This is a genomic window from Allorhodopirellula heiligendammensis (assembly GCF_007860105.1).
GTDB lineage: Bacteria > Planctomycetota > Planctomycetia > Pirellulales > Pirellulaceae > Rhodopirellula > Rhodopirellula heiligendammensis.
This window is the reverse complement of record NZ_SJPU01000007.1, coordinates 1-49,927: the sequence shown is the minus strand read 5'-3', so window position 1 is coordinate 49,927 and position 49,927 is coordinate 1. Positions and strand designations below refer to the sequence as shown.

The window sequence follows — 49,927 nt, the reverse complement described above, 5'->3', positions numbered from 1 at the left end:
CATCCTTGCCACGAGTTAGAATTGATCCATCAAAGCGATCAATTCTAACCTCGGGAAATCAGGCGAAAACGGGGCAAAGACGAATGCAATTTGCTAGCAAACATGTCCGTAGAATGGGAATGCACCCATATGATTCGCAAATAAAGATTTGCGAGCCAGAAGTGGGCTCAAGAGGCACCGCTCAATTTGTTCAACCCATTGAGGATCATCAAAACCGCAGGCAAGATGGCGGCAACCTTCAGTGGCGAAGTCATCGAACAGAGTGCCTAAGTTCGACTTTCGCTACTCTGATGTTGTTATCGCCGTCGCGGTGGGACGATGTAGTCTTCCGGATCGAACCGGCGTGTTCTCTGATTGGTCCACAACGATTCGTCGGTGTCGTCGTAACGCTTCCGAGTTTCCCAGTAGAGCTGCTTCATCGACTCGAGTTTTGTCGCCTGAGCGGGATCGCCGGCGAGGTTCGTCATTTCCTGAGGATCGTTTTGGAGGTCGTAAAGTTCCCAGATACTTGCCTCCTCTGCAGCATTGCGAGGCTGGTCAAAGTGCAGGAGCTTGTGGGTGTTGGTGCGGATCGCACTGTGCTGGGCGACTCCGTGCCCTCGGTCGATGTAGCGATAATAAATCGTCTTGCGCCAGTCGTCAGGTGCAACACCGCCATTGCTCAGCAGGGGCAGCAAGCTGATCCCCTGTACCGGCCAGTCCGTTTTGACTCCTGCCGCCTCAAGCAGCGTAGGCGCATAGTCGATGTTTTGAACCATCGCAGCCGATCGGGTGCCTGGTTTGACCATTCCAGGCCAACGAACGATCAGGGGCATCTTGAGAGATTCTTCATAAGCCCAACGTTTATCAAACCAACCGTGTTCTCCTAAATAGAATCCCTGGTCAGCGCAGTAAACGACGATGGTGTTCTCATTCAGATTCAGTGAATCCAGTTTGTCGAGAACTCGTCCCACGTTGCGGTCCACACCGGCAACGCAGCGAAGATAGTTCTTCATGTAACGCTGGTACTTCCACCGGACCAGTTCCTTTCCGGTAGGAGGATTGGCTAGGAATTCAGTATTCTCGCTTTCGAATGCAGCCAGATAGGCGTCGCGTTGTTGCGGTGTGAGTCGACTTAATACGTTTTTTGCTTGATCGCCATCGAACATCATCAGATCCGATGCCATGGTCATGTCGCTGTCGATTCCCATCTTGTGATTTGACGCGGCGACCCTTCCCTCGTAGTCGTCGAAAAGCGAGGAGGGCTCGGGGAAGGTGATGTCCCGATAAAGTTCCAATTCCTGAATGGACGGTTTCCAATTTCGGTGCGGTGCCTTGTGCTGAATCATCAACGCGAACGGCTTAGTCTTATCTCGGTTCTCGAGCCAATCCAACGCAATGTCGGTAACGATGTCAGTGGAGTGTCCTTCGATCCGACGGCTACCGTTGGGGCCGTGGAGGTCGGGGTTGTAATAGTTTCCCTGACCACTGAAGACTTCCCAGGCGTCGAAACCTTGCGGCTTGGTTTTCATATGCCACTTGCCGAAAATGGCTGTGGTGTACCCACTTTGATGGAGCCGTTTTGGCCATGTCGGGCTTTCAGGATCCAAGGCTCCGGACAGGTTTACAATCCCGTTTTTATGACTGTGCAAACCGGTCATGACGGTCGCCCGTGAGGGCGTGCAGATACTGTTTCCACAAAAACTGTTTTCGAACAGCATCCCTTCCTTGGCGATACGATCCAGATTGGGCGTTGGAGGCAGGTCCAGACCGTAATGATAAGCCGAGATTGCTTGGGTGGTCAGATCGTCACTGAATAGGAAGACGATGTTGGGACGCTCTTCGTCAGCGTTTGCGAATTCAGAGTTTACGCAGTTGGATGCGATCAACGCGATCAGGACGAGGATTCGATGGGCGAGTGTCATCATAGATTGAGTTGAGAGGAGAGGTATTCGAGTTGAGTGCGAGGACAGCAGTAAAGACTTCAACGAGCTGGCGTCGTTTGACGACGATTTATGCGTTTGATCCCTGCATTTTCGAGCCGTGCGAGGAGCTCCGTACGGAGGCGTTCTAGCACCATCTCATGCTCCTGATCGCCCGCCAAATTGGTGATTTGTTCAGGGTCATGCTGCATGTCGTAGAGTTCTTCAGACCCGTCATTATAACGCATATAGGCCCAGTCATTGGTTCGCCACGAATGTCCATTTGAGAAAGAGAGGGCCCCCTCTTTCAGCTGCGCGGTGGGATCTTTCAAGATTGGCACGAGACTGAGCCCTTGGACGTCCGCCGGCACGTCCACCCCCACGAGCTCCGAGAGCGTCGGATACAGATCAACTAATTCGGCGATGGAATCCGTTCGGCCTGGTTGGTATCCAGGTGCCGAGATAATGAGCGGAACGCGGATAACCTCCTCGTGGACGTTCGACTTTTGCCAGAACGTGTGGTCACCCAAATGGTAGCCATGGTCGCTGGTGAAGACCACCGCTGTGTTTTCGTGCAAACCAAGTCGCTCGACCTCATCGAGGATGCGGCCGACTTGATCGTCCATGAACGTGATCGCTGCGTAGTAGGCAGCCCACATCCGCTTTTGATTGTCGGGAAACTGATCGATCCCGTTGAGGGCCGAGCGGCTTGCGGTCTGGCCAAGCTTGGGGATGTCTGCGAGATCGTTTTGGACCTGCGTAGGCACACGCATCTCCTCCCAGCGATAGCGGTCAAAATATTGTTTGGGAGCCACCATGGGGTAGTGTGGGCGGACGAACCCTGCCGCAATGAAGAAAGGTTTCGCGCTGTGCTCACGCAGCAGCTCGATGGTCTTGGTGGCGGTTTTGTGGTCTGGTTGATCCGATCCATCGCCCTGGTAGCTCACCGAAACGAACATGCGATGCGGCATCTTTGTGGATTGCCGGCCAGCGAGCTCCGTGGTGAATACGTTGCGATTCAGGCAAGCGTAGTCGCCTGGGGTGTGCGCCTCGTCACCCTGCGAATTGAAGCGTTCCGTCCAGCATTCCTCGATGTCCTCACCGTCGGTTCCCGCAATAATGTCTCCCGGCACACGCATATGAAAGATCTTACCGACCCGGGCGGAGTAGAAGCCATTCTTTCGGAAGTGTTCTCCAAGTGATTGCGTGCCTCTGCCCTCGTAGCGACTGAACATGAACGAAGTGCGCGACGGTGCACACCAAGTTCCCTGGCAGTAGCTATGCGTGAAGAGCAGTCCCCGGCTCGCCAGTTTGTCGATATGTGGAGTCTGGCAGAGGGGGTCGCCATAGCAACCCAGTGCGTTTGCCCGCAGGTCGTCGGACACAATCAGGAGTACGTTCTTGATCGACGCTCGCGTCTCCTGCGCCGCGAGCGTGCCGCCCGCTACCACGCAGGCTGTGGCCAAGCATGCCGCCAAGGCGGCCATGCGTCCGCTGACGGAGATTCTCGTTTCAAAGTACAAAATCATGATGACTGAGCATTTTGGGTGGGGGGATTTCGAGTGGACGTGATCTCGAGGACGCGCTTGGTAGCAATCATGTCGTGGAGGCGAGGTTTCTAATTGCGTCCTTGATGGCCCGGACGCGATCCGAGCAGGTGATGCGACGTTGGGATCCAAAAGCAATCTCGTCATGCGCTTGCTCGCCTCGCGCCACTACGCTGGCACTCGCGTGGATCTCACGCACACCGGTCAGCTCGACTAATTGCCGTGCGTTCTCCGCGTTGACTCCCGCGCCAGCCAGCACGCTCAACGCCACCGCTCGTTCAGTTAACCTGCGGATCAATGGGGCACCCGCCAACGCCGTCGCTCGCTGTCCCGATGTGAGCACACGATCGATGCCCAGAAGCTCCAGTTCGCGAAGCACAGCCAAGGGTTCTGAGACGAGGTCGAAAGCTCGATGAAAGGTTGTTTTTAAAGAACCTGCGGCCTCAATTAGTCGCAAACAGCTCGTTCGGTCGAGCCTCCGTTCAGGCGTCAACGCACCGAAAACGACGCCGTGAACCCCAATCGATTTAGCGACCTTGATGTCTGACAGCATCGTATCGAGATCATCCCGGTCGTAGACGAATCCGCCGTCATGCGGTCGGATCATCATCATGACGGGCATCTCTAACTGGGCCACACATTGCTCGACAAGCCCGAAACTCGGTGTTGTCCCGCCGACCGTAAGTGCGTTACAGACTTCTAACCGGTCCGCTCCGCCCGCCTTGGCAGCAGCGGCAGACGCATAGGAATCAACACAGACCTCGAGGACGACGGACAACGTGATGCTTTCTGTATTAGCTGCTGGTGGGGATGCGGCTCGGTGCAATTATCATGCGATTTCCAGTTGCTTGGTCGCAGACGGCGTAGTCGAAACCTGGTTGGATACAGTAGCCGCCGACTCGGCCACGTTTATCCACTGCGATGAAGCCAACTTGGATTTCCTTCCACTGCGGGTTCTTCTCAATGACGCGCTCGGTCGCCAACCGGCAAGCGTCTTGCGGTGAGTTTCCTTGCCGCATGAGTTCCACGACTAGAAAGCTGCCCACTGCTCGGATGACCGCTTCCCCTACGCCCGTCGCGCTGGCAGCGCCGACTTCGTTGTCGACATACAGGCCGGCGCCGATGATGGGTGAGTCCCCGACGCGTCCAGGCAACTTCCACGCCAGACCGCTGGTGGTACATGCACCGGACAAGTTTCCGGCGGCGTCAATCGCGACCATCCCAATGGTGTCATGGTTTTCGATGTTGATTTCCCAGTGCTTGATCGCATCGGGATGTTTGGCTTTCCATTTTTCCCACTCCTCCTTGGCGTTGGGGGTGAGTAGGTTTTTCTCTTTCATTCCTTTAGCCAGCGCGAAGGACTTTGCACCTTCACCGACCATCATAACGTGGGGCGATTGTTCCATCACCATGCGGGCGACTGTGATCGGGTTCTCAATGTCCTTCAGATAGGCGACCGATCCACAGTCACCATGCTCATCCATGATGCATGCGTCGAGCGTGACTTCACCCGACGCATCGGGAAGACCGCCAACGCCTACGCTTGACACCGCCGGGTCTGACTCGCTTTGGCGAACTCCGGCTTCGACGGCATCCAACGCCCGGCCACCCTTTGATAGAACCGCCCACGCGGCTTCGTTGGCAGCCAGACCGTGCCGCCATGTGGATATCACCACGGGGCGATTGAGGGGGTGTGTCTCGTCTGCCATCGCGATCAGTCCTCCGGTCGCGACCATTGCAGTCGTGCCCATTAATTGGCGTCTGGTAATCATTCGTGATCCTTGGCGAGAGTGGCCATGGTGAACTCGCGCATGCGAAAACGCACCTCACGCATGCGGAAACACATCGCCCAAGAGTATCACGCGGCCAAGGCATTGGCCACACTCTCTGGCAAGAACTTGCCGGGCGAATACCCGCGAAGAAAACACCACTCCGTTGACGGCCGACGGGCCTTAAGTGATCCGAAGGTGGCCCCCCTCGGCAAATGGGCGATCTACCCTGCGAGCACTCGCTGCTTCAGCTATCATATCGAAACAGCTTCAATGGCCTGGTTCATCGACGCTCCCGTGATGACGAGCCAGCCACGCACCCCTGAATTTGATCCACATCCTCTCGTGGAATGAGCCATGACTCGCTTGCTAATATTGTTGATGGTCCTCAGTTCGATTGCCGCTCATGCGGCGTCTCCGAATTTGTTGATCATCCAGACCGACGAACATAATTTCCGCACGTTGGGATGCTATCGCGAGACGTTGCCTAAGGATCAAGCATTGATTTGGGGTAACGATGCAATCGTTGAAACTCCAGCGATCGACTCACTCGCGGCACGCGGTGTGATTTGCACGTCGTTCTACGCGACCAGCCCGGTGTGTACACCTTCTCGAGCTGCTTTTTTTTCAGGTCGCTATCCGCAAAACACCGGTAGCTATCAGAACGATCGGCCCTTGAACAGCGACGTGGTGACGTTCGCCGAGGTACTGCGACGAGATGGTTATGCGACCGGGTATGCAGGGAAATGGCACTTGGATGGGCCGGGGAAACCGCAGTGGGCACCGCAGCGACAGTTTGGGTTTGAAGACAATCGCTTCATGTTCAATCGAGGACACTGGAAGAAGTTTGAGTTAACCGCCGATGGGCCTCGTGTCGCCGCGACGAATCAAAAAGGACAGCCGAATTACAATTTGGACGGTGCCGACGAGGAAACCTTTTCAACGGATTGGTTAGCCGATCGGGCGATGGATTTTATTCGTGAGCACGCGGACGAACCCTTCTGCTACCACCTCAGCCTGCCGGATCCCCATGGACCGAACACAGTTCGTTCACCCTATGATGAGATGTACATGGATCGTGCGATTCGGGCGCCGATGACGTTCTCAATGTCAAAGCAAAATCCAAAGTGGGCGGCGGCCAATGGGAATAACAATGTAGGCAAATTCAACGCTGCCAGCATGGCGAGGTACTTTGGAATGGTGCGGCTCATCGACGACAATATCGCGGAAATCCTGGCAACTCTGCGTGAGCTGGATTTAATCGATAACACCGTCATCGTGTTTACATCGGACCATGGTGATTTGTGTTATGAGCACGGACGTCTCAACAAGGGGAATGCCTTTGAAGGGAGCGCCAAGGTCCCGATGATCATTGCCGCGCCTGGTATCATTCCTGCTGGCACCCAAGTTGATCAGGCATTGGGGACAGTCGACTTCACTCCGACGATTCTCGAGTTGCTCGGCAAGACAGCGCCTGAGAACGTCGAGGGACGCGATGCTTCTGGATTGCTTACGGGGAAGTCGGACCTGAAGTGGGACGACGTCACGTTTTTGCGTTCGGCGTCGAACACCCGGGGTTGGGTGGCCGCGGTCAGCGATCGATACAAGCTGGTGGTCTCAGTGGCTGACGTGCCCTGGCTGTTTGACTTGAAATTGGACCCAGACGAACTGCAGAACCATCGTGAGTTGGAGGAGAACGTGGAGGTGGTAAAACAGCTCGCCGCAGCGCTTTTGAAGTATGGTGAGACCTCACGTGATCCCCAGTTGGCTGGTGGAGAGTTAGTCGAGCAATTGAATGCACTCGCCGGTCAATAACTTCACCCGTCAGTATCAATATCCTCCTTATGAAGAATCGATTCCTACCATGAAGATCGTTGCCGTTTTGATGATGGTCGTCGCGTTTTCAGACGTGATGACGCCGCGTCACCTTTGGGGGAAATCCCCTGTCGAATGGGTTGACCCGCTGATCGACACGCATGCTTCTCGATGGTTCTTCTTCAATTCGGCGTCACGACCTTTTGGGTTGGTGAATCTCAGCCCGGATACGAGTACTAAGGGGTCGTGGGACTCGGGATACCTGTATGGCGACAAGCATATTCGCTGCTTCAGTCACGTTCACGCCTGGCAGCTTTCCGGCATTCCCGTTATGCCCATCGTGGGCGAGATGACCGGTCCGCAGGGAATGGACGCCTACCAGTCAGAGTTCACTCACGATGAGGAGGTGGTCGGGGCCGGGCACCACAAGGTGCTGTTGAAAAAATATGGCATCACTGCAGAACTGACGTCGACCATACGAACGGGGTTTCATCGCTATACCTTCCCGCAAACCGAAGATGCCTACATTCTCTTCGATGTGGGAGCGTATCTGGGTCATGGCCCGATGGTCAAAGCCGAAGTTGATAAAGTGAGTGATACCGAGATTGAGGGCATGAGCCTGCAAGAGAAAACGGGACGTCGTAGGAAACGCACCCCAGTCTTCTTCGTGGCACAATTCAGCCAACCCATGACTCAGTTCGGTGGCTGGCGGAATGGGCAACTCAGCGAACCGGCGGAGTCCATTGAAGGTGAAGAGACTGGCGCTTTTGTTCGCTTCGAGACCACTGAAGGCACGCCCGTTTTAATGCGAGTGGGTATCAGTTACACGTCGATGGAGGGAGCCCGCAGGAACCTGCAGGCAGAACTGGCTCATTGGGATTTTGATCAAGTCGTCGAGGATTCCAAGCAGGATTGGAACGAACACCTTTCTCGCATTGAAGTCGAAGGGGGATCGGATGCCCAAAAAACAAAGTTCTATACCGACCTGTGGCGTTCCATGTTGGGACGCCGCATCATTAGCGACGCCGATGGTGCGTACAGCGATTTGACAGGAGCAAGCCAGGTCATTCGTCAGATTCCGGAAGACGAGGCTGGTAAGCCGAAATTTGCAATGCACAATTTCGATAGTTGGTGGGGCAGCCACTGGAGTCTTAACATTCTGTGGCCGTTATTGTGTCCAGAACGATACAGTGACATTTGCAATACTTCGGTTGAAATGTACCGCAATGGCGGACTCATTCCCCGGGGCCCGTCCGGCGGCAACTACACGTTCGTGATGATCGGCGACAGTGCAGCTCCCGCCATCACGGCCGCTTATGCGAAAGGCATCAGAGATTTTGATGTCGAATTAGCGTTGGAGGGACTCGTTCGAAATACAGAGATTGATGGTGGACGCTATTACGGCGGATATGCGAAGTCACCGACGCCAGCAGTCTATGAGGAATACACGAAGAAAGGCTACGTGTCTCACCGAAACAAGCTCTCTGGCGGGCATGGCAGCGCGGTTACCAGTCTAACGCTCTACAATTCGTACCATGATTGGTGTATCGCCCAAATGGCGAAAGGCTTGGGGAACGAGGAACTCTACCAGCGATTCATCCCGGGGGCCGCGAACTATCAAAATGTGATCTGGCCCGAAAAACAATCGGCTTGGGTCCGCACGGCGGACGGTGGCTGGTTAGATAATTATCTCCCCAACGAGAAGAGGTTTGAGCAAGAAGGGTTTTGTGAAACGAGCGCCGCCGTTTCGACGTTCTTTGTGCCCCATGATGCGATGGGATTGGCCCAAATTCTAAGCGGTCCCGATGCGGCCGCGGCGAAATTGAATGAGCAGTTCGAGTTGGCAGTGAAAGATAAGTTCCACCTCAAAGGACGCGAGCATGGGGCTGCCTGGATTGACTATGCTAATCAGGACGGTACCGGAGCGGCTCACTACTTCAATCGAATTGGCTTCCCCTGGCTCAGTCAGAAATGGGTACGTGCCGTACAGGACGCCGCCTTCAGCGGAACAGACCCGTACAGTGGATACAACGGTGACGAAGATCAGGGGCAAATGGGTGCGGTCAGCGCGCTGATGGCGCTGGGCCTCTTCCAGTTTGACGGTGGTTCCGGGTTGAATCCCAGTTATGACATCACCGCCCCTGTTTTCGATAAAGTCGAAATCAAACTGAGTGATCGTTATTACAGAGGCAATGTCCTGACGATACTAACCAAGAACCAAGCCCCGGAGAATGTCTACATTCAGTCCGCAATGTGGAACGGCAAACCCCTTGAATCGTCACTCCTTCCGCACAATGATCTCGTTCAAGGGGGTGTGCTGGAGTTGACCCTGGGCCCGAATCCCAACAAAGAATGGGGAGTGGGCAATTAAATGGGGATTCAGAAACGCCGTTGGCGAGACTCGCGGGTAAGATCTCTTGTTGTTCCAGCCGGCAATGCCAGTTGGTCTTAAACGCAGTCGCCTCCCGGTGTCCGGCCGGTGATTCGTTTGAAGGCACGGTAGAAAGTGGATACGTCATCAAAGCCACATTGAAAAGCGATCGAGGAAACTTTTCGATCGGCGTCGGCGAGCAGCTCCTCCGCTCGGCGGATACGCAGTCCGTTTACGTACTCCAGCCACGTCATCCCTGTTCTCGCTTTGAACTGGTTGGTGAATGTGCGGCGAGACATACCTGACGCCCTCGCCGCCCCGTCGAGTGTCAAGGGTTCAAAAAAGTTGCGTTGGAGCCATTCGAGATAAGCCTCAAGCATCGGGTCGCCTGACGGTTTGTTCGTTGTGCCACTCGCTGCTTTTGCGGGAGCCAATTTCAGCGCTAACTCCGAGAGTAACTCCAACGCCGCAGCAACGGACGCGAACTGACTCGTAGCTTCGTCTTGGTCGACCAGATACAGCAGCCTGCGAAAGTGCTGCTCAATGCGAAGTGTCCCCAGCCGTTGACCTGAGTAGACGCCAGTTTGATAAAGCGGCAGTACTGGTTCGACACATCGTAATTCTTGCGTGTCCAATCCGAGTCCAAACAGAGAGACGGGGGCGTCGGAGGAGTCGACGATTCGGTGAGTGGTGTGAGGCGGAACGATCACGAGAGTGCCCGATTCGCAATCAAGAGAATCGGTCTCAAACTCGATCCTTGCTCGGCCCTCGCGAATCCACAGGAACTTCAGAAATGTGTGTTGCGTGACGGACATCGCAAAGGATTCGGCATGCCGGCTTTCGAATACCCATAGGCCGCTCGGACGCATATCTGGCGGCACTGGCGTATTGCGTGTCTCAGTCGTCGAGCCGATGGGGCGTACCGGAGGCATGGAGGCCGTGTGCAGGTTGATGGGATCGCAAATTCTCAGGGTGAAGCCCCATTGTGCCAGGTATTGCCCAAAACGCGAGTCCTTCGTGCTCAAATCGCCAAGTCTATTCTGCGCAGTGATTGTATGCTGAGTTGACTGATCACTTGATGACGCAATCATGTCCGCCTCGTCGAACCAGTCTCGACGTGCTCATTCCTTGATTCCGGCATCGCCACCCGCCCAGACCACCTCCTACGGCATGAAGTATGAACCTGGAACCTCTGAAAATTGCGATGCACGGCGTCACCGGGCGCATGGGAACGAACCAACATCTGATCCGTTCCATTTTGGCCATCATTCGTCAGGGTGGCGTCCAGCTTTCGTCGGGGCAGTGGCAACCGATCGAGCCAATTTTGGTTGGTCGCAACGCGGAAAAGCTAAAACGGCTCGCCGTGACGGTGGCGACTGAAGAAATCGGTCGATCCATCGAGTGGACGACTGACCTGGATGCGGTGCTCGAGGACCAGAGCGTTGACATCTTTTTCGATGCCTCCAGCACCCAAATGAGACCGGAGTTGTTGAGAAAAGCAATGCAACAAGGAAAATCGGTGTACTGTGAAAAACCAATCGCGATTGATCCAGACACCGCCGCTCAGCTTGCCGAGGTCGCCCACCAAACCGGTGTGAAGAATGGTGCGGTTCAGGATAAATTGTGGCTGCCCGGAATCCGCAAACTGAGAATGCTCCGGGACCAAGGGTTCTTTGGAAAAATGCTGAGTGTTCGCGGTGAGTTTGGCTACTGGGTGTTTACCGGACATGATGGCGATCAGCCCGCCCAGCGGCCATCGTGGAACTATCGCAGCGAAGATGGTGGCGGCATGATGATCGACATGTTTTGCCACTGGGAATACCTGATCAATGATTTGTTTGGCCCTGTCGAACGCGTGTTGGCCCACGCGACGACCGAAGTTCCTGAACGAATTGACGAGTCGGGGGCGGCCTACCGGTGCACCGCCGACGACGCCGCTTACGCGATTTTTGCGTTGCAGAGTGGTGTCACGTGCCAGTTCAACAGTTCATGGACGACACGCGTTCGACGTGATGATCTGTTGACGATCCAAGTCGATGGAACGGAAGGATCGGCTGTGGCAGGGCTACGAGAATGCTGGATTCAAGGGGCATCTGTGACACCGATGCCGACCTGGAATCCTGACGTGCCGCAGCCCATCAATTTTTACGACAATTGGCAGCAGATGCCGAACACAACAGAGTATGACAACGCATTCAAAGTTCAGTGGGAGTTGTTCATTCGTCACTGTGTCGGCGATGCGGAATTCCCCTGGACGCTAGCGTCCGCGGCCGCGGGCGTGCGTTTGGCTGAAGCGGGTGCTCGCTCAGCAAACGAGCAAAAGTGGATTTCGATCGAGGGTGGATCTAGCAATGTCAAATAATTCCACCGACGAACCCACTCGCGATCGGCTGGCCATTCACACGATCACCACCAAGGCGTGGCCACTCGAAGTTGCACTGGAACGTTACGCGGCGGCAGGTATCGGAGGTGTGAGCATTTGGGTCGAAGCGATTGAAGGAATGTCCGCCACCGCGGCAAGCCGCGCGGTGCAGGCATCCGGTCTCCAAGTCCCTGCGCTAGTTCGTGGCGGCTTCTTCTGTGATTCCGACTCACGTGTACGAGAGCAGCGGATCGACCACAACCGCACACTGATTGAAACCGCCGCAGAACTATCGGCCGAGATGCTGGTGCTCGTCGTCGGAGCGACTCCGGGTGAGTCACTGGACCGACAGCGAGGTTGGGTACAAGACGGGATCGAAGCTCTTATCGACGATGCGAAAGCAGCAAACGTCCGATTGGCGATCGAGCCGTTACACCCGATGTACGCTGCGGATAAGAGTTGCATCAATCGCTTAACCGAGGCGCGTGAGATCTGTGAGTCAATTCGACAACCCATTCTCGGAATCGCTGTCGATGTCTATCACGTTTGGTGGGATCCAAACTTGCAACGTGAGATCCAATTGATTGGCGCAAACGAAGCTCTCTTTGCGTTTCATTTGTGCGATTGGCGAGTCCCAACCCGCGACCTACTCAATGATCGAGCCTTGATGGGGGATGGTTGCATCGACATCAAAGGATTTCGACATATGATGGACGCGGCTGGCTTCGCCGGTTGGAACGAAGTTGAAATTTTCTCCGATGAACATTGGTCGCGAGACCAACAGACCTTCCTCGACGAAATCATTGATCGGTATGCGCGTTGCTAAACACATGTTGAATTCGACGCCCAGAAGGACAACCGCTAGAGGTGCGATGGCCAGAGAACCAACCGCCCGCTAGTTGTCGCGGGGCGGGGTCCACCTGGTGCAGTCAGGTGAGGCACTGGTGTGGGGCACCTACAAACCAAAACTCGGATTTGGATCGGATTTAGTTCTTCATAGGGGCTGGAATCTTGATAAGACGATGGTGGAAACTGTCTGACAGGTACAGACTGTCCCGATACCAAGTCACGCCATGGGGACGTTTGAGTTCAAAGGGAGTTGTATTGAGAGTGCTGACCGTTCGGGTCTGCGGATCATAGATCCGAATTAAATGGTTATTGTCGTCGGCCAAGTACACTCGTCCGTCCGGACCGGTTTCAATATGCTTAGGACCGTTAAAGGTTGCCTGCAAAGCCGGGCCATCTTGCTTACCCTTTCTACCGGTTCCAGCGAGAGTGTAGATGCGACCGTCACGCACCACGCGTAGCGCGTTCCCGTTTCGCTCGGCGATATAAAAGTTCCCGTCGGCATCAAACGCGACTGCGCGGGGGTCCACGAGCGGCGAATCCGTCGCCAACTCTCCGTCAATGGGAACACCCTGCTTGCCGTTCCCAGCCACGGTGCGGAGTGAGTTTGTTTTTAAGCTGAGCTCCCGTATTCGTCGGTTGCCGATATCTGCGATCAACAGCGATTGCCCATCGGGGGACAGTGCAATGCTGATGGGTTGATTGAATCGCACTGGGGTCGCACCCGGCTGACGGATGTTGTCACCGTCGCCGGAAAAACCCGGGGCACCTGAACCTGCCAAAGTTTCTACCCGACCGGTTTTGGGATCCAGGCTACGGATGACATGGTTCATGTGCTCGGAAAGATAGATCATCCCATCGGGAGCAATGACCAAATTGTGCAACTGGTTGAACTTGGCATCGCTGCCGACGCCATCGACGTAACCTGCCTGACTTTGCCCCGCAACCGTTGTGAAGCTGCCGTCGACGTTCCGCTTGAGCACGCGCCCGCCATCGTACTCGACAACCCACATTACACCATCGCTGTCAAACTGGACTCCGAATGGGCAATGCAGTTGGCCTGGGATGTTCGGCGACGGTACAGGATCGCGGGAGCCACCAATGGCTTCCGGGGATTGGGATGACTCTGCAGAGTCGACATCGACTGGGACGCGATTCTGAACAACGAGCACGTGTCCTTGAGGATGGGACGCGGTGGCGGCTCGCGGTCGGAATAGGTGTGGATTCGCTGGTAGCCCTCTTACGAGATCGCTGGTGTCGAGCGTGCGAATCACAGGCGTGACAGAGGCCTGTGTGCACAGCTTTGGAGTCGGAATGGCCGAGACGAGTAACGCGAGCGGGACTGAAAGACTGTTAATCATGGATGGCGTTTAGATTGTTCGCGGTTTGAAAACCGACATGCGTGGAATATGCGATGTCGACCAATAGTCTACCTGATCAGCGCTGGCGATTGATTGACTGTCAAGCATCTCGCTCCAGGAAAGTCGAGTGATGATTGATATCACGGGACCCGGTGCGATGTGCCGGCATGAATCCTTGCGTCAGCACGCCACGAGCCCGATCTGGTAGAATCACTTCCATTGATGATCCGTCCTTGGCCGGCTTGCCATACCGCCCGGTGTGGAAGCTGGTTGCAACGCGCGATCTGTCCGGCTGACACGACAACGTCTGGTTGATTTCAGCCTGATCCCACCTAATCGCTGCGCAATTTCCCGCCTCGCTCGTGGCGACGGCGATTCGCACGGCGTCCCGCCCCCGGTCCCCCCCATGAAATTCTTACCAGCACATCTCTGTTTGTCGCGCATGCTCTTCGTCCTGACCGTATCAGTCCTGGTCGGTCAACCGGCTGCTGCTATCGCGCAAGATCCACAAACCATTGAGGATCCCAGTTTTAAAAGCGGGGCGGCGTCTCCGCTCTATCTGACGGCCAATGATTTGTCGATCGCAACGGGTAAGCCTTCTCTCGTAGTGATGTCACATGGTTCCACTCACGTTCCCGTGTGGTCTTTATCCGGAGGCAGTGTAGGCCAATCGGTGGCCGGCATTGTCAACGGCCTTCCGCGCGATTGCGTCGCGGTGAAGGTCGAGATCGTCGTGACCTCTACTGATGCCGAGACCAGGGCTGACTTGGAGGATGTTTACCGAGTCCATTTGTCGCAGCTGGTGGAGGATGCTCCGTTCTCCGCGCGTCACGCGCTGGGCAAGCCCGTGCGAACACCGCTGCCCCCTGGTCCATTTTATTCTCGATCGATCGTTTTGGAGTCCTATTACGAGGTGGTCCCCACCAAGCCGCTGACGGTGCGGATTCAGCGCGAGCCCGGCCTCCCCGGTGACACGTTCACCCGGCCCACTGGTTTGGCGGTCGTGAAGGTGACTCCGTTATACGGTCTTCCTGATCCTCATGTCGTGCAGGACGTGAGTGGCTACAACTCGTGGCCGATGACTCAGGCCATCGGTGAGAAGCTGGTATGCACGTACAGCCGAGGCTCCAAGCACACGATTGGAGAAGATGCCCGGGCGGTCTATGCGCGTACGTCCACCGACGGCGGGAAAACGTGGACGGCGGAAACGGTGGTCGCCAACACACCCGGCTACGGCGAGGTCACCGTCGGCAAGGGGCTGGATTCCTCCGGGGCAATGCTGCTCTGGGTACGGCGAGTCGGCCAGGAGCGGCATCACGACCTCTACCGCACCACAGATGGAGTGACGTTCACGCTCATCGCGTCGCCGAAACTGGCCATCCCACCCATGCAGGTAACAGACGTTTTCGAAGTCCCCGAGGTTGGGTTGATGGCCTTGTGGTTCGCGGGAAATTATAGTGACCAAGCGGTTCACTCGTGGGGCGTGATGACCAGCGCCGACGACGGCGCCACCTGGACACAGACTCCGGTCGAGTCCGGGCTGATGAAAGCGGATTGGCCTACGGAACCCTCAGCTGTTTATCTCGGCGATGGGAAAATCCTTGCCATCGCGAGGACGGAATCCGGGCCGTCCCAATTTCAGCTGGTCTCCACGGACAACGGTCTCACGTGGACGCGGGAGCAAACCAACATAGGCGACATATTGGCCTCAACACCCAGCCTTATTCTCGACGCTGAAACGGGCTTATTGAGCAATTATTACTACGAACGTGGCCGGGGAATTCTACGGCGTCGAGTCGTTGATCCCGACGTCGTCTTCGACAATCCGCTTCTCTGGCCGGCTTCGGAGGCTGTTGCCACCGGTAGTCCGATTACCTGGGATTCCGGCAATGTGAATTCCACCGTGATGGGAGCCAATCACTACGTCTCCTTCTACTCTGGAAAAGCTCCTGACACGGCGGTCATGATTTTGGAGATTCCAGAACCAACATGGGAACTCGTGCCTGTCAGCCTCGGCGAGCCCAAAAAATAGTCGTTGCTTTTAAATTCCAATTTTAACATATCGGCTTACTGTACCAAGTCGGACGCCGATGCCGCCTTCAGTTCCAACTCGGAATCTCCATATGAAGTTTGTGATGACCCTTGTTTTCATTTCCGTCGCTGCCTGCGTAACAGGGTATGCAGCGGATCCTCCGGTTGGGGAGCCGAAGATCGGTTCGTTGTCCGTTGGGAAGGTGCTGTACCTGGGAAACAGCATCACCTTGCATGGACCGGCGCCAAAAATTGGCTGGACGGGAAATTGGGGAATGGCCGCCAGCGCCGCGAAGAACGATTACGTTCACTTGTTAACTGCGGACATTGCTCAAGCGAGTGGACGCCAGCCTCAGATAATGGTTCGCAACATGGCTCGGTTTGAACGTGAGTACGGCACGTTTAAAATTGAAGAGGAATTCAAGGACGAGCTGGATTTTGAGGCAGACCTAGTGATCGTGGCTATCGGAGAAAATGTGACCACGCCGGCCACGGATGAAGCCAAGGCAGCGTTTGCAAATGCGTTCGCCCAGCTCATTGCTACGATTCAGCAGCATGGTGACCCGGAAATTTTCGCTCGCAGTTCATTCTGGCCCAATTCAACGAAGGATGACATCATGCGCCAGGTGACCGCGGAGGCAGGAGCTACTTTTATTGATATTTCCGAACTGGGTGATGACAAGTCAAATCAGGCGAGCGCGGAGCAACCATTTGAACATGCAGGCGTCGCCGCCCATCCCGGCGACAAAGGGATGCAGGCGATCGCCACTGCGATCTATGCAGCCATTCAGGAGCAGGCCGGCGTGACGGGGAAATGAGTGCAAGTTTCCGCGGTGCACGCCAACCGACCCAGCGGGGATAGCCTTAGGCCTGACTCGTGACTCGACTGCAATGCATTCTGTCTCCAAGCCGAGTTCGCCATCGGATGAACCGCATTGATTCCGGCAGATCTTGCTGGCGTGGCATCACTGAAAATTATAGCCCTCCTGGAGACCAATAGCCTGCTAGGACAGAATCTCCTGGATCACTTCGCCGGCGACATCGGTAAGTCGGTAGCTGCGGCCGTTATGGAAGTATGTCAGCCGTTCGTGGTCGAGTCCGAGAAGGTGAAGAATCGTGGCGTGAAGATCGTTCACGCTGACGGGATTCTCAACGGCTTCGTAGCCGATCTCGTCGGTCTCACCGTAACTGACGCCTCCTTTGATACCCGCGCCAGCCATCCACTGCATAAAGCCTTTTGGATTGTGATCACGTCCTTTGCCGTTCTGCGAAATCGGCATGCGGCCAAATTCGCCACCCCAGATCACAAGCGTGGATTCGAGCAGTCCGCGTTGTTCCAAGTCGGCCAGTAGACCGGCCACGGGCACGTCCGTGGCCGCGCAATGATGTGTGTGGTTCTCCTCCAGGTTGTTGTGAGCGTCCCATTCGCCATCGCTGTAAACCTGCACGAACCGAACACCGCTTTCGACAAGTCGTCTGGCCATCAAGCACTTCGATCCAAACGACTGGGATCGGGGTTGATCGATACCATACAGCTTATGCATCGCCGGCGTCTCTCGCGAAAGATCCACGACTTCGGTGGCTTCTTTTTGCATTCGAAACGCCAACTCAAAAGATTGCATGCGGTTTGCGAACTCGGCGTCCCGGGTATGAAGCCGCATGTGTTCGTCATTCAGTTTGGCCATCAGATCCAGCTGCGCTCGCTGGTCCTGCTTCGTAACGCTTGGTTGCCGGCTGAGGTTGAGGACGGGTGCGCCCTGGGATCGGAATAGCGTGCCCTGAAATGTCGAAGGTAAGAAACCAGCGCCCCAGTTATGCGGACCGCCTTTGGCTCCCTGCGTGTTGCCCAGCACCACGTAGCCTGGCAAATCCTGGTTTTCGCTGCCCAAACCATACGTTGCCCAGGCCCCGGCGGTGGGAAAACCTGGACGAGGCAAGCCGCTATTGATTTGGTAGATCGCTGGGACGTGGTCATTCGATTCGCTGTAACACGATTTGACGAGTGCCATCTTGTCGACATGTTTGGCGACGTTGGTGTACTTGTCGCAAACCCACTGTCCACATTCGCCATACTGCCGGAAGGAAAACGGCGACTTCATCAACGGTCCAGGATTGCCAAAAAATGCTTGGATATTGGTAGTGTCACCGTCTCGTTTGTCGAGCTCAGGCTTGTGGTCGAACATGTCGACAGCACTCGGGGCGCCTTCCATGAACAGCCAAATCACCGACTTCGCCTGAGCCGGAAAATGGCCTGGACGCGGAACCAGCGACGTCACCGGATCGGTTGCACCATCCGATTGCGGCGCAGCCAAGAGATTTTGCTCTGCCATTAAATTGGCAAGGCCAATCAATCCTGCGCCGGCGCCCGCTTTGCAAAGCCACTCTCGGCGACTGAGCAAATTCGCGACGCGCCCGCATGGAAACAACTGTGAAGTTTTAGTCATGTCAGCTCACTCAATTGACGTAGATGAATTCATTCAGTCCGAACAGAGACTGGCAAAAGTCTGTCAGCGCCTCGATGCGTGCATTTTGTTCCGCTCGTTCCGTTCGGACGTTTGTCTGTGCCTCGACAAATTGGATCGAGGTTTCTATTTCCCAGGTCGTGGGCAAGCGGGCAAACGCGGTTTCAAAAGCCCGTTCAATGATCGGCTTGAGCTCAAAGTCGCCCGCCTCCGATCTACCCGTTTGCTTCCGAACCAGCAATCTTGCAAAGTCGCCAGCGACGGTGCGGACCAGGCGATCGTTTAGAATCACCATGGCTTGCGGTGCCACGGTGGTGTTTTGCCGGCGAGCACAAGTGGTCATCAAGTCCGGGCGATCAAACGCCTGAAACATAGGATAGGGAATGAGTCGTTTGTGGAACATGTAGACGCTGCGCCGCCGTGTGGTCGCGTCGTCTTGGGCGTCTTTGGGATAGCTCTCCCCCTGAATGTTTCGAGCGAGGTTAGCCTCGGGAGAGATGTAGGGCTTGAATCCAGGTCCACCCGCTTCCAGGTTAAGCGTTTCGCTAACTGCCAACATCGCATCACGCATCGCTTCGGCCTCCATACGCAGGGGAGTCATCCGCCACAGCAAATTGTTGGCGGGATCCCGTTCCGAGCCCCGCGGGTCCGCAGCACCTCGCGTGCTGGCCTGCTGCCATACGGCGCTGGTGAGTATGAGTCGGTGCAACGCCTTGATTTTCCAGCCGCTGTCAATGAACTCGGTCGTCAGGTATTCGAGCAACATGGGGTGTGAGGGCTCGTCGCCTTGCACGCCAAAGTCACTTGTTGTGCGCACGAGGCCCTTGCCAAAGTGATGGTGCCAAACTCGGTTGACAATAACCCGAGCCAACAGTGCCCCGGCGCCATGCTCCGTGTCGGTGATCCAGTCGGCGAGGGCGCGGCGTTGCAACGTGCTTTTCGCTTCGCCAATCTCGCTGTACGCAGCCTTGGCTTCCTGCCAGTAGTCCTTCGCCTCTGCGCCGGATGACAACATCGCAGGAAACCCGATATCGACTTCGATTTCGCGATCGTAGACGTCGCTGCGGCGAAACAACCAAGTCGTTCGACGTTGATGGTCAAAGTCCTGGAAGACAAATGCCTTTTTTCCACTGGGTAACTTGGCCGTCACGCGGTCTCCGCTGTGGAAGACGCCCATCAACTGGTAATACTCCTTCGCCGAAAACGCGTCATATTTGTGATCGTGACAGCGAGCACACGCAACGGTGAGTCCTAAGAAACCGGAACCCAGCGTTGAGATCACGTCATCCAACTCGTTGTACCGATTGGCCAGACGTTCGCTTTCCAGAAACGAATCGGGTAACTTAAATGCCGGCCCGGACGTTAAAAAACCCGTCGCCGCAACCGCAGCGTCATTGTCGGGCTCGAATTCATCACCGGCAATCTGCCAGCGCACGAACTGGTCGTAGGGCATGTCGTCGTTGAACGCTTGAATGACAAAATCGCGATACGTATATGCATACGGACGGTCCTTGTCGGCTTCTTGTCCATCGCTGTCGGCATAACGCGCCACGTCTAACCAGTGCCTGCCCCAACGCTCGCCATAGCGAGGTGACGCCAGCAGTCGGTCCACGAGGCTCTCGACGGCTGAGTCGGGATTCTTTGAATGAGCGGTCGTGAATTGGCTGACTTGTTCCAGTGTCGGTGGTAACCCGATCAGATCAAAATAAATTCTTCGCACCAGTGTTCGTGCATCGGCAGGTTGCGATGGTTGAATGCCAACCTCGTCGAGACTCCGCCTCACAAATCGGTCGATCGGTCCTTTCGACCAGTGGTCGTCCGACTGCCGCGATGGTCGATCGACGGACGTGAGTCGCTGAAACGCCCAGTGTGTTTTAGCTTGATCTAGCTTCGGATCAACGACGTCCGCGTCATCGGGCCAATGGGCGCCTTGATCGATCCACGCTCGGAGCAGACTGATTTGCGCTTTGGTAAGCCGCCGATTTCCCTCGGGCGGCATCAAACGATCTTCGTCGACGCCGGATACTAATTGAATAAGCAAACTCTTCTTGCTCTGGCCCGCGACGATTGCTGTAGCACTGTCGCCACCCTGGAACGCTCTGGCTTTGATGCCCAGGTTCAGGCCACCTTCCTCGGTGGTCCCGGCGTGGCACTCGTAACAGTTGTCCCGCAGAATCGGCTCAATCTCGCCAAGGAAGTCAACGGGTTCAGCAGGTGTCTCTTGAGACTTCGTGCCGATATCACTTTTCTGAGCAGACGGATTTGTCTCTTGCGTGAACGCATTGCTGCTGAACAATCCCAAGCAGATTGCCACGAACGTACAGCGATCGTGAAACGGAAAAGTCAAAGGAAGGACCTTCATGTCTATTCGCTGAGAGGGGAACGAAGTCGGAAGACAACCGAACGCCACGATTTCCAGTACCACGATGCCGCGCACTGAGGGGCACCGTGAACCGAACGAAAACTAAATCCTTTGCCGCTGAAATATCTCCGCTCGGTCCCTGTGTTGCGGCGGAGTCCAGCGACCGGCCATCGGCGCAATTGCCATGATAACCGGTATCAGGTTCGGTGATTGAAGGTGACTAGCAATTCGCAGCTGCGTAAATCACTTTCGGTTTTCCACTCGGCCCACTGACGTTGCACCGTCTCGGCGTTGGTATTCGCCGGGCGTGGTGCCAAAATGCTGGCGAATTGCCTGAGACATCAACGATCCGGTTGTGAACCCGAATGCGGCAGCAATCGTGGCACCTGCTGGGCTGCGATTGTGAACATCTGCCTCGCTGAGGGCAGACTGATCGATTTCACTCGATCAATCGATCCATCCGACTTTTCCAGTCTTCAAGATATTCACGACGCCAGTCGCTAACGGTTTTCGCGCCGGCTCGTTCGTTAATCGATAAGATTTGATCCGGATTGTCGGTCCAAAAGTATTTCCCATGATCAGTCTTGACGAACGCGCCTCCCCAATGCGGCTCGGTAGGATCGTCGGCGTTGCCTCGAAGCAAGTACAGCAGTGATGGTGTGTCTCCCATTTTGATGTCACGTTTCTTCCTGACGAAAAGATCGCCTAGCGACCCATGACCCTTCACATTTTGTTGAACGAAACGGTCATTGCCCCACTCGCCGTCTTGCATTCCGCCCATGTACATGCCTCGAAACGTGGTATCGCTCTCAATCCACCACAAGTCATCATGTTTGTTGAAAAGGTAATCGCGGGCGGCAGAGTCGAGCTTGGTATTCCACGAGCCAATCGAGTACACCCGGATTTTGCCCTTTATCGAAGGCTCGTCATGGACCGCCTGGGCAACATCCGTGATGCTGCCCCATACGAGAATCCACAACGGCCGCATATCAGCGGTCTGCGCTTGCTGGACGATCCATTGCGAACCAGCCGTTGGCTTGCTCCAACCTTCGTGCGGTGCCTTATCGACAGCACCCTGCTTCGTCACAACACGTAACGCATTCGGAGTGGGGTAGTCGTTCGAGTGCCGTTTTAAGCGCGCGTAATCGCTCGCATAGGCATCGATCACTTCCCGAATGTCTCTCACACGCCCCGCGTTCGGTGGCGATGAGATCAATCCCTCGACATCGATAACGTCGGTGTACAACAGCAGATGCACCAGCGATTGAAAATCGTCAGGGTCCGATCCGCCGATATCTGTCGAGACAATTACACGGGGCTTCTCGCTGTAGGGATCGCCGCGCCGATCGCTGTCTAAGGCGCCGCCAGGAGGTGAGGCGAAGCCCGCCCGGCAACAACCAATTGCAATAGCCAGCAGAACGGCAAGTGAGACGGTTTTCATGGGAGTACGTTCCGGGTGGAAAACTAAAAATGCTTTTGGGGCTTGGCAATCGGTTCAAATCTCACATCGCCAATCCGATATTTCTTCTAGTTGCTTAAATCAAAGTACCATCGCTCAAATTCGGCTTAGCCGACCGAAGCATGCGCCGCAGTACAGTGGACTCTCCTTTAAAGCATGCCGCTAAAATCTCCGGCGCACGCTTCCGTCGGATGAGCCTTATGTTCTCTCGTTATGCTTGTTTTTCAGTTCAACGCCGCTGCCGAAACGCTGTGCTAATCGGATACGGCCATTGTCAACAACAACTCCCGTAGCGATGTCGTCGGAAATCAGTTCAGCACCATCTAAATCCGCGTAGTCGAGCAGCGGCAGAAGTTGCGCGGCGCCAGAGATCCCCACGGAGCTTTCGACCATGCAGCCTACCATGGTTTTCAATCCCAATTCGCGTGCCTGCCGGAGCATTCTCAATCCCGGAGTGAGTCCGCCGCACTTGCAGAGTTTGACATTGATACCATGGAAAATCCCGGCACACTTCGCAACGTCCGCTTCGACCAGGCAATTTTCATCGGCAATGATCGGTAGCGCTGCTTCTTGATAGACACGCTGATGCTGCTCCCGCGACGAATCGGCGGGTAGCGGTTGTTCGATAAACTCGACGCCCAGATCTTTTAACTCGTGTGAGTTTGAAATGGCTTCGTCCACAGTCCAACCGCAGTTTGCATCCACACGTAGAGTCGCCGCTGTCTTTTCTCGCAGGGCACGAATGATCGCGACATCGTGCCGAGAACCAAGCTTGATTTTGTAGATGCTCCACGTTGGACGCGACTCCAACTTAGCGATCATCTTCTCCGGTTCGTCAATTCCGATCGTGTAACTCGATTCTGGAATGTGCTTCCACTCGAGCCCCATCGTTTCAAACGTCCGCTGTCTGCTGTGTTTGCCAAATAGATCGTACGCTGCTAAATCGATCGCCGATAACGCGAAGGAGTCTTCCGCGAATGAAGGCTGCAAGGCCTGCCACAACTGTTCAGGTCTGCCGAACTCGAAAGACTCAATCTCCCTACGACACGCCAGAATCGATTCTGACATGGAGTTCACGGTATGCCCGTAGTACTCATTGGCCGTCGCCTCGCCGAAACCACGGTGCCCGTTGTGCTCCAGTTCAACGATCAGTGAAGACTGTGTATTGATCGAGCCTCGGGAGATGGTGAACTCAAATTCGAGGGGCAGATCGTATCGATGTAAACGCAGCTTCATCCGTACATCTCCGTTCGAAGACGTTCCACGGCATCAGCCAGTGGCGCCGTCCCGTCCCGATACACGTCGCAAACCGGCAAACCAAATTCAGCTGAGACACATTCTCGCTCGGTGGCGGCTTCAGTGGCCGACAATCTACGTCCGTTCATCGCAATTCCGATCACCTTGCAGGGCTGCCGGAGCGACGCGGCAAGTTCGTAAGCCTCAATCAAACGTTTCGTCGGCAACAATGGCACATCGTCCAATCCTTTTACTTTCTCGCGACCCGATTCGTAGCAGAAGATCAAGCCGTGGGGGGCGGTTCCATGCAGCAAGCCCAGCGTGACCGCAGAAAAGCTTGGGTGCGAAATGGAACCCTGGCCTTCGATCAGCAGAAAATCGTGCTGTTCGTTCCGCCGCACGAATGCTTCAGCCGATCCGTTGACAAAGTCCGCCACGACACAGTCGATCGGTACGCCGTCGCCCGCAATCATGATGCCGGTCTGTCCGGTCGCGAGAAATTGGGCATCGTGGTTTCTTCGCAGTAGTTCTCGCTCGACTTCCAACGTGACGACCATCTTGCCGACGCTGCAGTCGTGGCCAACGGTGTGAATTCGCAAGCAGCCATCGCGAAACGGAGCGGCCGTCGCTGTTGTTTTTTCAGTGTTTCGTCGAACGTCGATCAGTTGGCTACCCGATGCGTTGGCGAGCGTCCGCAGCTCTGCGTCGTCTCCAAGAAATTCGTGCAAACCAGACACAATGTCGATCCCGCGTTCCAACGCTTGTTTTAGAACCGGTCGCCAATTCCCCGGTAGTTTTCCACCAGGCGGGGCAATGCCGATGAAAATGGAATCGGCTCCAGGAATGATCGAATCGACGATCGGAATGCCTTCGCCGGTCGCGAACACCTCCTGGGCGTGCTTGCCCGCCAGCTCAGTATCGAGCACCGCAGCGATGTCTTCGTGTCGATAACGCAAGAGGCTGATAGCCGTCTTGGCGAGAAAGGGAGTTGAGTGGCCATCGGTCAACAGCACAATGCGTCGATAGTTTTTGAGTGTTTCGTTCGAAGTCATGTTTGCTGAGTCGCACGTGGATGATTCCCGCGGCGTCGGAGATGGACACGGTGGGCAGTGAAGGCATGAAGCCGTGCGGAAATCTTACCCCGATACTCGCTGCCGTGGAGTGCGCAAACTCGCAATTCCTTTTACCGCTACCGCATTGCGCACGCACCGAACCTCTTCTTGATGTTAAACGATGACGAACGATAGACGTTCAGAATCTGTTAGGTCGGTGTGTCAGTCAACACGAAATACGTTTAAGTCGGATGAACCTTGTTTTCCCGCGGAGGAATCATCCAGCACGAATCGTGCCGCTCCATGCCAATGTGGGGGTAGTAGCTCGCCGCCGCCGGAGCCGCCAACAGAATCATACGAGTGGCCAGCCCGGCATGCTCATGAGTCACGCGAATCAGCTCCCGACCGATCCCCTGACCCTGGCGCGCGACATCAACCGCCAGGTCCGATAGATATGTGCAGTAGGCAAAGTCCGAGATCGCCCGAGACACGCCAACCAGCGTTCCGTCCGCATCCCGCGCCGTCGCGACCAAGTCAGCCCCGTCCAGCATCCTCGCGATCCGTGCCACATCGTCCACCGGTCGCCGCTCCGCCAACGTCGATCGTCTCAACACGTCGATGAACTCCGCGGCCGTCAGTTCGGGTTCAATTTCATATTTCATTGCTGACCTCTGTTTGCAATATTTCAACTACCGCGCCGTGAACGTCGTTCATGCGGCATTTTGCTGGATTCGTAGCCTGGGACCATCGTCCCGAGCGTGGAGAAGCGAGGTCGCGGACGAGACAATGGTCCCATCTGACGTACAAATAAAATCGTTCATGGCGTTGGGCGGAGTTTGGGAACGAGATCTTGTGGCTCCGCAGTTGGCGACTGCGGAAGCGACTCGCGAACTCGCTGCAGCTGCGCAATTCTATTTTGCAATCGAGCGATCTCATCGTCGATCGCCGCGAGGTTGCGTTCTTCGGTCGGTGAAGAGAGATCTTCACCCAGGCGATCGAGTTTGCTGATGCGGTGCAGGATCGGGACGGTCAAACTGAGCGCACCAATCACGATCGAAGTCGCTGCGATCAACCGCCAAATGCCTTGCGAATCAATCTCCGCAAGCATCACCGCACACAGCAGCAATGCGAACCCGAAAATGATCTGGCTGCCGATGACGTGGACCCACTGAAATCGCTTCGCTAGCTTTGCAATCGACAATAAGCAGACATGCACCGTCGCGACGCCAAGAGTGGAGACACAAGCCGTCAATTTCCAAAACATCTCGGAGTCAACCTGGCCCCATATTCCAATGAGCATCAAGGCCGCCGACACGATCGCGAACACCAAACCGGACATGGGTAGCAGATTGCGACCGCGCGGTGTGCGCGACAAATCGCACGCGAGTCCACACAGGCTTGTCACGGCGACGATGACCGTCGTCAGTATGACTTGCACTTCAAACCATCCCCACTTGTCGCGCAGAATAAACACGATCCCAAGGACCGCGCCGAGGACCACTGAGCTGATCAGTCCCCACAAAAAACACTTCGTTGGTAGCGGTTTGTTGATTGTCGAGTGATCAGACATTGGTCGAGTCTTAGTGAAGTGAGAGCGATGTTGGAGAAAGCAATGTTCTCAGCAGGAGCCTTTCCGCCGATCAGCCCTGCGCGAAAAGTAGATCCGAGGCTGAGATTTTTTTGCGAAAACTCAGGGCGAGCTTGGGATACGGAAACTTGCCTCGGGCGGCTAGAATGAGCAGGCAACTTGGGCACAACGAGCCAGAAAGTTTTTGAATTGAACTTCTGGAGATTCACCAAACGTTGTACCTCACGGAAGTCAAAATGCTGGAAGTTCTAGCGAACACCGTACTGAATAGGAAAGATACATGCCGGAGAGCCTAACTCACGAACAAGCAGAGTCCTTCATGTTTCGGTTTAAACTGATCGTCGGACTGGTGATCGGCGTGCCACTCATACCGATGTTCATTTATGCGGCTTACATGGACAAGAGATTGGACGAATTTGAGGCCACGTTGCATTACCAACCGCCCGTCGAATCCAGCGAAGATACGCAGTTCCAATTTGTCGATCAAGTTGCGCTCTCAATCAGTCAAGGTCAGGTTGTCTATGTTCCTGCCTACTCGCACATCTATCACGAAGACGGCAAGCCTCACATGCTAACGATCACGATGAGCGTGCGAAACACGAGTGACGAGAACGCCATCGTGGTGAGAAGCATTCGTTATTTCGACACCGAGGGACAGCAAGTCAAATCGTATCTGAGAAAGCCCGTGACATTGGGGCCGCTGGGCACCACCGAGATACTCGTCGAACGCGACGACGCGACGGGTGGCAGTGGCGCTAATTTTCTCGTTGACTGGGTTGCGGCGACGCCGGTTTCCGAACCCATCATCGAGGCGGTCATGATTGACACGACAGGAAAACAAGGGATTTCGTTCGCAAGGAGCGGAAGAGTGATACGTGAAGTTGATCGTGAGCCACTAGCGACAAGCGGATCACCGTCTACGGAGATGGAATAAGGTGGCGAGATGTAGACGTCGTCGATAAACACGAAACCCTGCCCGGTTTCGATTTCCGCAGGTGCTCGTCGGTCAACTCGACTTCGAAAGGCTGGCTGTGCATGTGCGCTTTCACATGATAACTCACCGAAGATCAAGGCGGCCTAAGTCTGCAATCTGCGACCCCATCGCTGTAAGTAACGTCAAGCGTGAGGGCCCGACGTATTTTACTGACCAAATGGTCTTTGTGCTGGGCGCCTGGCCGGCCTTAGACCTGCGCTGGGGCGGCGTTGAGCACCCTGACGTGCGCCACCTTGACCGCCTGGAAAGTGACTTCGACCGTTGACCAATCCCGCCGATTCGTCTTTGTCCAGCCAGATCGTGAATTCCTGCTGCACCGACTTGCACCAACCTTTTTCTTTGTTGCATGCAAAGTACTGGATTTGTACCAAGATCGGTTCGTTCGCATCCCAATCCTGCACGTCGACCAAGAACTCGCGTGGCTCACTGTCCGACTCAATTTCTAAACGCTTGGAATGCCCGGTCGCGGGCGAGACTGCCGCCCCGTTGGCAATCAGCTTGTACTCTGGTGGATCAGCAAGATTGTTCCAACTTGCGCCCAGAACTGGGTCTTGGCGAAAACCAAGATACAGCTGTCCGGTTCCGGTCCTGATCAGGTTCTGGTCTGCCTCGGGACGAAGTTTCACATAGTGGTTGGCCGGATTGAAATCAATCGAGCGCAATGTGGTAACAGAGTTACTTTCGCCGCCAGACTCGACTCGTAACGGGACAGCCACGCCATCCACGCTAAGTCGCTCCACGAGTATTTCGCTTTTGGGTGTGAGGTGACGTTCGAAGCGAGGGAGATTCAAGTCTTCCACTGTGGTCAGTGTGTCCGGCGTTCCGACCAGATCCTCCAGGGACTCCCGCAGGCTGGAACCACGACCCCATGAATCGCGATGCACCACTTTGCCGGTTCGATCGAATACGAACTGAGAATTCGGGGTTAGGTTGAAATAGGTTTTCAGCTGGTTATCGATCGGATCTGTCAACCATGGGATTTGGGTCTGCAAGAGCTCCTCGGCATGTTCGACTTGCGCGAAGCGGTCCTCAATCGAAGATGGCTGTACGAATCCCCAGTTCTCAGGGTGTGCCAGTGATTGGTATAGGAAGTAGAAATCAACGCCTCGGTCCCGGAAGTCGCGAGCGACGGCCTCGATCTCAGGGTAGGAATTTCGGAATTCGGGACACGTTAAACAGCCACCGACGATCACGGTGTACTTCGACTTAAAGATGCTATTGACTGGCACCAGTTCCCGATCGACGTTGTAGACATTCAGTTCTACGGGGAGTTCAGCTCCGATTGGAAATTTTTCTCTGAATTCAATGTCACGGGGGCGATCGCGATCGCGAGGGCGTCCACTCCGCGACGCCTGCCCACCACGCTGGTTTCCCGCTTGCCCTCCGCTCCGACCAAGACGACCCTGCCCCGCACCCCGTTGACCCTGCCCCGCACCCCGTTGACCCTGCCCCGCGCCCCGTTGACCCTGCCCGAACTCTTGGCCGCCCTGTCGTTGGCCCTGCGGAGGTTGCGCCTTGAGTGTGTTGGAACTCAGCGAAATGACCAGGCAGGTCACGAAGGAGAACAGGGTCTGCATGGTGGGACGTTTCATGGATGAACCCGTGATTTTAGAGAGGGAGTAGGGGATGGCTACGAATATTGAATGAAATCTAGTCTTGACTAGCGTCGACCTTGCGTCGGCGCGTTCACAGGTGCATTGCCGGTCGGATTGAGTTTGTTGCGACGAAACTGGGATGCTAGTACGAGTCGCTCGGCGTCGTCGAGCGCACCATTATTGTTGGCGTCCGCGGTTTCAAATGCTTTGTGCATGTGCTCAGGCAATTCAGACCTATCGAGGGCCCCGTCCCTGTTTTCGTCAAAGGTTAGAATGTCACTTGCGAACGCCGCGTCGGCCTGAGCAGGATCACCGTCTCGATCACCGCCGGCACCCGGTCGTCCTCCCCCCAGGGGTCCGCCAACCTCAGGTCCGCCAACAGCAGGTCCGCCGCCTGGTCGACCGGCACCGCCCAGACGTCCGCCTCGCTGGCTTTGGCCCGTTTGGGCTCGTCCCCTTTCTTGCCTGCCCTGCTGTCCCCTGGGTCCGGCTGGGCGTAGTTCTTCGGCGGTCAGTTTTCCATCACGGTTTTTGTCAAGCTTTCGCAGGGCGTTGGCAGCAGCGTCTATCTCCTCCGACGAAAGTTCGCCATCGCCATCGGTGTCAAAGACGCGCATGAGGGGCGGTACTGGTTGAGTTTCGGAGCCACCCATGTGCTGCCCGCGCCCGGCTGATCCACCGCTCTGAGGACCGCCTTGACGTCCGCCTGCTTGACCGAGACGGCCACCGGGGGGCTGGGCATTGACAGGAGAATCGCTCAACGACAAAGCGATCATGCAGAATACAGTGAGCAGAGGCAAACGCTTCATGATGGGTCCTGTGGAAGTTTCGGTGAGGAGGGTTCCTAGCCTTAAACCCTGCTACAGAAAAACATCTACAGGAAATTCAGAAAGATTCTATAAAATGAGGACGCTATCGAATCGGCAGCATGCGATCGCGGAAACACAGATTGAGGACGGCTATCGGCGTGGCGAAAGCAGTGATTACGTTTTCCGTGGCCGGCCTCCTTACGCGGACCACTGAACGAGCAGCACCCCCGTTCCCGCGAGAAGTCGCCTGCAGCGTCACCCCACCGCCCCTGCTGGCCCTGCGGCCTTCGTGGAATGCGTTGCCTGCAATCTAACTCACGGCGTCCTAAATAGACTTGTCAAGTTTTGTTCCAGCATCTCCGCGTTGAGGTATGTGTAGATTGCGGTCGCAATGAGTGTCAGTGCGACGCTCGCCATGATCACGGTGGTTCGCGTGCTGGCAGCCTTCTGCACGTTTGTTGACGATGAATCGCCTACAGCCGGCCCGTCGTTCTGGGGGGCTTCGGGTACTTGTTCCTGCAATTTTCGATTTGCCAATCGAGTGACATAAATCGTCACGACCACTGTCGCCAGCAGGCCCACCGCGAGCATCGCCCACTCGACTGGTGATCGATCACGATCGGTGCCCACCGCTGCCCCGGTCACATGCCCGATGTACACGTACAGAAAGGTACCGGGAAGCATCGCAATCCAACTGGTCACTGCGTAAGGCCAGAACCGTACAGGCGTCAAGCCGTACAGGTAGTTCTGGACATTGAAGGGGATTGCCGGTGATAAACGTAGTAAGCCGACAATTTTCCAGCCGCCTTCTTCGATGGCTCGATCAATCGCATCAAAGTGGCGATTGCCGCTCGCCATTGCTGCGACTTTGTCGCGGGCCACGTAGCGAGCGATCAGAAAGGTCAAGCAGGCGCCCAGTGTCGATCCAACCGATACGACTGCAGTTCCGACGCCCAGTCCGAATATCGCGCCGGCGACCAGTGTCAGGACCGTGCCTGGAACAAATAGCACGGTTGCGATGATGTACATCAGGGCCAGGACGAGCGGCCCCCAGAAACCCAGGTTGGCAATCCAGTCCTTGACCGCAGACATGGCTTGGTCAAACGGGAGTGAACGAAAAATTGTCAAGAGTGCCGCAAGGATGCACAGCATCGAAACCCCGCGAATGACCCACACAAGCTTGTTCGAATGAGCGCCGTCGCGTCCGCGTACTGACTGCTCCAGGACTTGTCGATCACGTTGGGACTTCGGGGGATCGGTCGTTGCCATGATGGATGCCTATGAATTGCGTTCGCTCGCAGTCGCGTAACCACGGTCCTGCTGGTATACCAAGTCGACGCAAGAATCAGAGTGTCCTTACAGAAATTTTCTACATACCTGCATTGGAAAGCCGCGAACCTGGCGCCACAGGGTTAAGTCTTCGGCCATCAGTATCGTGTGATGGTGTCGGGACTGATTCCTAACGCAGCGTATGTTTCGAGCTTTGTTCGTGTATGGCCGAGGCGGGCCGCGGTGTTGCGAGCGTGATGGTAACTGATTCGCGAGGCGACCTGTTCAAGCAAGGTGCGACGACTCTCGCAAGGAAGAGATCAACTGACAACGATCGCATCGCGAATTTAATGAATTGTCCACTCCGCATTTTTTTACCGCGCCTGGTTACAGGTTCCCGACAAGAACAAGTAGCTCAGCGACGTGATGATCCGGTGACGCTCATTGTCGTTGCACGCCAAGCGTTTTATCACCTTCTTTGATGTCTCTGGTTTCGTCGATAATCGCGACCGTGTTGGCGGTGATGTGCTCATATCGGACGATGTGAATCCGCTTCCTGCGAAGAACGTCTTCGTTCCATCGATGTTGAGCGAGAATTTCTTGCAGAGTTCGTGCCGGCTTGCAGGGCAATCGGTTCGACGCTTTTGGTATCCAGGTCCGACAGCTGTCCACGAGCGTGAGTCGTCAGATGAGCTCGAGTACCGCTCTGCCCAAAACAGTCGGCAAAGCGAGCAAGGTAAGTATCAAGCTGATCTTCGACTTGCTCCAACTCATCAATGTCCATGCCCAAACCTCCGTGCGGCAAACAAGGTCAAAAACCGCCATTTTCAGGCAAAGCACCGACGCGCTACAACCCCAGTTAACGCTGTAGCATTAGCTTCTTGCCGTCACTCACTCAAGCGTTTGGCCTAGTTGTCCCAATCTATCCCCCTTGCACGCATGTCTCAGTAATGCGACTTCATCGCATTTTCCGGCGCTGGGAGCGCGTTGGATCCGATCAGCAGTACCGAACCGCTGAGCAATTGCCCGACGTTCAAGCACACCATCACGACCGTGCAAGCCACGTCATATCGCAATAATCGTCACATATTTCGAAGGCGGCGTCGCTGCGCTCTTTGATGCGTTCTAAAAAAGTCGATTACCTCAACGCGAGATCGTTTAGGTAACGATGCACGCAGGTTACCGCTAGCGCTCCGTCACCAACGGCGAAGCCACATCGCTTGGTTGTTCCCGATCGAACGTCGCCGGCTGCTAGTATGCCCGGCACGGACGTCTCTAGGTCATATGGGGCGCGGTCCAAGGGCCAGCTCAGTTCAGCTCCATGTGACAAATCGTGAAGTGCAGATCCAGTGAGTATGAACCCATTGGAGTCTCGCTTAATCGTAGGCGGAAGCCATTTCGTGTTCGGGGTTGCGCCAATGAATATGAATAGGGCTGAACACGCGTGCAATGTAGTATCGCCGGTTCGTGAGTTTCGAATGTTGATTGCTTCGACGCAGCGATCTCCGTGAATCTGGACGACCTCACTTTTGGGAATCAATGCAATTTTCGGATGGTTCGTCACGCGCTGACTCAAGTACGACGACATGCCTTCCGACAGATCGGCACCTCGGTTCACCATCTTCACCTGCGCTGCGCTCTGTGCCAGGAACATCGCGGCCTGACCGGCTGAGTTGCCTCCGCCGATGACTACTGCCACGGAATTCTCACAAACACGCGATTCGACCGAAGTTGCGGCGTAGTAAACGCCCGCGCCCTCAAGACGTTGGCATCCGGGTAAATCCAGTTGTCGATAGCTTACTCCGGTCGCAACTAGAACGCAGCGTGCTCGCGCGACTTGGCCGGTACATAGCTTCAAGCGGTGCTCGCCGGATTCGTCTTGGTAGATTTCGTCGACAGTAATTGGGGCCGTAAATTGCGTACCGAATTTAAGTGCTTGCAAGTAAGCTCGATTCGCCAAGTCACCGCCGCTAATTCCGGACGGAAAGCCAATGAAGTTTTCAATCTTTGAACTGCTTCCCGCTTGTCCACCTGGTCCGACTCCGTCGACGACAAGTGTTTTCACTCCCTCCGAGGACGCGTAGACTGCCGCCGCCAATCCCGCTGGTCCGGCACCCACAATTACTAGATCAAAAAGCTGACTGTCGATGTCCCGTGAGATCCCGATGCAGCTTGCGATCTTCTCGATTGTTGGTTCGACTTCGGTGTGGCCATTGCAGTGAATAATCGGTAGTGGCTTGTCAAAGACACCGAGGATTCTCAACTGCTCGACGCCTTCCGCATTGTTTGCGTCAAAGAAAGTATGCGGGACATGATTCTTGTAGAGAAACTCACGCATCCGCATGGTCTCGTGCGTGTTCGGTTTTCCGATCAGACGGATGCCCATGAATCGAGTATGGGGCAAAAGTTCGCGTCGCGCCTGGAACGCATCGAGTAGCAGATCGCTAAAGCGTGGGCATTCGTTGAGCAGTTGTCGAAGGCGGACTGCGCACAATTGATAAGCCTCGACGGCACCGTTCGCGAATGCGGAGATGACCGCCGAGCGGCCAGTTAGCATGTCGACGTCTCCGGTGAACTGGCCTGCTCGGTGGGTTGTGATCGGGTTCTCGACGTCCCCAACCAGCTCCACGATCCGGACTTCGCCGGATTTGATGACGTAGAACGGGTAGTCTCGGGAACCTTGCGATATCATTTGTTCATTAGGCGAAAAGCAAACCAGTTCGCCAATCTCGGCTACCGATTGCATCTGCGGCGGGTCTAGCACCGGGAAAGCGATTTGCTTGCTGAAATTCATGGTAAAGTCCCGAGTTGGTCCCGTTAGCGATGGTTTACAGAAGATGATCCAGAAACCAGTCAATTGCCTATGAATCTAAGCGTGCTCAGTGGTCACGGACCAAGCCAAGTCGACGTGCTGTCCCCCGTCAACGCTTAGTGTTCTGAGCGGCGATCTAAACTCAGGAGGCAAACTCGATGGACCCACATGAGAACAACATTCTCTTTCAGCCGTTGCGGATTGGAATGCTCGAGCTACCAAACCGGATCTTGATGGCACCGTTGACGCGAGCGCGAGCCAGCGACCGTGTTCCGAACGAGATGATGGCGGACTACTACGCACAACGTGCGTCGGCTGGGTTGATTATCAGCGAGGCGACCGCGATCAGCTCGCAAGGGTTCGGATGGCAGGGTGCGGCCGGCATCTACACTTCGGAGCAAGTTAACGGCTGGAAGCGTGTGACTGATAGAGTGCATGCCAATGGCGGCCGCATTTTCTTGCAATTGTGGCACATGGGCCGCAAATCCCATTCTGATTTTCACCAGGGTGAGCTGTCGGTCGCACCCAGCCCAGTTGCTCCAATTGGTGAGGCTCACGCCCCTGCTGGTAAAAAGCAATACGAGGTGCCACGAGAGCTTACGATTGCGGACATCTGGGGCGTCATTGATGATTACGCTACGGCTACTCGTAGGGCGCACGCTGCTGGTTTTGATGGCGTCGAGATCCACGCTGCGAATGGTTATTTGATCGACCAGTTCCTTCGCAGTTCATCGAACCATCGAGAAGACGAATACGGTGGTTCGATCAAAAACCGAACTCGCTTTATGCGTGAAGTCGTCGAAGCGGTATGCGGCGCCTGGGCGTCTGATCGGACGGGTATCCGGTTGAGTCCAACGATGAATGAGGGTGGCATGAGTGATTCCGACCCAATCGCATTATTCTCGTACGCCGGACAGATTCTGAACGAATACGACTTGGCTTATGTGCATACCGCGGAAGCGATCAAGCCAGGTCGAATCTTCAATGCCGATGAGCCGCGGGTAACTCCCTACATTCGCAAAGCGTACCACGGGAAACTATTGACAAATGGTGGATTCGACAAGCAGTCTGCGGCCGCCGCGATCCGCAATGGCGAGGCCAATGCGATAGCGTTCGGCCAACTGTTCATTGCCAATCCAGACTTGCCAGAACGATTCCGCATCGGTTCGCGTTTAAACGCTCCCGATTCCAATACCTACTATTCGGCAGGTCCAGAAGGGTACGTCGACTATCCCATGATGCCATACGCTTCAAGCTCTCCATAGCCAGCGATGGTCGCTACAATACCTTGTTCATTCATTGCGATTTGGGTAAACGAGAACAAGTGATGGCCGATGAGTCGGTGATAGTTGACTTTCTTGAAGAGATCCTCAATTCGGACCGATCGCCGGAAGAGGTCTGCGTAGATCGACTTGATTTGTTGGGTGAGGTTCAAAGTCGCTTGCGCAAAGTACGCAAACTTGAGGCGCAAGTCGAACAGCTGTTTCCATCGACAGGATATAACTCGCACGTCAACCATCGGCGACGACATCGACAGAACCCGGAAACTCCCACCATCCCTGGATACGAAATTGAGTCCATACTGGGCCGTGGCGGTGTAGGCGTTGTCTACCGCGCCAAGCAAGTGAAGTTAAATCGGTTCGTGGCCGTCAAAATGCTGCTCGCTGGATCTTACGCCAGCCCAGCGGAACTGTTGCGATTCAGCAGAGAAGCCGAGGCAATTGCTGGATTGAAACACCCTCACATCGTTCAGATTCATGACGTTGGTGACGTCGATGGGCGTCCGTTCTATACAATGGAACTGGTCGAGGGCGGCAACCTAGCGGAAACGCTCGCGGGTATGCCCCAGCCGATTTGTGATGCGGCACAGATGGTGGTAGTTCTAGCACGGGCAGTCCAGTCCGCCCACGATGGCGGTGTCGTTCATCGAGATTTGAAGCCAGCGAACATTCTGCTGACATCGGACGGAACGCCTAAGATCAGCGACTTCGGATTAGCCCAATTTATCGATGCCGAATTGAGTCTGACCCAGACGGGTGCTCGAGTGGGAACGCCGAACTACATGGCGCCGGAACAAGTCGCTGGTTATGAAGTTGGACCGAGTGTCGATATCTACGCACTCGGCACGTTATTGTACGAAATGTTGACCGGACAATTGCCGTTTCGCGGTAAATCGATCTCCGAAACCGAGAGACGATTGGTCTCTGACGAGCCAGTGCCACCTTCGCATCTGAATACGAAGGTGCCGCGTGACTTAGAGACAATTTGTTCGAAGTGCCTGCAAAAAGAACCGCGAAAGCGATACACATCCGCGGGTGAATTGGCTGAAGATATCGCAAGGTTTCTTCGGCACGAAGCGATACACGCCCGGCCGGTCGGGCGTGTCGAACGAGTCGTGCGTTGGATTCGCCGCAATCAGATTTGGTTCGCTCTGATCGTCACCGCGTTGACTCTCAGTGTCTTCGTCGTTGCCGCAGCGATCGAAATTTCGGCGTTGGCGTCAGCGAGACGAATCGAAAAAGACCGCCTAACAGGAAGGCTCGAATCCGGTTTAGAACTGGTGGAACAAAACCGAATCGAAGCGGCGCATGCAATTCTGGATCAATTGGGAGATGGTGATTTCGACGATTTACGTCAGCGGATTGATCAAGCAGAAGCTGACATTGCTTTGGTCGAGCGACTCGACTCCATTCGACTCAGTCGCGTGACGAGTGGCGACTTGCAGTACTACAAGACGAAGGCCGGACAGGACTACGACGAAGCGTTTTCGAAAGCCGGGTTTATCCGAAAAGGTGATTCGTCTATCGCCGTCGCCAGCAGGGTCAAAGGCTCAATCATTCGACAAGCATTGATCGCGGCGATAGACGATTGGGCTTTCTGTGTTTCCAATTCGGATAAGCGAGATTGGTTACTTGACGTCGCACGCAGAGCCGATCCTGATCCGAGCGGATGGCGCGACCGCATACGTAATTCCGCGACCTGGGCGGACCTGCAAGCCATGACCGAAACGGCGCGAACAGTGCCCATTGCCGAACACTCTGCAGCATTGCTGCTAACGCTCGGAGAACGTCTGCACGTCAACGGCAATGATGCTACGGAGTTTTTAAAACGGGTTCAGCAAGAACACCCAGAAGACTTTTGGTGCAATCTTATTCTTGGCGATACATTGTTAATGCCAGCACCCGAACAAGCCGTTGGCTTTTACCGCGCAGCGTTGTCGAGTCGCCCGAACGCCGCGGTTGGCTACTCTGCCGTCGGCGATGCACTGAGAAATCAAAACCTTCCAAATCTGGCCATCGACTACTACGAAAAAGCACTCGCGGTCGATCCAAGGTACGCAAGAGCTCAGAACAATCTTGGCAACGCATTGAAACAGATCGGACATTCCACAGAAGCAATCGAATGCTATCGTAAGGCACTCGAGATTGATCCAAATTACAGTTGGGCCTACTTCGATTTGGGCAATGCTCTTAAAGAGAAGGGGATACTTGACGAGGCTCTCGAACACCTACGACGGGCCCGAGATGCGCAGCCGAACAATACGGCCTTTCAACAAGGCACTCGAAATTTACTGGTAATGACCGGGCATGGAAAAGAAGCTCTGCGCGATTGGAGTCGGACTTTGGAGTCTGGAAATCAAGAGTACGGTGTTTGGAACGGCTACGCTGAGCTTTGTCTCTTTATGGGAGAAGATCAAGAATACGATCGCGCATGTGATCAGTTGCTCGATCGATTCGGTTCAACCTCAGATGCGGGAACAGCTGAGGGCATTGCACGAACCTGCTCGTTACGTCCAACGACTAACGAACGGCGACGACAAGCCGCTGATTTGGCCGACCGCGCCGTGGGCTACGAAGCCGCCAAGTCATTCTGGTACTACCGATACTATCTCTTTGCAAAAGGTCTCACCGAGTTCCGGCAAGGTCATTTCGATCGCGCGATCTCAATCATGGAAGGCGAGGCATCGCGGGCGATGGGACCGTGTCCCCGTCTGATTATCGCGATGGCGCAGCTCCAAAACGGAGAGGTCGCAGACTCTCGTCAGACATTGGCTTTAGCGACGGCCAGCTATGATTGGAGCGTGGAACACGCCGACAGCCGCGACCCGTGGATTTTCCACATTTTACGCCGAGAGGCGGAGACAATGATCCTGCCGAACTTATCCGAATTCCTGGAAGGCTCTCATGTCCCACAGGACAACCACGAATGCTTATCGTTGCTCGGTATTTGTCAATTCCAAAATCGGTATGCAGCCTGCACGCGTCTCTACACGAAGGCATTCGCGACGGATCCTGAGTTACAAAAGTCGCTCGGTTACTCCGCCGCTCGCGCGATTGTGATCGCCGCCAGCGGTCGCGCCGCCGATAGTACAGATTTCAGCCAAGATGGTGCAACTCCGTGGCAATCGCAAGCAATCGCGTGGCTTCGTTCTCAGCTTGAACACATTGCTAACAATCCCGATAACCGCGTTCCGGAAGCGAGAGCCTATTTCTTGCAGCAATTGTCAGCTTGGAAAACGGATCCTAGTCTGAACGAACTACGTGATCAAAGCGAATTACAAAAACTTCCCGAGGATGTACGAAAGAACTGCTTATCACTGTGGGAGGAAGTGGACGCGGAGATACGTCATCTGCGAGAGATCAAAGAAGAATGAATCGGAGGGAGACTCGGTGGGGAAGAATCAATCCGCAGCGAGGTGTTGCCTTTTCGTGGCGATGGTTCGTTTCATTAAAAATACCAACGGAACCAAGCTGATTCCTATCACTGCCGCGAACCAAAACACGTCGAAATACGCGAGCGATAAGGCTTGCTGTTGACGCAGAGTGTCGAGTGCTTGCAACGCCAGCTTTTCTGATGCCGCGTGGTCACCATTGAAATGATAGAAAAACACGGTTGACTGTTCCGAGAACGAATTCATGTAAGGATTCAAAACGTCAATGAACTCATTCTGTCGTTGGAGATGAAATTGGTCACGCCGCTCGCGGATGGTTTGAGACATCGACACCCCTACGCTACCACCTTCATTTCTCAGCAAGCTCGCGAGCGCGATTGCAGAACCTCGTAGGTGTTGGGGAACGTACATATATGCCGCGACATTGATGGGGGCGAAAATCAAACCCAATCCCGCCGTCAGCACCATCCTGGGCCAGATAACGTGCGATGGACTAACGCTTAGGTTCAAATGTGACATCCAGTAATTTGACGCCGCCAGAACCACCAGTCCCATCGCGATCAAGTAGCGGGCGTCGACACCTTTTCTTAAGCAGACACTAACGATCAATAGCATCGTGATCGACGAAATTCCACCAGGCGAAAGGACTAGGCCCGCTTGATAGGCGTCGTAGCCAAACAGTGTTTGTAACATCGACGGCAATGCAATGCTGGCGGCGTAGAGAACGCAAAACGAACTGAACAGAACTGCAACAGACACCGCCAAATTGCGGTTGGCGAGCACGCGAAGATCCACCAGCGGATTCTTGGAGCGAAGCGCACGAACGATGAAGAACGCCAATGCTAGAGCGAACGCCCCTACTAGCGATTGGACTCGCCAAAATGGATCACTCAACCAGTCCCACTCTTGACCTTTACTCAGAACTACTTCCCAACACGAGACGAGCAATGTCAACAAGCTAAACCCAATATAGTCAAAGTTGAGGGGCCTGGATCGCAATCGCTCCTTCTCTTCAGTCAAATACTGGGGATCTCGCACCAGAATATAGCTTGTAGCAAACGCGAACAGCCCAATTGGCAAATTGATGTAGAAGATCCATCGCCAATCGTAGTTGACGACCAGCCATCCACCGAGTGTCGGTCCAACGATTGGACCAATCAACGCAGCGATACCGAACACCGACATTGCGGTTCCCTGTTTATCCTGAGGAAAGCTGTCGATTAGAATCGCTTGGCTCGAAGGTTGCAAACCGCCTCCGGCGAGCCCTTGAATCACTCGAAATAAAATGATCTGCGGCAGACTTGTTGCGATTCCGCACAGTCCCGACGCGATCGTAAAGACTACGATCGACATCAAGAAATAGTTTCGCCTGCCCAGCCGAGTCGTTAGCCATCCGCTAATAGTCAGCACAATCGCGTTGGCCGCCAAATAGCTGGTGATGACCCATTCGCTGTCAGTTTCGGCTGATGATAATCCGCCAGCAATGTACCTCAGTGCTACGTTCGCGATCGTCGTATCCAAGACTTCCATGAACGTCGGTACCACGACGGCTATCGCGATCAACCACGGATTGATCGCAGATTGCGGTTTCCCCAACGGAAGCGCGAACGTATCACTCATGTTGATCGCCTGCTTTCATCTCTACGGGCGAACTTGGAGCCAAAGCGTGATTCAAATTTCCTTTGGGAAGCGGCGAGTTGGGGCGAAGGTACTCTCCAGCGTTGCCACCTGTTGCGGGTTCCTTGTAAAAGACACGAGGTGTCACCGAGAGGCCGACGAAAAGCGGCTTTTCAGTTGGGTTGTAGTTCGTGAGCTCAATTCGCACCGGCAGCCGTTGAACAATTTTCACAAAATTGCCCGTCGCGTTCTGTGGCGGCAGTAGTGCAAGCGTTTGACCAGTACCCATCGTGAAACCGGTGATACGGCCTTGAAACGGAACCTCGGTTCCATACATATCCACTCCGCATTCAACGCGTTGGCCGATTCGCAAATGCGTGAGCTGCGTTTCTTTGAAGTTTGCGTCGATCCAGATTTCAGACAGCGATCGAACGGCCATCAAACTCTCGCCCACTTGGACGTTGTTACCTGGGTTCACGTTTCGTCGCGTCACCACGCCATCGATTTCGCTGACGATGTCGCAGTACAGAAGGTCCAGTTCTGCTTGTTCGAGATCACGTTGAGCTTGAAGGACCTTCGCTTCGGCCTGTTTTATCAGTGGCGCGTTGGGAATGATCTTTGCGAAGATTCGGTCGAGGTTGCCCTGCGGATCTTGTTTAAGAAAATCCTCCACAACTTGCTTCGGTGTGGAAACCCACGACGTCGTGAAGTAACCCAGTTCGGCATTACTTTCGATCAGCTTCGCAAGGGAAGCCCGGACGCTTGAGTAAGTTTGGTCGAGGTCGTTTGGCACTTCGGTTAGGTCGTGTTCCTTGGACGGCTTTGCATTGAGTCCCAGGCTCACCCGATTCGCGTAGATGAGTTGCAAGGCTTCGTCGACATTGGCTTCATCCGCTTTGACGGTTTGGCGAGTGATGTCCAGTTCCTGTTGGCTGATTGCTCCTGAGGGGGCGAGTTCTTCGGCGCGGCGTAGGTTGCTGCGAGCTAAGTCGAGTGCTGCTTGCTGACTGGCGTACGTTGCAACGCTGGATCGCAGATTCGCGATCTTCTCATCAACCTTCTGAATCGTATTCTCTAAAACGAAGCGATTGGCTCGCGCCTGAGCCGCCAGTCCGTGTGCGTTTGCACTCGCCGCAACCAAGTCCGCTTGAGCCGACACGAGAGCCGCATGCTTTTGACCGACAGCGATTTGATACGGCGTCGGATCCAACCGAACCAGCACGTCACCTTTCGATACGCGATCGTTGTCGTCAACAAGAACATCCTCCACCTGCCCCGACACGCGAGGTGCCAAAAATGTCACATGACTATTGACGTATGCATCATCGGTCGAAACCGTATTCATCGAAAGCACGATTGCCGGCCAAACCTCAATGACGACAGCTACCGCACAAACAGTGATCACCAATCTGGCAACTGGCTTCTTCCATTCGCGGGTCCGAACGCGTGATTCGAACTGTGCCGATGTGGCTTCGGTGGGCTGGATCTTAGGTATCGGAGCGGATTCTTGAGTCTCTTGACTTTTTGTAGCCCCTGCGTTCATGACATCAGCCGATGTCGCTTTAGTTCGACACCGTCCCTCGAAGTAGAAACAGGCAACGATTCGGCAACAGAAAACACTGTCGCCTGATTGCCTTACACTTCTAAGCGAATCGAATGGACAAATCGTTGGCGAAACTCAAGAGCTTTAGGAAGCCGAGTTATCGTGACGCGGCTCAAGTATCGCACTCGCCCGCCGATGGCTGATCAAATTGCAGCTCTGAGAGCGATTGCGTCAACAAAAGCAAACTTCGATTCAGACGACGTTGAATCGTCTTTGTCGAAACGCCAGTGACTTCGGCAGCTTCGGCTTGCGTCATTCCTTGGATTCGAACCAAACTGAACACTTCGCGTTCTTCGTCAGGCAGGCCGTCGATAGCGTCCAAAATCTTTCGAGCATTTTGGCTCAGTTCCGAGCCGCTACTCTCCGGCGCAACGGCAAGCGACTCCAGCAGCGCAACATCCGGAGTCTGCTTATCCAGACGTCGGGCAAGATCGTTCAATTCCCAACGCATGTGTTGATTGGCAAGCGCAAAAAACTGCCGCACGCTTCCAGGTCGAGTCTTCTGCAACGCTTTGAGCAGTCGCTCCACAACCGAACTGAGCAGTTCTTCAGCTTGCAAGTTGAGAGGCGAATGCGTCAAACGCGGATAACTTTGATACAGCACCGTCAAGCACAACAGATGCAGCCGACCAACGGCACGACTAAGCAAAGCGCGAACGATCTCGTCAGCCGGCGCTTCCTCGCCAAGTTCGGCAAGACGGACCACATACTGTTCGACCGCCGCCGTCGTATCTTCCCCATCAATTGGACCCATGGTCGTCTCCAGGAACACCAACATTCTGAAACGAATTCAATGCCGCCAGCGCGTATGAAGTTTACCGCACATCCAGCCGATCTGTCGATGCGTTTCACGCGGTTGGCCGGACCAAGGTGCGCAGCAACTCTGGTCGCGCATTTTACGAAAAACTCGGGTTATTGTTGGATGATTGAAGGTCCACGCCTATCAGCTCGCTACGCTAAATCAAACAGCATGATTTCAGCCGAGCTAGTCGCGGAGAGTTGAACCTGCACTTCATTCTCGACTGCGGCATAGTTTCCGGCCGCCATCGGATTATTGTTGCAAGCCACGGTACCACGAAGCACCTGGAGCCAAGCGTAACGGCCGGCGGGAATCTTGATTTCCCTGTTTCGCCTTGACCAAGCCTCAACAAATAGAGCAGTTCATCAGCGTGAATCCATGGCCACTCTTCCCGGCCATTCGGGAATGTGACTACCCGAACCTCATTCATCACACGAAGTGATCGAAAGTTCATGTACTCGCAATCCATGCACTCGCAATCACAGTACGATGCATGGGGAAGCGTATAGTAGAACCTGAACCAACCTTGATCGGCAGCGTTTTATCTATAAGATTTTCTAATGATGGGCGTCTCTTGAGCTAACTCTAGTTGGGTTTCCCAGCACTGGCATGACGGCTAGACCAAGGAGCGTTAGCGTTCCGGTTCCGGCGTCTGGTTGGCAATCAGCCTGATCGCGCAAAGCAGCCAATTGCGTTTCAAGTTCTAACGCCCGCGAGTGGAGTTTTTCAATCCCCGGGGTAATTTGACGTTCAGAGAATCGTTTGTGGATGTACTGTTGGCAGTTAACGTCCCACGTCTCTAAATGAAATCGAATCGCACTTTCAACTTTGCCTGTATAGTTCCCGTCACGCAGCGGATTCATCAATTCCTGGCCATCTTCGCTCACCTCCGCTGTGCCCCGAAGCTTCCCACGTTAGCTATTCGCGCAGTCCACCAAAAAGTTGAACCCCTTCGGGTTGTCGGAAAGATTTCCGAGCGTGATGTACTGGCGATTGTCAGCAGAATCAGCAAACCCGAGCGTCCGTTCGTCAATTACTTTTGAGAGCCCAATCGAGCCACCTCGGTATCGAATGTACGGCTGGCCGTTGGCTTTTGCAGCGCCGAGATAGAACATATCAGTACTTGTTTACCCGTCCGTGATGAGCAGCGGCAGGGTTAGCGGGGTTGTTGCGGTCAGTTGACGGCGGATGAAGTCGAAAGGCTCGGCCAGTCGTTGCTTGCACGTTAATATCACACTCATGATCCGCGATTGGGCCGGCGCTCCGACCTCGATTCGGTTGCCGCCCCATACTTTTCGATTCACCACCGCTGCACGGAACGCCTGTTCGCCACGCCAGTTCGTTGCATCGGCAGCGGCGTGACGCAGGAACGCGAACAGATCATCGAGATGCTTTCCAAGAACTTGGCGAAGCGTTCATTGGCAACGCGCGTCTTCGGGTGACGCACACATCCATGACCCACCAATTCTGATCGGTTTACCCCAAATCCACCAACACCAATTTTTGGCTGGGTAAACAGGTACGGTAAATGTTCAATATTTTGGCCGATGTCGTGTCGCGATGTTAATTTGAGCATGTCGTCAATTCTAACGGTGGTTTTCTGCCGAACGGTTGTTCGCGACGTTATCGCTGGTTGCTCAAATCGATCCGCCGCGTCGTTTTGATGTTGTTGAGGAAAACGTCGTCGTGGGAGGCGACTAAGAGAGCACCGTCGTAGGCGTTGAGTCCTTGTTCGATGGCTTCGATGGAATCGATGTCGAGGTGGTTCGTGGGTTCGTCGAGGATCAACATCGATGGTGGCTTGGGGGCTCCTAGCACACATGCTAGTCCGGCTCGAAGTATCTGGCCGCCGCTGAGCGTGCCCACCGTTTGAAGGACAGCATCTGACTTGAATAGAAAACTGGCCAGCGTGCGACGACATAGGTTTTCATCTGATGTCGGGTTGCGCCGTTTGAAGTTGTCGAGGATGGAAAGACTGGGGTCTAGGAAGTTTACTCGCTGGTCCAAGACCGCCAAGTTGTCAGAAACGGAGACGGTTCCATGCAGAGGAGTCACCTGACCTTCAAGCAACCGAATGACGGTCGTCTTGCCGGAGCCGTTGGGGCCAACGAGTGCGACTCGCTCAGGACCGAACAGCGAAAAAGAGAGATCATGAATGATTGGCCTGTCAGAATCATAGCCAGCAGAAACGGCATCGAACTTTGCGACGATGCGGCTGTTTGAGAGCCCGGTAGGTTGGACATTGATCGAGAGTTCATCCACGATTTCAACGCGTGCGAGGGCCCGCTCCACAGTCTCTTCTGCTCGAGCCTTTTGTTGCATGGAGCGTCTTACGCTGTTGCCTTTGCTCGATTCGGCGCTGTTTTTCCGTGCCCCCAGCAGTATGCGTGGGATGTCACCTCGGGATTGAGTTTTGGACCCGGAGGCATCTCGACGCTGCTTTCTCTCTAACGCCGTTTGGGCATCTCGTTTGACCTTGACCGCGTGTCGTTTCGCGTGTGCCAAATCGTGTTGTGCGGCTTCCAGCTCGATCGCTTTTTCCTGGCGATACTGACTCCAGTTGCCTCCGTAGCGAAAAACGCCGATTGACGTCAGTTCGACGATCGCGTCCATCTGTTCCAACAGCTCTCTATCGTGGCTGGAAACAATCGCACCTGCTTTCCAGTTGGAGATCAGACTGATCACCGCCTCCCGTCCGGCGCGATCCAGATTGTTCGTCGGCTCATCAAGTAGTAGAAAATCGGGAGCTTGGTACAGCACGACCGCGATGCATGCCCGGGTCCACTGACCTCCGGATAGCTCGCGCAGTCGTGTCTCGGGGCGGACCTGCAGCCCAACTCGCCCAAGCGCCGCCGCAATCCCGCCTTCAAGCGTCCAGTCGGCATCCGCGAGCTCCTCTATCGTTGCTTGCCCCACTTCGGCTCGACGCAAGATTTCTATCGCTTTGCTGGCGCCGAAAAGATCGGCTACGGTTTCGTCTGGTCCGATTTGCACTTGCTGTTGCAGCACGCCCAGCTTTCCCGCAACTACAACGCGGCCTGTGGCAGACTGCAGCTCACCGCTAATGAGCTTGAGTAACGTCGACTTGCCGACGCCGTTTCTTCCGACGATTCCAATTCGCTCGCGAACTACATTGAGATCAAAGTTCTGAAACAGTTTGTGACCATCCGGTGTAGACCAACTGATTTGCGTCAATGTTATTTGCGACATTGCTTCGACTCTTGAATAACTGTTAATGGCACGATACAGTGCTTTTATAGCATGCCCGTCAGGAATGCAACGGCACCGTGCTATTTTTCAGTGTCAGGAAAATGAAGCAGCATGTCATGGTAAAACGTAAATCACTTGGTCGGCCAACGAAGGACGAAGCGGCGGCGATTGACGTTCGCGTCCTTGATGCGGCTCGCCTACTTTTTAGCCAAAAAGGGATCGCCAACAGTTCGATCGACGAGCTTGCCGGGACACTCGGTGTTTCCAAGCACACGATCTACCGCCGCTATGCCAGCAAGGCACAATTGCTCAACGCGGTCGTCGAGCGAGATATCAACGCGTTTCGTAACGAGTTGAGTTCGGCAGGTGCGAAAACGACCGACAAACTTGAATCGCTACACGAAGTGGCACTTCGGTACTTCAAGTTCGGTTCATCACGCGACTACTCCGCGTTCTATCTTTTGGTCAGCGCCGAGGCTGTCGTTTCGCCTGACCTACGTGAACGCTTAGCTGAATGGACGAAGTCCGCACTGCAACCGTTGCTGAATGCGGTTTCGTTGGCGCAGTCCGCGGGACATCTGCGATCCGGCAGCGTCACATCGATTTGCGAAATACTCATCGACCTGTTGGAGGGTGCGAACAACAGAGTCCGGATGCGCGATGCGACACCGATCAGCAGCCACGCGGCACGTAAGCTGTTTGACGATCGCTGGGACGTTTTTGTGAAGGCAATGGCGAGTGAATGAGGTTCGATGGTTATGTCACAACGATGGCTACTTACGGGCAGTTCCAGAGGCATCGGTCGCGCACTCGCCGAGAGCGTGCTCAGTGCGGGACATCGTCTCGTCGCCACGGCGCGTCAGGCTTCGCAACTTGCTGATTTTTTAGAGCAGTTTGACGACCAGGTACGTACGGTAGATCTGGATGTGACCGACCCGGTTGCCGCCGAGAGAGCAATTCGAGTCGCCGTCGATGAATTTGGAGGTCTCGATGTACTTGTGAATTGTGCCGGCTACGGTAACGTGAATTCGATCGAAGACACCGATCTTGACGAGTTTCGTCGGCAGATTGAAACGAACCTGTTTGGAACCATCATCGTCACGAAGGCGGCCATTCCAATCATGCGTCAGCAGGGATCGGGCCACATCATTCAGTTTTCCTCGGTGGGCGGTCGCATCGGCGCTCCTGGGCGGGCGCCCTATTCCGCAGCGAAATGGGGCGTGGAAGGATTCTCCGAAGTGCTTGCGATCGAGATGTCGCTCGTCGGAGTCAACGTCACCATCATCGAACCAGGTGGATTTCGGACAGACTTCGCAGGCTCCTCAACTTCGTTGAGTACAGGTCGGCCTGAGTACGACGCCGTCGTGGGTGCTGCTGTGCGGATGCAGCGGGCGTACGACGGTCGGCAGCCGGGCGATCCGTTTCGCGCGGCACAAGTAATACTGAAGGTTGCCGCAATGGATCAGCCACCGCTGCGTATACCGCTGGGCAATGATGCTGTGAACGCACTGGAGCAAGCCGATCTCGCAAGATTAGAAGAGCTTCGGCGCTGGCGTGAACTGAGCGTTTCGACGGACTACCCGGAAGAATGACTGCGTTGAACGTGTAGAAAATGGACAGTCACTTTAACAACAGATCGTATGAAAACAATGTTTTTCATTGTGTTATTATTCGCCATGCTTGGCGGTGTCGTCACGGGATTGGACATCACCTTTTAACCAACGCGACTATGTCTTCACTCGTTACGCACGCTAGCTGGCGACGTTGAAATGTCATCTATTTTCCAGCTGATGAATATTTCTTCGTGTTAAAACTCGCCAATCAGCGCCAAGCACCAGCGCGTGGCCACGTCTCGCTCCTTGGCAAACTAGAGGGGTTAAATCGTCAATGCTGCTACGTCCGCTGGAACAGCGAGAGGTTGTCACTCAACCAGCCTGAGACGGACCGGGCCTTCTTGCCCGTGACGTCCAGGATTGTGTTGGTCGTTTCCGCAAGGACCGAGTCCTTGAAGAGCCGGTCAAGCCCGAGCCGGAGATCGGCGGCCATGTCGCTAGCTCCCGATTCAATGAGGAGTTTCCGGTGCTCAGCTCGATCGCGGTGACGATATTCGACCATCTGGCCAAGCAGCCGTGATAGCTCCAGTGCGACTTCCGGCATACTGACCGCGTTTGGTCCGGTCAGATGATAGGCGCGCTGGGATCCCGTCGAATTGTCATCGAGAAGCGCGATGCGTGCGACGTCCGCGACATCGCGCGTGTCGACGAGGTTGACCCGGCCTTCACCGGCTGCGCCGCCCCAGGTGCCATCTATGACGGTTGCGCCTGCTCGCGCAAGGCCGTTGACGAATGGGCCCGAGCGCAACACGGCGTAGCCGATATCCTGCTTCGCCAAGTGCGCCTCGATCTCTATATGCCAGTTGAAAGGATGAAGCCTAGTGGGCGGCCCCATGGCGGACAGCTTTACGATGTGGGAAATGCCCGCGGCAACCACGGCGTCGATGATCGCGATCTCGTTAGCGACCTGACGATCCGAGGTGCCGTGCGCGAGGAAGAGCCGATCGGTGCCCTGCAGTGCATCCATGAGGGTCCGCGGCACCTCGAAATCTATCTTTGCGACATCGACACTCGTCGGAATGCGGCCATTCCCCGGATCGCGGGTGAGGGCCACGACGTCGATCCGGTCCCCGGAAAGGGTTTGGACAAGCGCCGCGCCGACCTGGCCGGTCGCTCCAGCGATTGCGACGCGCGGACGACGTACTGTTTGCGTGTAATTGGGCATCTCTGCGGCCACGTGGATTTCTAGTGTGAAGGAACCTCGAAGTCGACCAAGTTCACGCAGCGGGTGTTTTCGCGTCGATGACGTTTTCTGCAAAGCTTCGATAGGCTTCTCCCATCTGCTTTGCCATCGAACCAGGGAAAGCGAGGAATTGCTCCTCGAGCAACGATTCCCAAGTTGAATCGGAGACCAGAGATGGCGGTTCCGCGATGTCAGCCATTGACGAGTTGCTCGTCATGTCGGTTGCGATTGGTCCAGGATGGACGCTGACGACCCGAGTGCCTTGGCTCGCGAGCACTTCTCGCAACGATTGGGTGATTGAGTAACTCGCTGCCTTCGACGCCGCATAAGTCGCGCCTTCAGAAAACGCCTTGATGGAACCGACGCTGTTCAATTGAACGAATGCGCCACCTCCGTTGGCCTTCAAGACCGGAGCGAATGCTTGAGCCATGTGTATCAAGCCGAAGACGTTGACTTTCATCTCATGCTCAAGTGACCTCGCCGCGTGCTCGCTTAGGGGACTCGCAAGCTCCAGCACCCCAGCGTTGTTCACGACCATATCGACATCGGTTGCTGTTTTCGCGACCGCTTTAATCGACTCCTTGCTTTCCAGGTCCAATTGGACGGGAACGACAAGATCGCCAAACTCTTCGACCAACGAATCGGCCGAATCGAGTTTACGCACCGCCGCGTAAACTTTCTTCGCACCACGCTGAATTGCGCCTTCGACGATTGCTCGCCCGATGCCGCGATTTGCTCCCGTAACCAAAACGGTTTTGCCTGTTACTTCGTAGCTCATTTTTCACCTACTTACTAATGGTGTGACGAAAGGTTCAGTTCAACTCATGTTAAGTACATCGATTCGAGCCAAAACTCGAACTTTAAGTGTGTGCAAACTGTTGATTTGATTTGGAGCTTTGTTTTGCAGAACTAAAAAGTGTTCCGAGACCTTCGGCCATCGTCGGATGCGCAATGATGGCGTCACGGAAGACGGTAAAGGGTAGCTGTGCTTGCATCGCTAACTGCACAGCAAACATCACTTCTCCAGCTGCTGGGCCGACCATGGTAAAGCCGACAATTTTGTCGTCAGCATCGATCAACGCTTTCATGAAACCATGAGTCTCGCCAAGCGTTCGGGTTCGCAGTACAGCCTTCATCGGCAATCGCACCGTTTGCACCACCATGCCCTGTTGAGCAGCTTCCCTTTCGCTCAGACCGATATGTGCAACTTGCGGATCGGTGAACAGGCAGGAAGGCATCAGCCTATCTTCAGTGCTGCGATTGCCGCCCGCCAAGTTATCTCGAATAACGCGAAAGTCATCGAATGACGCATGAGTGAACTGCGGGCTTCCGGCACACTCGCCGATCGCCCAAACATTCTCTGCAGACGTTTCTAAGCGATCATTGACGCGAATATAGTTTTGAGCATTGACTTCAACTCCGGCAGTCTGAAGACCAATGTTCGCAGTATTCGGCGTTCGTCCGTAAGCGTTCGGCAGAACTATTTGCGGGCTAGTTTCCGGCGGCGTGCTCGGCGTTCTTTGGTCTTGGCGGCTCGGGCCAGGGATTCAGCCTCGCGATAGCTGCGGACTTTCTCTGGATGAGCCATC

At 55.0% G+C, this 49,927-nt stretch carries 38 protein-coding genes and 2 pseudogenes; 12 read left to right on the top strand and 28 right to left on the bottom strand.

Annotated elements, in window-relative coordinates; genetic code table 11:
• Positions 1-296: 296 nt before the first annotated feature.
• The 4 genes from Poly21_RS25600 to Poly21_RS25585 form a co-directional block, all read right to left on the bottom strand.
• Positions 297-1,907 carry a sulfatase family protein gene (locus tag Poly21_RS25600; protein ID WP_146409913.1) on the bottom strand — a complete coding sequence of 537 codons (1,611 nt, stop codon included), beginning with the start codon at positions 1,905-1,907 and terminating at the stop codon, positions 297-299.
• A gap of 56 nt (positions 1,908-1,963) precedes the next feature.
• A complete protein-coding gene (locus Poly21_RS25595) occupies positions 1,964-3,430 on the bottom strand; it encodes a sulfatase (protein WP_302120635.1) in 1,467 nt (488 codons plus the stop codon).
• Positions 3,431-3,497: 67 nt separating this feature from the next.
• On the bottom strand, positions 3,498-4,226 hold the full coding sequence (locus Poly21_RS25590; protein WP_302120633.1) for a copper homeostasis protein CutC: 729 nt from the start codon (positions 4,224-4,226) through the stop codon (positions 3,498-3,500).
• Between the two features lie 16 nt (positions 4,227-4,242).
• A complete protein-coding gene (locus tag Poly21_RS25585; RefSeq protein ID WP_146409911.1) occupies positions 4,243-5,220 on the bottom strand; it encodes a glycosylasparaginase in 978 nt (325 codons plus the stop codon).
• A 39-nt stretch (positions 5,221-5,259) separates the two neighbouring features.
• Between Poly21_RS25585 and Poly21_RS25580 the strand changes: the two genes are divergently transcribed.
• From Poly21_RS25580 to Poly21_RS25570, 3 genes are read left to right on the top strand one after another with little or no spacing between them, the layout of a single operon-like run.
• The gene (locus Poly21_RS25580; RefSeq protein WP_146409910.1) at positions 5,260-5,571 is read left to right on the top strand and encodes a hypothetical protein; all 312 of its coding nucleotides are present in this window, start codon (positions 5,260-5,262) and stop codon (positions 5,569-5,571) included.
• A 3-nt stretch (positions 5,572-5,574) separates the two neighbouring features.
• A complete protein-coding gene (locus tag Poly21_RS25575) occupies positions 5,575-7,032 on the top strand; it encodes a sulfatase family protein (RefSeq protein WP_146409909.1) in 1,458 nt (485 codons plus the stop codon).
• Complete coding sequence (locus tag Poly21_RS25570; RefSeq protein WP_302120631.1) at positions 7,013-9,403, top strand: GH92 family glycosyl hydrolase; 2,391 nt, start codon at positions 7,013-7,015, stop codon at positions 9,401-9,403. Before Poly21_RS25575 ends, Poly21_RS25570 begins: the two co-directional genes overlap by 20 nt.
• Before the next feature lie 77 nt (positions 9,404-9,480).
• On the opposite strand, the gene Poly21_RS25565 is transcribed toward Poly21_RS25570, so the two are convergent.
• Entirely contained in the window at positions 9,481-10,494 is a 1,014-nt protein-coding gene (locus tag Poly21_RS25565) for a helix-turn-helix domain-containing protein (protein WP_302120629.1), read from the bottom strand.
• A gap of 86 nt (positions 10,495-10,580) precedes the next feature.
• Here Poly21_RS25565 and Poly21_RS25560 point away from each other — a divergent pair, with 86 nt between their 5' ends.
• Together Poly21_RS25560 and Poly21_RS25555 are read left to right on the top strand one after the other, a co-directional pair.
• Positions 10,581-11,765 carry a Gfo/Idh/MocA family protein gene (locus Poly21_RS25560; protein WP_146409908.1) on the top strand — a complete coding sequence of 395 codons (1,185 nt, stop codon included), beginning with the start codon at positions 10,581-10,583 and terminating at the stop codon, positions 11,763-11,765.
• A complete protein-coding gene (locus Poly21_RS25555) occupies positions 11,755-12,591 on the top strand; it encodes a sugar phosphate isomerase/epimerase family protein (protein ID WP_146409907.1) in 837 nt (278 codons plus the stop codon). Before Poly21_RS25560 ends, Poly21_RS25555 begins: the two co-directional genes overlap by 11 nt.
• Positions 12,592-12,751: 160 nt before the next feature.
• Here Poly21_RS25555 and Poly21_RS25550 read toward each other — a convergent pair whose 3' ends face one another.
• On the bottom strand, positions 12,752-13,972 hold the full coding sequence (locus Poly21_RS25550) for an NHL repeat-containing protein (RefSeq protein ID WP_146409906.1): 1,221 nt from the start codon (positions 13,970-13,972) through the stop codon (positions 12,752-12,754).
• Positions 13,973-14,378: 406 nt separating this feature from the next.
• Here Poly21_RS25550 and Poly21_RS25545 point away from each other — a divergent pair, with 406 nt between their 5' ends.
• Positions 14,379-16,004 (top strand): sialidase family protein, encoded by a 1,626-nt coding sequence (locus Poly21_RS25545; protein ID WP_302120626.1) that lies wholly within the window; start codon positions 14,379-14,381, stop codon positions 16,002-16,004.
• Between the two features lie 91 nt (positions 16,005-16,095).
• Positions 16,096-16,821 carry an SGNH/GDSL hydrolase family protein gene (locus tag Poly21_RS25540; protein WP_146409905.1) on the top strand — a complete coding sequence of 242 codons (726 nt, stop codon included), beginning with the start codon at positions 16,096-16,098 and terminating at the stop codon, positions 16,819-16,821.
• 186 nt (positions 16,822-17,007) lie between these two features.
• Here Poly21_RS25540 and Poly21_RS25535 read toward each other — a convergent pair whose 3' ends face one another.
• From Poly21_RS25535 to Poly21_RS25505, 7 genes are all read right to left on the bottom strand, one after another.
• On the bottom strand, positions 17,008-18,447 hold the full coding sequence (locus tag Poly21_RS25535) for a DUF1501 domain-containing protein (protein WP_146409904.1): 1,440 nt from the start codon (positions 18,445-18,447) through the stop codon (positions 17,008-17,010).
• A gap of 10 nt (positions 18,448-18,457) precedes the next feature.
• The gene (locus Poly21_RS25530; RefSeq protein WP_146409903.1) at positions 18,458-20,827 is read right to left on the bottom strand and encodes a PSD1 and planctomycete cytochrome C domain-containing protein; all 2,370 of its coding nucleotides are present in this window, start codon (positions 20,825-20,827) and stop codon (positions 18,458-18,460) included.
• 439 nt (positions 20,828-21,266) lie between these two features.
• Positions 21,267-22,268, bottom strand: coding sequence for a DUF1593 domain-containing protein (locus Poly21_RS25525; RefSeq protein WP_146409902.1), 1,002 nt, complete (start codon positions 22,266-22,268; stop codon positions 21,267-21,269).
• Between the two features lie 216 nt (positions 22,269-22,484).
• Positions 22,485-23,522 (bottom strand): dipeptide epimerase, encoded by a 1,038-nt coding sequence (locus tag Poly21_RS25520; protein WP_146409901.1) that lies wholly within the window; start codon positions 23,520-23,522, stop codon positions 22,485-22,487.
• Complete coding sequence (locus Poly21_RS25515) at positions 23,519-24,574, bottom strand: N-acetyltransferase DgcN family protein (protein ID WP_146409900.1); 1,056 nt, start codon at positions 24,572-24,574, stop codon at positions 23,519-23,521. The genes Poly21_RS25520 and Poly21_RS25515 overlap by 4 nt, the downstream gene beginning before the upstream one ends.
• A gap of 242 nt (positions 24,575-24,816) precedes the next feature.
• Positions 24,817-25,236, bottom strand: a complete 420-nt coding sequence (locus tag Poly21_RS25510; RefSeq protein ID WP_146409899.1) for a GNAT family N-acetyltransferase — start codon at positions 25,234-25,236, stop codon at positions 24,817-24,819.
• Between the two features lie 155 nt (positions 25,237-25,391).
• Positions 25,392-26,144 (bottom strand): hypothetical protein, encoded by a 753-nt coding sequence (locus Poly21_RS25505; RefSeq protein ID WP_146409898.1) that lies wholly within the window; start codon positions 26,142-26,144, stop codon positions 25,392-25,394.
• 337 nt (positions 26,145-26,481) lie between these two features.
• Here Poly21_RS25505 and Poly21_RS25500 point away from each other — a divergent pair, with 337 nt between their 5' ends.
• Positions 26,482-27,096, top strand: coding sequence for a DUF3124 domain-containing protein (locus Poly21_RS25500; RefSeq protein ID WP_302120621.1), 615 nt, complete (start codon positions 26,482-26,484; stop codon positions 27,094-27,096).
• A gap of 206 nt (positions 27,097-27,302) precedes the next feature.
• Here the strand turns inward: Poly21_RS25500 and Poly21_RS25495 are convergent, their stop codons facing one another.
• The 5 genes and pseudogenes from Poly21_RS25495 to Poly21_RS25475 all read right to left on the bottom strand — a co-directional run bounded on the left by Poly21_RS25495 (position 27,303) and on the right by Poly21_RS25475 (position 33,623).
• Positions 27,303-28,748, bottom strand: a complete 1,446-nt coding sequence (locus Poly21_RS25495) for a hypothetical protein (protein ID WP_146409896.1) — start codon at positions 28,746-28,748, stop codon at positions 27,303-27,305.
• A 68-nt stretch (positions 28,749-28,816) separates the two neighbouring features.
• Positions 28,817-29,560, bottom strand: a complete 744-nt coding sequence (locus Poly21_RS25490; protein ID WP_146409895.1) for an EF-hand domain-containing protein — start codon at positions 29,558-29,560, stop codon at positions 28,817-28,819.
• Positions 29,561-29,875: 315 nt separating this feature from the next.
• Positions 29,876-30,829, bottom strand: coding sequence for a TVP38/TMEM64 family protein (locus Poly21_RS25485; RefSeq protein ID WP_146409894.1), 954 nt, complete (start codon positions 30,827-30,829; stop codon positions 29,876-29,878).
• Between the two features lie 444 nt (positions 30,830-31,273).
• Positions 31,274-31,613 (bottom strand): annotated as a pseudogene (locus Poly21_RS25480) (transposase); the annotation flags it as partial.
• A gap of 354 nt (positions 31,614-31,967) precedes the next feature.
• Positions 31,968-33,623: an FAD-dependent oxidoreductase gene (locus Poly21_RS25475; RefSeq protein ID WP_146409893.1), complete on the bottom strand. Its 1,656-nt coding sequence runs from the start codon at positions 33,621-33,623 to the stop codon at positions 31,968-31,970.
• Between the two features lie 176 nt (positions 33,624-33,799).
• On the opposite strand from Poly21_RS25475, the gene Poly21_RS25470 reads away from it, so the two are divergent.
• On the top strand, positions 33,800-34,906 hold the full coding sequence (locus tag Poly21_RS25470; protein WP_146409892.1) for an alkene reductase: 1,107 nt from the start codon (positions 33,800-33,802) through the stop codon (positions 34,904-34,906).
• Between the two features lie 23 nt (positions 34,907-34,929).
• Positions 34,930-38,295 (top strand): protein kinase domain-containing protein, encoded by a 3,366-nt coding sequence (locus tag Poly21_RS25465; protein ID WP_302120617.1) that lies wholly within the window; start codon positions 34,930-34,932, stop codon positions 38,293-38,295.
• A 27-nt stretch (positions 38,296-38,322) separates the two neighbouring features.
• On the opposite strand, the gene Poly21_RS25460 is transcribed toward Poly21_RS25465, so the two are convergent.
• The 6 genes from Poly21_RS25460 to Poly21_RS25435 form a co-directional block, all read right to left on the bottom strand.
• On the bottom strand, positions 38,323-39,933 hold the full coding sequence (locus tag Poly21_RS25460; RefSeq protein WP_146409890.1) for a DHA2 family efflux MFS transporter permease subunit: 1,611 nt from the start codon (positions 39,931-39,933) through the stop codon (positions 38,323-38,325).
• Positions 39,926-41,473: an HlyD family secretion protein gene (locus Poly21_RS25455; RefSeq protein ID WP_146409889.1), complete on the bottom strand. Its 1,548-nt coding sequence runs from the start codon at positions 41,471-41,473 to the stop codon at positions 39,926-39,928. The genes Poly21_RS25460 and Poly21_RS25455 overlap by 8 nt, the downstream gene beginning before the upstream one ends.
• Positions 41,474-41,645: 172 nt before the next feature.
• Positions 41,646-42,287: a sigma-70 family RNA polymerase sigma factor gene (locus Poly21_RS25450; protein WP_302120615.1), complete on the bottom strand. Its 642-nt coding sequence runs from the start codon at positions 42,285-42,287 to the stop codon at positions 41,646-41,648.
• 197 nt (positions 42,288-42,484) lie between these two features.
• Complete coding sequence (locus Poly21_RS28390) at positions 42,485-42,646, bottom strand: pirin family protein (protein ID WP_367302580.1); 162 nt, start codon at positions 42,644-42,646, stop codon at positions 42,485-42,487.
• Between the two features lie 600 nt (positions 42,647-43,246).
• The gene (locus tag Poly21_RS25445) at positions 43,247-43,447 is read right to left on the bottom strand and encodes a hypothetical protein (protein ID WP_146409888.1); all 201 of its coding nucleotides are present in this window, start codon (positions 43,445-43,447) and stop codon (positions 43,247-43,249) included.
• A 508-nt stretch (positions 43,448-43,955) separates the two neighbouring features.
• A complete protein-coding gene (locus tag Poly21_RS25435; protein WP_146409887.1) occupies positions 43,956-45,542 on the bottom strand; it encodes an ABC-F family ATP-binding cassette domain-containing protein in 1,587 nt (528 codons plus the stop codon).
• A gap of 101 nt (positions 45,543-45,643) precedes the next feature.
• Here Poly21_RS25435 and Poly21_RS25430 point away from each other — a divergent pair, with 101 nt between their 5' ends.
• A complete protein-coding gene (locus Poly21_RS25430) occupies positions 45,644-46,288 on the top strand; it encodes a TetR/AcrR family transcriptional regulator (RefSeq protein ID WP_146409886.1) in 645 nt (214 codons plus the stop codon).
• A 12-nt stretch (positions 46,289-46,300) separates the two neighbouring features.
• The gene (locus Poly21_RS25425) at positions 46,301-47,134 is read left to right on the top strand and encodes an SDR family NAD(P)-dependent oxidoreductase (RefSeq protein ID WP_146409915.1); all 834 of its coding nucleotides are present in this window, start codon (positions 46,301-46,303) and stop codon (positions 47,132-47,134) included.
• A gap of 301 nt (positions 47,135-47,435) precedes the next feature.
• On the opposite strand, the gene Poly21_RS25420 is transcribed toward Poly21_RS25425, so the two are convergent.
• From Poly21_RS25420 to Poly21_RS28385, 4 genes and pseudogenes are all read right to left on the bottom strand, one after another.
• The gene (locus tag Poly21_RS25420) at positions 47,436-48,332 is read right to left on the bottom strand and encodes an NAD(P)H-binding protein (protein ID WP_302120611.1); all 897 of its coding nucleotides are present in this window, start codon (positions 48,330-48,332) and stop codon (positions 47,436-47,438) included.
• A 40-nt stretch (positions 48,333-48,372) separates the two neighbouring features.
• Positions 48,373-49,116 carry an SDR family oxidoreductase gene (locus Poly21_RS25415; protein ID WP_146409885.1) on the bottom strand — a complete coding sequence of 248 codons (744 nt, stop codon included), beginning with the start codon at positions 49,114-49,116 and terminating at the stop codon, positions 48,373-48,375.
• Positions 49,117-49,198: 82 nt separating this feature from the next.
• Positions 49,199-49,576 (bottom strand): oxidoreductase dimerization domain-containing protein, encoded by a 378-nt coding sequence (locus Poly21_RS28010; RefSeq protein ID WP_302120609.1) that lies wholly within the window; start codon positions 49,574-49,576, stop codon positions 49,199-49,201.
• 75 nt (positions 49,577-49,651) lie between these two features.
• Positions 49,652-49,816: pseudogene (locus Poly21_RS28385) on the bottom strand (FAD-dependent oxidoreductase); the annotation flags it as partial.
• Positions 49,817-49,927: the final 111 nt, after the last annotated feature.

Bases quoted from the DNA above. Each gene is read 5' to 3' on its own strand.
- Poly21_RS28010 (WP_302120609.1), bottom strand. From the start codon at position 49,576: ATGCCTTCCTGCCTGTTCACCGATCCGCAAGTTGCACATATCGGTCTG.
- Poly21_RS25430 (WP_146409886.1), top strand. From the start codon at position 45,644: ATGAAGCAGCATGTCATGGTAAAACGTAAATCACTTGGTCGGCCAACG.
- Poly21_RS25475 (WP_146409893.1), bottom strand. From the start codon at position 33,623: ATGAATTTCAGCAAGCAAATCGCTTTCCCGGTGCTAGACCCGCCGCAG.
- Poly21_RS25490 (WP_146409895.1), bottom strand. From the start codon at position 29,560: ATGAAGCGTTTGCCTCTGCTCACTGTATTCTGCATGATCGCTTTGTCG.
- Poly21_RS25600 (WP_146409913.1), bottom strand. From the start codon at position 1,907: ATGATGACACTCGCCCATCGAATCCTCGTCCTGATCGCGTTGATCGCA.
- Poly21_RS25435 (WP_146409887.1), bottom strand. From the start codon at position 45,542: ATGTCGCAAATAACATTGACGCAAATCAGTTGGTCTACACCGGATGGT.
- Poly21_RS25585 (WP_146409911.1), bottom strand. From the start codon at position 5,220: ATGATTACCAGACGCCAATTAATGGGCACGACTGCAATGGTCGCGACC.
- Poly21_RS25455 (WP_146409889.1), bottom strand. From the start codon at position 41,473: ATGAACGCAGGGGCTACAAAAAGTCAAGAGACTCAAGAATCCGCTCCG.
- Poly21_RS25525 (WP_146409902.1), bottom strand. From the start codon at position 22,268: ATGAAAACCGTCTCACTTGCCGTTCTGCTGGCTATTGCAATTGGTTGT.
- Poly21_RS25460 (WP_146409890.1), bottom strand. From the start codon at position 39,933: ATGAGTGATACGTTCGCGCTTCCGTTGGGGAAACCGCAATCTGCGATC.
- Poly21_RS25560 (WP_146409908.1), top strand. From the start codon at position 10,581: ATGAACCTGGAACCTCTGAAAATTGCGATGCACGGCGTCACCGGGCGC.
- Poly21_RS25485 (WP_146409894.1), bottom strand. From the start codon at position 30,829: ATGGCAACGACCGATCCCCCGAAGTCCCAACGTGATCGACAAGTCCTG.
- Poly21_RS25445 (WP_146409888.1), bottom strand. From the start codon at position 43,447: ATGTTCTATCTCGGCGCTGCAAAAGCCAACGGCCAGCCGTACATTCGA.
- Poly21_RS25500 (WP_302120621.1), top strand. From the start codon at position 26,482: ATGTTTCGGTTTAAACTGATCGTCGGACTGGTGATCGGCGTGCCACTC.
- Poly21_RS25580 (WP_146409910.1), top strand. From the start codon at position 5,260: ATGCGAAAACGCACCTCACGCATGCGGAAACACATCGCCCAAGAGTAT.
- Poly21_RS25450 (WP_302120615.1), bottom strand. From the start codon at position 42,287: ATGGGTCCAATTGATGGGGAAGATACGACGGCGGCGGTCGAACAGTAT.
- Poly21_RS25530 (WP_146409903.1), bottom strand. From the start codon at position 20,827: ATGAAGGTCCTTCCTTTGACTTTTCCGTTTCACGATCGCTGTACGTTC.
- Poly21_RS25520 (WP_146409901.1), bottom strand. From the start codon at position 23,522: ATGAAGCTGCGTTTACATCGATACGATCTGCCCCTCGAATTTGAGTTC.
- Poly21_RS25555 (WP_146409907.1), top strand. From the start codon at position 11,755: ATGTCAAATAATTCCACCGACGAACCCACTCGCGATCGGCTGGCCATT.
- Poly21_RS25535 (WP_146409904.1), bottom strand. From the start codon at position 18,447: ATGACTAAAACTTCACAGTTGTTTCCATGCGGGCGCGTCGCGAATTTG.
- Poly21_RS25545 (WP_302120626.1), top strand. From the start codon at position 14,379: ATGAAATTCTTACCAGCACATCTCTGTTTGTCGCGCATGCTCTTCGTC.
- Poly21_RS25515 (WP_146409900.1), bottom strand. From the start codon at position 24,574: ATGACTTCGAACGAAACACTCAAAAACTATCGACGCATTGTGCTGTTG.
- Poly21_RS25575 (WP_146409909.1), top strand. From the start codon at position 5,575: ATGACTCGCTTGCTAATATTGTTGATGGTCCTCAGTTCGATTGCCGCT.
- Poly21_RS25540 (WP_146409905.1), top strand. From the start codon at position 16,096: ATGAAGTTTGTGATGACCCTTGTTTTCATTTCCGTCGCTGCCTGCGTA.
- Poly21_RS25415 (WP_146409885.1), bottom strand. From the start codon at position 49,116: ATGAGCTACGAAGTAACAGGCAAAACCGTTTTGGTTACGGGAGCAAAT.
- Poly21_RS25510 (WP_146409899.1), bottom strand. From the start codon at position 25,236: ATGAAATATGAAATTGAACCCGAACTGACGGCCGCGGAGTTCATCGAC.
- Poly21_RS25595 (WP_302120635.1), bottom strand. From the start codon at position 3,430: ATGATTTTGTACTTTGAAACGAGAATCTCCGTCAGCGGACGCATGGCC.
- Poly21_RS25550 (WP_146409906.1), bottom strand. From the start codon at position 13,972: ATGATTAACAGTCTTTCAGTCCCGCTCGCGTTACTCGTCTCGGCCATT.
- Poly21_RS25495 (WP_146409896.1), bottom strand. From the start codon at position 28,748: ATGAAACGTCCCACCATGCAGACCCTGTTCTCCTTCGTGACCTGCCTG.
- Poly21_RS25425 (WP_146409915.1), top strand. From the start codon at position 46,301: ATGTCACAACGATGGCTACTTACGGGCAGTTCCAGAGGCATCGGTCGC.
- Poly21_RS25505 (WP_146409898.1), bottom strand. From the start codon at position 26,144: ATGTCTGATCACTCGACAATCAACAAACCGCTACCAACGAAGTGTTTT.
- Poly21_RS25470 (WP_146409892.1), top strand. From the start codon at position 33,800: ATGGACCCACATGAGAACAACATTCTCTTTCAGCCGTTGCGGATTGGA.
- Poly21_RS25565 (WP_302120629.1), bottom strand. From the start codon at position 10,494: ATGATTGCGTCATCAAGTGATCAGTCAACTCAGCATACAATCACTGCG.
- Poly21_RS25570 (WP_302120631.1), top strand. From the start codon at position 7,013: ATGCACTCGCCGGTCAATAACTTCACCCGTCAGTATCAATATCCTCCT.